The organism is Mesorhizobium sp. LNHC209A00, assembly GCF_000502915.1.
GTDB lineage: Bacteria > Pseudomonadota > Alphaproteobacteria > Rhizobiales > Rhizobiaceae > Mesorhizobium.
This window is the reverse complement of sequence record NZ_AYWT01000007.1, coordinates 168,011-222,085: the sequence shown is the minus strand read 5'-3', so window position 1 is coordinate 222,085 and position 54,075 is coordinate 168,011. Positions and strand designations below refer to the sequence as shown.

General features: G+C 61.8%; 62 protein-coding genes, 1 tRNA gene and 2 pseudogenes (1 of these 65 running past the window's edge). 32 read left to right on the top strand and 33 right to left on the bottom strand.

Translation table 11 applies throughout. The features are described 5' to 3' along the window. Positions 1 to 67: 67 nt before the first annotated feature. From aroQ to aat, 4 genes are read left to right on the top strand one after another with little or no spacing between them, the layout of a single operon-like run. Complete coding sequence (aroQ, locus tag X739_RS146760) at positions 68 to 502, top strand: type II 3-dehydroquinate dehydratase (protein ID WP_023773086.1); 435 nt, start codon at positions 68 to 70, stop codon at positions 500 to 502. Between the two features lie 26 nt (positions 503 to 528). Further along, positions 529 to 981, top strand: a complete 453-nt coding sequence (accB, locus tag X739_RS146765; RefSeq protein ID WP_023795134.1) for an acetyl-CoA carboxylase biotin carboxyl carrier protein — start codon at positions 529 to 531, stop codon at positions 979 to 981. Between the two features lie 10 nt (positions 982 to 991). After that, positions 992 to 2,335: an acetyl-CoA carboxylase biotin carboxylase subunit gene (gene accC / locus X739_RS146770; RefSeq protein WP_023773088.1), complete on the top strand. Its 1,344-nt coding sequence runs from the start codon at positions 992 to 994 to the stop codon at positions 2,333 to 2,335. A 26-nt stretch (positions 2,336 to 2,361) separates the two neighbouring features. Beyond that, positions 2,362 to 2,979, top strand: coding sequence for a leucyl/phenylalanyl-tRNA--protein transferase (gene aat / locus X739_RS146775; RefSeq protein WP_023773089.1), 618 nt, complete (start codon positions 2,362 to 2,364; stop codon positions 2,977 to 2,979). 9 nt (positions 2,980 to 2,988) lie between these two features. Here aat and X739_RS146780 read toward each other — a convergent pair whose 3' ends face one another. The 3 genes from X739_RS146780 to X739_RS146790 all read right to left on the bottom strand — a co-directional run bounded on the left by X739_RS146780 (position 2,989) and on the right by X739_RS146790 (position 4,582). Beyond that, complete coding sequence (locus tag X739_RS146780; RefSeq protein WP_023795133.1) at positions 2,989 to 3,372, bottom strand: hypothetical protein; 384 nt, start codon at positions 3,370 to 3,372, stop codon at positions 2,989 to 2,991. 63 nt (positions 3,373 to 3,435) lie between these two features. Next, positions 3,436 to 4,044, bottom strand: coding sequence for a DUF2155 domain-containing protein (locus tag X739_RS146785; protein WP_023773091.1), 609 nt, complete (start codon positions 4,042 to 4,044; stop codon positions 3,436 to 3,438). A gap of 139 nt (positions 4,045 to 4,183) precedes the next feature. Next, on the bottom strand, positions 4,184 to 4,582 hold the full coding sequence (locus X739_RS146790; RefSeq protein ID WP_015318043.1) for an NADH:ubiquinone oxidoreductase subunit NDUFA12: 399 nt from the start codon (positions 4,580 to 4,582) through the stop codon (positions 4,184 to 4,186). A gap of 227 nt (positions 4,583 to 4,809) precedes the next feature. On the opposite strand from X739_RS146790, the gene panB reads away from it, so the two are divergent. Both panB and panC read left to right on the top strand, forming a co-directional pair. Continuing rightward, a complete protein-coding gene (gene panB / locus X739_RS146795; protein WP_023773092.1) occupies positions 4,810 to 5,652 on the top strand; it encodes a 3-methyl-2-oxobutanoate hydroxymethyltransferase in 843 nt (280 codons plus the stop codon). Continuing rightward, complete coding sequence (gene panC / locus X739_RS146800) at positions 5,649 to 6,500, top strand: pantoate--beta-alanine ligase (RefSeq protein WP_023773093.1); 852 nt, start codon at positions 5,649 to 5,651, stop codon at positions 6,498 to 6,500. The genes panB and panC overlap by 4 nt, the downstream gene beginning before the upstream one ends. Positions 6,501 to 6,634: 134 nt before the next feature. Here panC and X739_RS146805 read toward each other — a convergent pair whose 3' ends face one another. From X739_RS146805 to X739_RS146820, 5 genes are all read right to left on the bottom strand, one after another. Continuing rightward, positions 6,635 to 7,333 carry an AIM24 family protein gene (locus tag X739_RS146805; RefSeq protein ID WP_023773094.1) on the bottom strand — a complete coding sequence of 233 codons (699 nt, stop codon included), beginning with the start codon at positions 7,331 to 7,333 and terminating at the stop codon, positions 6,635 to 6,637. Between the two features lie 150 nt (positions 7,334 to 7,483). Next, positions 7,484 to 7,978, bottom strand: coding sequence for a GNAT family N-acetyltransferase (locus X739_RS146810; protein ID WP_023795132.1), 495 nt, complete (start codon positions 7,976 to 7,978; stop codon positions 7,484 to 7,486). 4 nt (positions 7,979 to 7,982) lie between these two features. Beyond that, positions 7,983 to 9,611, bottom strand: coding sequence for an Asp-tRNA(Asn)/Glu-tRNA(Gln) amidotransferase subunit GatB (gatB, locus tag X739_RS1000000170625; protein ID WP_023795131.1), 1,629 nt, complete (start codon positions 9,609 to 9,611; stop codon positions 7,983 to 7,985). A gap of 387 nt (positions 9,612 to 9,998) precedes the next feature. Beyond that, the gene (locus X739_RS146815; protein ID WP_015318050.1) at positions 9,999 to 10,430 is read right to left on the bottom strand and encodes a CBS domain-containing protein; all 432 of its coding nucleotides are present in this window, start codon (positions 10,428 to 10,430) and stop codon (positions 9,999 to 10,001) included. An 86-nt stretch (positions 10,431 to 10,516) separates the two neighbouring features. Continuing rightward, complete coding sequence (locus X739_RS146820; RefSeq protein ID WP_023795130.1) at positions 10,517 to 11,272, bottom strand: rhomboid family intramembrane serine protease; 756 nt, start codon at positions 11,270 to 11,272, stop codon at positions 10,517 to 10,519. Between the two features lie 429 nt (positions 11,273 to 11,701). On the opposite strand from X739_RS146820, the gene X739_RS146825 reads away from it, so the two are divergent. The 3 genes from X739_RS146825 to X739_RS146835 all read left to right on the top strand — a co-directional run bounded on the left by X739_RS146825 (position 11,702) and on the right by X739_RS146835 (position 13,962). Then, positions 11,702 to 12,334, top strand: coding sequence for a PAS domain-containing protein (locus tag X739_RS146825; RefSeq protein WP_023783919.1), 633 nt, complete (start codon positions 11,702 to 11,704; stop codon positions 12,332 to 12,334). 119 nt (positions 12,335 to 12,453) lie between these two features. Continuing rightward, complete coding sequence (locus tag X739_RS146830) at positions 12,454 to 13,071, top strand: PilZ domain-containing protein (protein WP_023773099.1); 618 nt, start codon at positions 12,454 to 12,456, stop codon at positions 13,069 to 13,071. Between the two features lie 282 nt (positions 13,072 to 13,353). Then, a complete protein-coding gene (locus tag X739_RS146835; RefSeq protein WP_023795129.1) occupies positions 13,354 to 13,962 on the top strand; it encodes a transglutaminase-like cysteine peptidase in 609 nt (202 codons plus the stop codon). Between the two features lie 155 nt (positions 13,963 to 14,117). Here the strand turns inward: X739_RS146835 and X739_RS146840 are convergent, their stop codons facing one another. The 3 genes from X739_RS146840 to X739_RS146850 form a co-directional block, all read right to left on the bottom strand. Continuing rightward, entirely contained in the window at positions 14,118 to 14,768 is a 651-nt protein-coding gene (locus X739_RS146840) for a DUF2726 domain-containing protein (protein WP_023795128.1), read from the bottom strand. 845 nt (positions 14,769 to 15,613) lie between these two features. After that, entirely contained in the window at positions 15,614 to 16,141 is a 528-nt protein-coding gene (locus X739_RS146845; protein WP_023773101.1) for a gamma carbonic anhydrase family protein, read from the bottom strand. Between the two features lie 19 nt (positions 16,142 to 16,160). Then, entirely contained in the window at positions 16,161 to 16,496 is a 336-nt protein-coding gene (locus X739_RS146850; protein ID WP_023773102.1) for a hypothetical protein, read from the bottom strand. Between the two features lie 132 nt (positions 16,497 to 16,628). Between X739_RS146850 and X739_RS146855 the strand changes: the two genes are divergently transcribed. After that, on the top strand, positions 16,629 to 17,360 hold the full coding sequence (locus tag X739_RS146855) for a hypothetical protein (protein ID WP_023795127.1): 732 nt from the start codon (positions 16,629 to 16,631) through the stop codon (positions 17,358 to 17,360). 52 nt (positions 17,361 to 17,412) lie between these two features. On the opposite strand, the gene X739_RS146860 is transcribed toward X739_RS146855, so the two are convergent. Together X739_RS146860 and cysE are read right to left on the bottom strand one after the other, a co-directional pair. Next, positions 17,413 to 17,616 carry a DUF3126 family protein gene (locus X739_RS146860; RefSeq protein ID WP_006200852.1) on the bottom strand — a complete coding sequence of 68 codons (204 nt, stop codon included), beginning with the start codon at positions 17,614 to 17,616 and terminating at the stop codon, positions 17,413 to 17,415. Positions 17,617 to 17,755: 139 nt separating this feature from the next. Then, a complete protein-coding gene (gene cysE, locus X739_RS146865; RefSeq protein WP_015318060.1) occupies positions 17,756 to 18,604 on the bottom strand; it encodes a serine O-acetyltransferase in 849 nt (282 codons plus the stop codon). Between the two features lie 133 nt (positions 18,605 to 18,737). Between cysE and X739_RS146870 the strand changes: the two genes are divergently transcribed. Further along, a complete protein-coding gene (locus X739_RS146870; RefSeq protein WP_023773104.1) occupies positions 18,738 to 19,334 on the top strand; it encodes a hypothetical protein in 597 nt (198 codons plus the stop codon). A gap of 48 nt (positions 19,335 to 19,382) precedes the next feature. On the opposite strand, the gene X739_RS146875 is transcribed toward X739_RS146870, so the two are convergent. Genes X739_RS146875 through X739_RS0134715 form a run of 3 tightly spaced genes read right to left on the bottom strand, consistent with a single transcriptional unit; the run spans position 19,383 to position 21,349 of the window. Further along, on the bottom strand, positions 19,383 to 20,150 hold the full coding sequence (locus X739_RS146875) for an alpha/beta hydrolase (RefSeq protein WP_023773105.1): 768 nt from the start codon (positions 20,148 to 20,150) through the stop codon (positions 19,383 to 19,385). Between the two features lie 21 nt (positions 20,151 to 20,171). Next, positions 20,172 to 20,732 carry a DUF192 domain-containing protein gene (locus X739_RS146880; protein ID WP_023773106.1) on the bottom strand — a complete coding sequence of 187 codons (561 nt, stop codon included), beginning with the start codon at positions 20,730 to 20,732 and terminating at the stop codon, positions 20,172 to 20,174. Between the two features lie 23 nt (positions 20,733 to 20,755). Next, positions 20,756 to 21,349 (bottom strand): cold-shock protein, encoded by a 594-nt coding sequence (locus X739_RS0134715; protein ID WP_032922500.1) that lies wholly within the window; start codon positions 21,347 to 21,349, stop codon positions 20,756 to 20,758. Positions 21,350 to 21,565: 216 nt separating this feature from the next. On the opposite strand from X739_RS0134715, the gene gloA reads away from it, so the two are divergent. Continuing rightward, on the top strand, positions 21,566 to 22,006 hold the full coding sequence (gene gloA, locus X739_RS146885) for a lactoylglutathione lyase (protein WP_023773107.1): 441 nt from the start codon (positions 21,566 to 21,568) through the stop codon (positions 22,004 to 22,006). A 131-nt stretch (positions 22,007 to 22,137) separates the two neighbouring features. Continuing rightward, the gene (locus X739_RS146890) at positions 22,138 to 22,431 is read left to right on the top strand and encodes a DUF2218 domain-containing protein (RefSeq protein WP_023795126.1); all 294 of its coding nucleotides are present in this window, start codon (positions 22,138 to 22,140) and stop codon (positions 22,429 to 22,431) included. A 47-nt stretch (positions 22,432 to 22,478) separates the two neighbouring features. Here X739_RS146890 and X739_RS146895 read toward each other — a convergent pair whose 3' ends face one another. Further along, the gene (locus X739_RS146895) at positions 22,479 to 23,033 is read right to left on the bottom strand and encodes a DUF1697 domain-containing protein (RefSeq protein WP_023773109.1); all 555 of its coding nucleotides are present in this window, start codon (positions 23,031 to 23,033) and stop codon (positions 22,479 to 22,481) included. Then, positions 23,030 to 24,287: pseudogene (gene ilvA / locus X739_RS01000000166310) on the bottom strand (threonine ammonia-lyase IlvA). Before ilvA ends, X739_RS146895 begins: the two are co-directional and overlap by 4 nt. 439 nt (positions 24,288 to 24,726) lie before the next feature. On the opposite strand from ilvA, the gene X739_RS146900 reads away from it, so the two are divergent. After that, a complete protein-coding gene (locus X739_RS146900) occupies positions 24,727 to 25,758 on the top strand; it encodes an alpha/beta hydrolase (protein ID WP_156939408.1) in 1,032 nt (343 codons plus the stop codon). A gap of 144 nt (positions 25,759 to 25,902) precedes the next feature. Beyond that, positions 25,903 to 27,063 carry an alpha/beta hydrolase gene (locus tag X739_RS146905; protein ID WP_023795125.1) on the top strand — a complete coding sequence of 387 codons (1,161 nt, stop codon included), beginning with the start codon at positions 25,903 to 25,905 and terminating at the stop codon, positions 27,061 to 27,063. A gap of 24 nt (positions 27,064 to 27,087) precedes the next feature. Here the strand turns inward: X739_RS146905 and ade are convergent, their stop codons facing one another. Then, positions 27,088 to 28,905, bottom strand: coding sequence for an adenine deaminase (gene ade, locus X739_RS146910; RefSeq protein WP_023795124.1), 1,818 nt, complete (start codon positions 28,903 to 28,905; stop codon positions 27,088 to 27,090). Positions 28,906 to 28,989: 84 nt separating this feature from the next. Further along, positions 28,990 to 29,364, bottom strand: a complete 375-nt coding sequence (locus X739_RS146915) for a hypothetical protein (protein WP_023773114.1) — start codon at positions 29,362 to 29,364, stop codon at positions 28,990 to 28,992. Between the two features lie 188 nt (positions 29,365 to 29,552). Here X739_RS146915 and X739_RS146920 point away from each other — a divergent pair, with 188 nt between their 5' ends. Further along, a complete protein-coding gene (locus tag X739_RS146920; protein WP_023795123.1) occupies positions 29,553 to 30,215 on the top strand; it encodes an outer membrane protein in 663 nt (220 codons plus the stop codon). 508 nt (positions 30,216 to 30,723) lie between these two features. On the opposite strand, the gene X739_RS146925 is transcribed toward X739_RS146920, so the two are convergent. From X739_RS146925 to X739_RS146940, 4 genes are all read right to left on the bottom strand, one after another. Then, positions 30,724 to 30,808, bottom strand: a tRNA-Leu gene (locus tag X739_RS146925). Between the two features lie 236 nt (positions 30,809 to 31,044). Further along, on the bottom strand, positions 31,045 to 31,800 hold the full coding sequence (locus X739_RS146930) for a DUF4239 domain-containing protein (protein ID WP_023783908.1): 756 nt from the start codon (positions 31,798 to 31,800) through the stop codon (positions 31,045 to 31,047). Positions 31,801 to 31,830: 30 nt separating this feature from the next. Further along, complete coding sequence (locus tag X739_RS146935; protein WP_023795122.1) at positions 31,831 to 33,261, bottom strand: patatin-like phospholipase family protein; 1,431 nt, start codon at positions 33,259 to 33,261, stop codon at positions 31,831 to 31,833. Positions 33,262 to 33,299: 38 nt separating this feature from the next. Beyond that, positions 33,300 to 34,019 (bottom strand): carbonic anhydrase, encoded by a 720-nt coding sequence (locus tag X739_RS146940; protein WP_023773118.1) that lies wholly within the window; start codon positions 34,017 to 34,019, stop codon positions 33,300 to 33,302. Between the two features lie 100 nt (positions 34,020 to 34,119). Between X739_RS146940 and X739_RS1000000171365 the strand changes: the two genes are divergently transcribed. Continuing rightward, on the top strand, positions 34,120 to 34,431 hold the full coding sequence (locus X739_RS1000000171365) for a hypothetical protein (RefSeq protein WP_023795121.1): 312 nt from the start codon (positions 34,120 to 34,122) through the stop codon (positions 34,429 to 34,431). 255 nt (positions 34,432 to 34,686) lie between these two features. Continuing rightward, positions 34,687 to 35,226 (top strand): J domain-containing protein, encoded by a 540-nt coding sequence (locus X739_RS146950; protein ID WP_023773120.1) that lies wholly within the window; start codon positions 34,687 to 34,689, stop codon positions 35,224 to 35,226. A 22-nt stretch (positions 35,227 to 35,248) separates the two neighbouring features. Here the strand turns inward: X739_RS146950 and X739_RS146955 are convergent, their stop codons facing one another. Next, on the bottom strand, positions 35,249 to 35,827 hold the full coding sequence (locus X739_RS146955) for an NUDIX domain-containing protein (RefSeq protein WP_023795120.1): 579 nt from the start codon (positions 35,825 to 35,827) through the stop codon (positions 35,249 to 35,251). Positions 35,828 to 35,984: 157 nt separating this feature from the next. On the opposite strand from X739_RS146955, the gene X739_RS146960 reads away from it, so the two are divergent. The 3 genes from X739_RS146960 (at position 35,985) to X739_RS146965 (ending at position 37,788) form a co-directional block, all read left to right on the top strand. Then, complete coding sequence (locus tag X739_RS146960) at positions 35,985 to 37,088, top strand: NADH:flavin oxidoreductase/NADH oxidase (protein ID WP_023773122.1); 1,104 nt, start codon at positions 35,985 to 35,987, stop codon at positions 37,086 to 37,088. A 108-nt stretch (positions 37,089 to 37,196) separates the two neighbouring features. Further along, positions 37,197 to 37,520, top strand: coding sequence for a DUF982 domain-containing protein (locus tag X739_RS0134700; protein WP_051407654.1), 324 nt, complete (start codon positions 37,197 to 37,199; stop codon positions 37,518 to 37,520). Between the two features lie 28 nt (positions 37,521 to 37,548). After that, positions 37,549 to 37,788 carry a DUF2188 domain-containing protein gene (locus tag X739_RS146965; RefSeq protein ID WP_015318080.1) on the top strand — a complete coding sequence of 80 codons (240 nt, stop codon included), beginning with the start codon at positions 37,549 to 37,551 and terminating at the stop codon, positions 37,786 to 37,788. Positions 37,789 to 37,859: 71 nt separating this feature from the next. Here the strand turns inward: X739_RS146965 and X739_RS146970 are convergent, their stop codons facing one another. After that, positions 37,860 to 38,144 (bottom strand): hypothetical protein, encoded by a 285-nt coding sequence (locus X739_RS146970; protein ID WP_023773124.1) that lies wholly within the window; start codon positions 38,142 to 38,144, stop codon positions 37,860 to 37,862. Positions 38,145 to 38,513: 369 nt separating this feature from the next. Here X739_RS146970 and X739_RS146975 point away from each other — a divergent pair, with 369 nt between their 5' ends. The 8 genes and pseudogenes from X739_RS146975 (at position 38,514) to X739_RS147005 (ending at position 46,785) form a co-directional block, all read left to right on the top strand. Next, positions 38,514 to 39,257 (top strand): competence/damage-inducible protein A, encoded by a 744-nt coding sequence (locus tag X739_RS146975; RefSeq protein WP_023773125.1) that lies wholly within the window; start codon positions 38,514 to 38,516, stop codon positions 39,255 to 39,257. 81 nt (positions 39,258 to 39,338) lie between these two features. Then, complete coding sequence (locus tag X739_RS146980) at positions 39,339 to 40,172, top strand: universal stress protein (protein ID WP_023773126.1); 834 nt, start codon at positions 39,339 to 39,341, stop codon at positions 40,170 to 40,172. Between the two features lie 114 nt (positions 40,173 to 40,286). Then, positions 40,287 to 40,787: a xanthine phosphoribosyltransferase gene (gpt, locus tag X739_RS146985; RefSeq protein WP_015318084.1), complete on the top strand. Its 501-nt coding sequence runs from the start codon at positions 40,287 to 40,289 to the stop codon at positions 40,785 to 40,787. Positions 40,788 to 40,999: 212 nt separating this feature from the next. After that, positions 41,000 to 41,488, top strand: a complete 489-nt coding sequence (locus tag X739_RS146990; RefSeq protein ID WP_023773127.1) for an NUDIX hydrolase — start codon at positions 41,000 to 41,002, stop codon at positions 41,486 to 41,488. 100 nt (positions 41,489 to 41,588) lie between these two features. Then, entirely contained in the window at positions 41,589 to 41,900 is a 312-nt protein-coding gene (locus tag X739_RS146995; protein ID WP_023773128.1) for a PilZ domain-containing protein, read from the top strand. A 667-nt stretch (positions 41,901 to 42,567) separates the two neighbouring features. Beyond that, positions 42,568 to 46,362 (top strand): vitamin B12-dependent ribonucleotide reductase, encoded by a 3,795-nt coding sequence (locus X739_RS147000; RefSeq protein ID WP_023773129.1) that lies wholly within the window; start codon positions 42,568 to 42,570, stop codon positions 46,360 to 46,362. Positions 46,363 to 46,368: 6 nt separating this feature from the next. Beyond that, positions 46,369 to 46,574 (top strand): annotated as a pseudogene (locus tag X739_RS1000000168205) (type II toxin-antitoxin system HicA family toxin). Between the two features lie 4 nt (positions 46,575 to 46,578). Next, positions 46,579 to 46,785, top strand: coding sequence for a type II toxin-antitoxin system HicB family antitoxin (locus X739_RS147005; protein ID WP_023795119.1), 207 nt, complete (start codon positions 46,579 to 46,581; stop codon positions 46,783 to 46,785). A 954-nt stretch (positions 46,786 to 47,739) separates the two neighbouring features. Here the strand turns inward: X739_RS147005 and X739_RS147015 are convergent. After that, complete coding sequence (locus X739_RS147015; protein ID WP_023773132.1) at positions 47,740 to 48,093, bottom strand: hypothetical protein; 354 nt, start codon at positions 48,091 to 48,093, stop codon at positions 47,740 to 47,742. A gap of 189 nt (positions 48,094 to 48,282) precedes the next feature. On the opposite strand from X739_RS147015, the gene X739_RS147020 reads away from it, so the two are divergent. Next, positions 48,283 to 48,642, top strand: coding sequence for a hypothetical protein (locus X739_RS147020; protein ID WP_023773133.1), 360 nt, complete (start codon positions 48,283 to 48,285; stop codon positions 48,640 to 48,642). An 11-nt stretch (positions 48,643 to 48,653) separates the two neighbouring features. Here X739_RS147020 and X739_RS1000000171360 read toward each other — a convergent pair whose 3' ends face one another. Continuing rightward, entirely contained in the window at positions 48,654 to 48,998 is a 345-nt protein-coding gene (locus X739_RS1000000171360) for a DUF3592 domain-containing protein (protein WP_348625761.1), read from the bottom strand. Further along, the gene (locus tag X739_RS01000000166305; protein WP_245273896.1) at positions 48,904 to 49,632 is read right to left on the bottom strand and encodes a DUF3592 domain-containing protein; all 729 of its coding nucleotides are present in this window, start codon (positions 49,630 to 49,632) and stop codon (positions 48,904 to 48,906) included. The genes X739_RS1000000171360 and X739_RS01000000166305 overlap by 95 nt, the downstream gene beginning before the upstream one ends. A 323-nt stretch (positions 49,633 to 49,955) precedes the next feature. Between X739_RS01000000166305 and X739_RS147025 the strand changes: the two genes are divergently transcribed. Next, positions 49,956 to 50,144, top strand: a complete 189-nt coding sequence (locus X739_RS147025; RefSeq protein WP_023795118.1) for a hypothetical protein — start codon at positions 49,956 to 49,958, stop codon at positions 50,142 to 50,144. A 36-nt stretch (positions 50,145 to 50,180) separates the two neighbouring features. Here X739_RS147025 and X739_RS147030 read toward each other — a convergent pair whose 3' ends face one another. Then, a complete protein-coding gene (locus tag X739_RS147030; RefSeq protein WP_023795117.1) occupies positions 50,181 to 51,251 on the bottom strand; it encodes a GH25 family lysozyme in 1,071 nt (356 codons plus the stop codon). Positions 51,252 to 51,417: 166 nt separating this feature from the next. Here X739_RS147030 and X739_RS147035 point away from each other — a divergent pair, with 166 nt between their 5' ends. Continuing rightward, positions 51,418 to 52,215 carry a DedA family protein gene (locus X739_RS147035; RefSeq protein ID WP_245273895.1) on the top strand — a complete coding sequence of 266 codons (798 nt, stop codon included), beginning with the start codon at positions 51,418 to 51,420 and terminating at the stop codon, positions 52,213 to 52,215. Positions 52,216 to 52,242: 27 nt separating this feature from the next. Here the strand turns inward: X739_RS147035 and X739_RS147040 are convergent, their stop codons facing one another. The 3 genes from X739_RS147040 to X739_RS147050 form a co-directional block, all read right to left on the bottom strand. After that, entirely contained in the window at positions 52,243 to 53,034 is a 792-nt protein-coding gene (locus tag X739_RS147040; RefSeq protein ID WP_023795115.1) for a phosphodiester glycosidase family protein, read from the bottom strand. Between the two features lie 104 nt (positions 53,035 to 53,138). Next, positions 53,139 to 53,765 carry a transglutaminase-like cysteine peptidase gene (locus X739_RS147045; RefSeq protein WP_023795114.1) on the bottom strand — a complete coding sequence of 209 codons (627 nt, stop codon included), beginning with the start codon at positions 53,763 to 53,765 and terminating at the stop codon, positions 53,139 to 53,141. A gap of 145 nt (positions 53,766 to 53,910) precedes the next feature. Further along, positions 53,911 to 54,075, bottom strand: partial view of an undecaprenyl-diphosphate phosphatase gene (locus X739_RS147050; RefSeq protein ID WP_023773140.1) — the 3' portion only. The gene runs 708 nt beyond the window's last position; only the last 165 of its 873 coding nucleotides appear in the window; the start codon falls outside the window, past its right edge; its stop codon occupies positions 53,911 to 53,913.

The window sequence follows — 54,075 nt, the reverse complement described above, 5'->3', positions numbered from 1 at the left end:
CGACTATGCCCGGTATAGAGGCCCAGCGCGCCGGCTTGACGCCGGTGCCGGAAAAGGTCGGCTCTTTTTGAAAACGGTATTCGTCCTGAACGGTCCCAATCTCAACGCGCTCGGCAAGCGCGAGCCGGGCATCTATGGCGGCAAGACGCTTGCCGCGATCGCCGAGGACTGCAAGCAGGCAGGCGCGTCGCTTGGGATCGAGATCGATTTCCGTCAGTCGAACCATGAAGGCGATCTTGTCGACTGGATCCAGGAGGCCGGCGACAAAGCCGCCGGAATCGTCATCAACCCAGGCGCCTATAGCCATACCTCGATCGCGATCCACGACGCCATCCGTTCGGTCGCGCCATTGCCGGTCGCCGAAGTTCACCTTTCCAACATCCACGCGCGGGAACCGTTCCGCCACGTCTCCATGGTCGCGCCGGTCGCTGTCGGCATGATCTGTGGCTTTGGGCCGCTCGGCTACACGCTGGCGCTGCAAGCGCTGGCCGCACGCCTATGACCGGCCAACAAACAGAAGGCTCGAAAATGTCGATAAAGAAGACCGGTGTTGACCAGCAACTGATCCGCGATCTGGCGGGCATACTGAACGACACCAACCTGACAGAAATCGAGGTTGAACTCGGCGACCTGAAGGTACGGGTGTCGCGACAGGCGCCCGCCGTTCACGCGATCGCGGCCGGGCAGCCCGCCTATGCACCAACGGCAACCCAGCCCGCGGCCGCGCCGGCGGCGGTCGACGTGTCGAAAAACGCGGTGACCTCGCCAATGGTCGGCACCGCCTATCTGGCGCCGTCGCCGGACGCAAAGCCGTTCATCGAGGTCGGCCAGAAGATCAAGGAAGGCCAGACGCTGCTGATCATCGAGGCGATGAAGACGATGAACCAGATCCCCTCGCCGCGCGCCGGCACGGTGACGGCGATCCTGTTCGAGGACGCGACGCCGGTGGAATACGGCATGCCGCTCGTCGTGATCGAGTAGAGCGGACCTGATGTTTCAGAAGATCCTCATCGCCAATCGCGGCGAAATCGCGCTCCGGGTGCTGCGTGCCTGCAAGGAGCTCGGCATCCAGACGGTGGTGGTGCATTCGACCGCCGACGCTGACGCCATGCATGTCAGGCTCGCCGACGAAAGCGTGTGCATCGGTCCGCCGCCGTCGCGCGACAGCTATCTCAACATCCACCAGATCGTCGCTGCCTGTGAGATCACCGGCGCCGACGCCGTGCATCCGGGCTATGGCTTCCTGTCGGAGAACGCCAAGTTCGCCGACATTTTGGCGGCGCACAACATCACCTTCATCGGCCCGTCCGGCGACCACATCCGCATCATGGGCGACAAGATCGAGGCCAAGCGCACCGCAAAACGCCTCGGCATTCCAGTGGTGCCCGGTTCCGACGGTGCGGTCACCGAGGAGAAGGAAGCCAGGCGCATTGCCGCCGAGATCGGCTATCCCGTCATCATCAAGGCGTCGGCCGGCGGCGGCGGACGCGGCATGAAAGTAGCGCATGCCGAGGCAGACCTCGAAATCGCACTGCAGACGGCACGCTCGGAAGCGGGCGCGGCCTTCGGCGACGACGCGGTCTATATCGAGAAATACCTGGAGAAACCGCGTCACATCGAGGTACAGGTGTTCGGCGACGGCTTTGGCGGCGGCGTGCATTTCGGCGAGCGCGACTGCTCGCTGCAGCGGCGTCACCAGAAAGTCTGGGAAGAGGCCAATTCGCCGGCGCTCAACGCCGAGGAGCGGTCCCGCATCGGCGGCATCTGCGCCAAGGCGATTGCCGATCTCGGCTATTCGGGCGCCGGCACCATCGAGTTTCTGTACGAGAACGGCGAGTTCTATTTCATCGAGATGAACACGCGCCTGCAGGTCGAGCATCCGGTGACGGAAGCGATCACCGGCATCGATCTGGTCCACGAGCAGATACGCGTCGCCTCCGGCGGCGGTCTTTCGGTCAAGCAGGAAGACATCAAGTTCAACGGCCACGCCATCGAATGCCGGATCAACGCCGAAGATCCACGCACCTTCACCCCCTCGCCGGGCACCATCACGCATTTCCACACGCCGGGCGGCCTCGGCATCCGCGTCGATTCCGGCGTCTATTCCGGCTACAAGATCCCGCCCTACTATGACAGCCTGATCGGCAAGCTGATCGTGCATGGCCGCAACCGCGTCGAATGCATGATGCGGCTGCGGCGGGCGCTCGACGAATTCGTCGTCGACGGGATCAAGACGACGTTGCCGCTGTTTCGCGATCTCGTCGGCAACGCCGACATCGCCAATGGCGACTACGACATCCACTGGCTGGAAAAATATTTGGCCAAGGGCGAATAGCCCCAACTTGCCGCTATGATGACGCGATGACCCGTCCCTACGCGCCAGGCTATCGCATCCCGACCGACCTTCTGCTCAAGGCATACGCCTCGGGCGTCTTCCCCATGGCCGAAAGTGCCGGTGACCCGGAGGTCTTCTGGGTGCGGCCGGAGACGCGCGGCATCATTCCGCTCGACGGTTTTCACACACCCAAAAGCCTGAAGAAGACGATCCGCAGGCACCCGTTCGAAATCCGTTTCGATTTCGATTTCGAAGCGACGATCGACGGCTGCGCCGAAAACCGCGAGGAGCGCCGCTCTACCTGGATCAATGCGCCGATCCGCGAAGCCTATGTGCAACTGCACCGCATGGGTCATTGCCACTCGGTCGAGGCCTGGCGCGAGGGGCGTATGGTCGGCGGCCTCTATGGCGTCTCGCTCGGGCGGGTGTTCTTCGGCGAAAGCATGTTTTCCAAAGAGACGGACGCGTCGAAGACCTGCCTGGTGCATCTCGTCGAGCGCCTGAGGGCACGCGGCTTCGCGCTGCTCGATACGCAGTTCACGACAGAGCACCTCAAGCGTTTCGGCGCGGTCGACGTGCCGCGTGGCAAATATGAAAAGATGCTGGCAGACGCGCTGAAAGGCGAAGCAGTCTTTTTTCCGTAGGATCAGGCCCTACTTGGGTGACGCCTCGATCGGCGTCTGCGCATGGAACATCATCTTCCAGCCGTTGACGCGATGGACGTAGCCGGTGCTGACCAGCGCCGCATAGGGCTCGCCATTTTCGCGCGTCGCATGCGCTTCATAGGTCAGCATGACGATATCGCTGCCGGGTTCGATTATTCCCTTGAGTTCGATGTTGAGGTCGCGCCAGCGGTTGGGTTTGGCTGCGGTCTTGGCCAGATCGGCATTGTCGATGGCCTGTGCCATCTGCGGAAATGCCACAAGGCATTCGGTGTCGACATTTGCAGCGTAGTAGGCAGTGTCGCCCGTCCAGAACCCCTTTTCGAGCTCCAGCAACTCGGCCTTGTTGGCCATGATCCGCTTGCTGTCCGACATAGGCTTATCCTCAACGCGCGTGGTGATGGTCCAACGCGCGCCAGCCATGGCGGTTCCAAGAGATCAATTGGTGTCCGTCGTATCCGGTTCCACGGCGTCGTCGGGCTGTGCCGCGTCCGGAGCGACCGGGGGATTTGGCTTGGTCGCGGCTGGCTTCGACGCGTCGGCTTTCGCCCCATCGGCCTTGGTCGCGCCGCTCTTGCCAGCATCGGGCGCCGGCACATCCGACTTCTGCTTGCATTCCTTCAGCCAGACGTCATAGACGGCATGTTCGACCGCGTTGAGCCCCGGACTTTCGGCAAACATCCAACCGGTGAAGATACGGCGGATCTTGCGGTCGAGCGTGATCTCGTCGACCTCGACGAAAGAATCGGTCTTCGGCTGTTCGTTCTGCGGCCGGGAATAGCAGACGCGCGGCGTTACCTGCAGGGCGCCGAACTGCACCGTCTCGTCGATATAAACATCGAAGGTGATGATGCGGCCGGTGATCTTGTCGATGCCGGCGAACTCGGCGACCGGGTTGGTGATGCGATCCGATCCCGCGGGCGCCGCCGGCGCCGGGGCGGCGGGTGCGGGTGCGGGTGCGGGTGAAGCCGCAAAGGCGAGGGTGCTGACGGCGAGGCTGGCGGCCAACGTCAGGGCGCCCGTCGATATCGGGTTGAAAAAGCTCATGCAGGAGGTACCGGTGGTTCGCGCCCAGGTGATTCCGTCAATCGCCAAGGCTAGTCGCCGTTTTCTGATCAGCAAGCAGCTACACACCAATTGTGGCGATAAAGGACCGGCCTGCACCTTACCTTTGTAACCCGCGCCGTTACGAGCCCGGCGTCCAGGCGTCGTAGTCGCCGGTGACCTGCGGGCGGTGTTGATTGGTCAGCACCGAGCCTTTCGGACGATAGGCCGATGGCGTGCCGGTCAGATTGGGTAAATGCGGCTTTTGCCAGTCGCGCGGCCGGTAGTCATCGCTGGGGGGAGCGATATCGACACGATGGTGAATCCAGCCGTGCCAGCCCGGCGGAATGGCCGAAGCTTCCGAATAGTTGCGGTAGATGACCCAGCGACGCGTGCGGCCTTCCGAATCGATACCGCCTTCGTAATAGACATTGCCGGCCTCGTCCTGCCCAACCCTCTTGCCGTAGCGCCATGTGTGCAGGCGCGTTCCCAGCGTCTGGCTGTTCCACCAGGTAAAAAACTGCGTCAGGAAAGTCTTCATCTCAGAACCCTCGCGCTGGCGGCGCCCGTTTCCTGCTTATGGCGTCAGGCCTTCGGGAAGGCAAGGGTTTTGCCGCGGGGAGCGCGCAAATGGCGCGCCAGGGACCCGACACCAGCCTGTGACTCCGAGGGTGACCGGATGCGCGCTTGCCAAGGCTTGCCGCTCTTTCTAAAGCTCTGCGCGCCCATGCGAAAATCCTGTGCCGCCCGGGCTGAAGGAGGCGACGATTGGCCACGCAATTGCCGACCACCGACATTCGCATCGGCGCCGACCTGATTCGCCGCCGCAAGGGCGGCACGCCGATCGTCTGCCTCACCGCCTACACCTACCCGATCGCCCGCCTGCTCGATCCCCACGTCGACCTGCTCCTGGTCGGCGACAGCGTCGCCATGGTCTTGCATGGCCACGAGACGACGCTAGGCGCCTCGCTGGAGATGATGATCGCGCACGGCCAAGCCGTGATGAGGGGCTCAGCCCGGCCCTGCGTGGTCGTCGACATGCCGGCCGGCAGCTATGAGGAGTCTGCCATGCAAGCCGTGGCCTCGGCACGGCGCATAGTCGGCGAGACCGGCTGCCAGGCGGTGAAGCTCGAAGGCGGCGTCGACATGGCTCGTCAGATTGCCGCGATCGTGGCTGCCGATATTCCGGTCATGGGCCATATCGGCCTGCAGCCGCAATCGGTGGAAAAGGATGGCGGCTACAAGATCAAGGGCCGCACGGACGAGACTGTAGCCGCCCTGATCGCCGACGCGCTCGCGGTCGAGAAGGCCGGCGCGTTCTCGGTGGTCATCGAAGGCACGATCGAGACGGTCGCCGCCGACATCACCCGCCGCATAGCCATTCCAACCATCGGCATCGGCGCCAGCGGGGATTGCGACGGCCAGATACTGGTCATCGACGACATGGTCGGGCTGACGGTCGACCGCGTGCCGAAATTCGTCAAGCAATACGCCGATCTGCGCAGCGTGATCACGCATGCCGCGGAGCGCTATGCATCGGAGGTGCGGGATCGCGTTTTCCCCAGGCCCTCCCACGTCTTTTCAAAAACCAACGGCGGGGATGACGCGTGAACCGGCCCCACGTCGTTGACAGCGTTGCCGCGCTTCGCGCGCGAATCCGCGACTGGCGGCGCGACGGACAACGCATCGCCATGGTGCCGACCATGGGCGCCTTGCATGACGGGCATCTTTCGCTGGTCAAGATCGCCCTCGAAAGGGCTGATCGTTGCGTGGTGTCGATCTTCGTCAACCCGACGCAGTTCGCACCGACCGAGGATCTCGACAAGTACCCGCGCCAGTTGGCCCGCGACCTCGACATGCTGGCGGTGGTCAAAGCCGACCTTGCCTTCACGCCCGGTGTCAGCGAGATGTATCGCGCAGGCTTTGCCACGAAGATCTCGGTCGGCGGCCCGTCGGCCGGGCTCGAAACGGACTTTCGCCCCACCTTTTTCGACGGCGTCGCCACTGTGGTGGCCAAGCTTCTCCTGCAGGCCGCACCCGACTTCGCCATCTTTGGCGAAAAGGATTACCAGCAGCTTTGCGTCGTCAGGCAGCTTTGCCGCGACCTCGACCTGCCCGTCGAGATCATCGGCGCGCCGACCATACGCGACGCGCATGGCCTCGCCATGTCGTCACGCAACGCCTATCTCGATGAAACCGAACTCCAGATCGCTCGCCAATTCAACGTCATTCTGCGCAAGGCAGCAGCTGCGCTGGCGGCGGGCGCAGGGCAGCAGGAAACGATCGCCGAAGCAAGCCGAGTTTTGGTCGCGACCGGCTTCCAGACGGTGGATTATGTCGAGGCTCGCGAATGCCTGACACTCACGCCATGGCGGCGCGACCGTGCGGGCCGCGTTCTCGCCGCCGCCTGGTTGGGAAAAACCAGGCTGATCGACAATGTGGAAGTTCCCGCCGCCTGATCGGCGTTCGTACTCTCGATCAAGTCGAAGGCTCGCCCCGCCGACACCAAGGCACGGGCAAACCGAACCGCTGATAAGTCACCGCCGCGTTCGCGCTTGCCCAGATTTCATCCGTCTGGCCCCTGACCCCCAGCCTATTCCTCGGTCGGCATATGCAGGTACATCGACTGGATGCCGACCCTGCCCGGCCCGGTGAAGCGGTTGACGATGAAATTCAAGTTGGCACCGAAGAAGCCGCTCGACAGCCGATCGATCTTGGTCTCCATCCTGACCGAGGCATCCTTGAACAGCCAGCCGCCGGGCTCGATGTCTATGATCTCGCCCGGAGCGAGCGTCTTTTCAAAAACGTTGCCATAGCCGTGCAGCCAGACGATGCCGTCACCGGTATCGCCGCGAAACCGGTCGATGAAGAAGCCGCTCTGGCCGAACAGCATCGTCGCCAGGCCGCGTACGCGTTCGAACGTGTAGTCGATATTGCCGGTGGCGGCCAGAAACTGGTGCTCGCGGACCTGAATCTCCTCGCCTCGTCGCAGGTGAATCGGCACGATGTGACCCGGCCCATCACGGCTGAAGGCGATGATGCCCGCCCCCGACGCCTCGGTGACGAAGATCTGCATGCCGGCCATCATGCGCTTCAGCGCGCCCTTCAGCGATTTCAGACCGATGGTGATTGTGGAATTCTTCCACAGCAGGATGTGGTGCTCAAAATAGACAGGCATCCGCGTCACGTCGACGGAAAGCACGGGCACCAGTTCGCCCGCTATGTGATAGGTGACGCCACCAAAGGTTTCATCCGACACCTCGGTCGGCATCAGTTCCGGCAGACTTGGCATGGTTTCCCCCAAAGCCATCCCGCGTGTGTCGGTTTACTCGGGCTTCGCGCGGTTCGGCCTAGGTAGCTTGGTGCCGGACACCAGGGCCGTCAAACGAAAACAGACCTCGCGACGCGCGCTCGCGCGAAGGTGATCACGCCGCCACCGTGCTCAGGCTGCAAGTACCCGTTCATAGATCAGCGCCGGGATGGCAGAGCCGGCGGAGCCGCAATTCTCGGTGCGGCCGGCCTGGACGAAGCCGTTGGCCTGATAAAAGGCAACGGCGCGGGCGTTCTTCTCTTCCACTTCGAGCCGAATGCGGTGAGCTTCCGGAAAACTCTCGATGATCTCGTCGAGAAGCATGCCGCCGATACCGCGGCCCTGCAGCGAGGGAAGCACATAGAGCTGCCTGAGCATAACCACGCCGCCGCCATCGACGGCTTCGGCAAACGCCATGCCCCCAATGCGCTCGCCGTCATCGGCAACGAGGAACTCGCTGCTCGGCTTTACCAGCCTGGCCATCAATGAGGCGATGGAGTGCCATTCATTGGTGATTTCGGTGACCCGCTCAGCGCCATAAATGTCGTCATACGTCGCATGCCAGGTCTCGACCAGCAACGCCCGGACGGCTGCGAGGTCGCGATCCCCGGCGGTGCGAACGAACATGCTTTTACTCGATGCCCAGCTTGGCCTTGACGAGGTCGTTGACGGCCTGCGGATTGGCCCTGCCGCCAGTCGCCTTCATCACCTGGCCGACGAACCAGCCGGCCATGGTGGGCTTGGCGCGAGCCTGCCCGACCTTGTCGGGATTGGCCGCGATCACCTCGTCGACCGCCTTCTCGATGGCTCCGGTGTCGGTGACCTGCTTCATGCCACGGCTTTCGACCAGCTGGCGCGGATCCCCACCCTCGTTCCAGACGATATCGAACAGGTCCTTGGCGATCTTGCCGGAGATGGTGCCTTCCTTGATCAGGTCGATGACGGCGCCGAGCTCGTCGGGCGAAACCGGAGCGGATTCAATGTCCTTGCCGGCCTTGTTGAGAGCGCCCAGCAGATCGTTGATGACCCAGTTGGCGGCGAGCTTGCCGTCGCGACCGGCCGCCACCTTCTCGAAATAATCGGCGATCGGCTTTTCCGAAACCAGGATCGAGGCGTCATAGGTCGAAAGGCCGAGCGACGAGATCAGCCGCGCCTTCTTGTCGTCCGGCAGTTCCGGCAACTCCCTCGCCAGCGCATCGACATACGCCTGGTCGAATTCCAGCGGCAGAAGATCCGGATCGGGGAAATAGCGGTAATCGTGCGCCTCTTCCTTCGAGCGCATCGAACGCGTCTCAAGATCGGAAGANAATTCCTTGGCCAGCGTATCGACGTAGGCTTGGTCGAATTCCAGCGGCAGAAGATCGGGATCAGGGAAGTAGCGATAGTCGTGCGCCTCTTCCTTGGAGCGCATCGAGCGCGTCTCGCCCTTGACGGCGTCGAACAGCCGCGTTTCCTGGTCGATCTTGCCGCCATCCTCGATGATGGCGATCTGCCGGCGCGCCTCGTAGTCGATGGCCTGGCCGATGAAGCGGATCGAGTTCATGTTCTTGATTTCGCACCGGGTGCCGAATTCGCCACCTGGCCGGCGTACCGAGACATTGACGTCGGCGCGCAACGAGCCTTCGTCCATGTTGCCGTCGCAGGTGCCGAGATAGCGCATGATGGTCCGCAGCTTGGTCACATAGGCCTTGGCCTCATCACCGGAGCGCATGTCGGGTTTCGACACGATCTCCATCAGCGCCACGCCGGAGCGATTGAGGTCGACATAGGACATGGTCGGGTGCTGGTCGTGGATCGACTTGCCGGCATCCTGCTCCAGATGCAGGCGCTCGATGCCAACCTCGATGTCCTCGAACTCGCCCTGGCGGTCGGGGCCGACCGAGACGATCACCGTGCCCTCGCCGACGATCGGCTGTTTGAACTGCGAGATCTGGTAGCCCTGCGGCAGGTCCGGATAGAAGTAATTTTTCCGGTCGAAGACCGACTTGTGGTTGATCTGTGCCTTAAGCCCCAGGCCGGTGCGGATCGCCTGCTTGACGCATTCCTCGTTGATGACGGGGAGCATGCCTGGCATTGCCGCATCGACAAGGCTGACATTGGCATTGGGCGCGGCACCGAAAGCGGTCGAAGCGCCGGAGAACAGCTTTGCTTCCGAGATGACCTGTGCGTGCACCTCGAGGCCGATGATGATCTCCCAGTCGCCGGTGGCGCCGGAGATCAGACGTTTTGCGTCAGGGGTACGAGTGTCGATAAGGGACATGACGGCCTACAAATTTGAACTTCGGAATATGCATGTAACGCATATTTTGGTTTGGAACTTCGCTAGTGCAAACTGTCTTGCGAGACAAGCGCAAAGCCTCAGTCTGATCTTCCCAGCCATTTTCGCCTACAGGACGCCAATCCCAATGGAGAGTGGATGTCCACTTCCGCTCAGTCCCGGACGCGCGCTGTTGGGAACAGCGCATCCTGCACCTGCTCCCGCAGGTCGGACGCATTGAAATCGAAAAGAACGACAAGAGACGGATTGCCTCCGTCAAATGGGCCCCACCACATCACCGGCGCGGACTCGAATTCGTCCGCTCCGAACTCGACAAGAGGTTGTCCTGGCGTTGCCGGTCGGTCTCCGGCCGGCGGTTCCCTTCACCGCTCAGGCGGTGGCGATGTAGGCCCGGATTTCCTCGGCCTCGCGCTCGACGTCCTCGATGCGGCGCTTGACCACGTCGCCGATGGATACGATCCCATCGAGCAGACCGTCCTTTTCCACCGGGAGATGGCGGAAACGGCCCCTGGTCATGATCTCCATCACCTCGTTGACGGTGTGGTTCTCGTTGCAGATCTTCACCTTGGGCGTCATCGCCGAACGCACTGCTATATCGAGCGCGGCACCGCCCTCCCTGGCAACCACGCGCACGATGTCGCGCTCCGAAAGGATGCCGACGATCTTGCGATCGCCATTGGTGATGACCAACGCGCCGATCCTGTGCTCGGCAAGGATGCGGATGGCTTCGCTCAGTTTTTCGTTCGGCCCGAGCGTCAACACGTCATGGCCTTTTTGCTCGAGAATGGCCTTAACCGTCATGGCGTCCTCCTCTACTTTGCCAACCGGTTCCTGCCCTGACCGGCTTCACATAAGAGTGAACATGGTGCGCCGTGATCGGTTGCATTTCAAGCCCGGTCGGAGGTCTCCCATTCGGGCGCTTGCCATACCCTGTCGAACCAGCGCAGGCCGAAGAAGCCCGCGACAAAGCCGCCAATATGGGCCTCCCAGGCGACTTGGCCGTCCACGCCCGGCGCGAAGCCGAGAAGGCCGGTGGCCAGATTGATGATCATCCACATGGCCAGGAAGATGACGACGCCGCGCGAGCGCAGCACGACCTTGACCGGCAGCACCGGGCCGGCGAAAGCAGCCTTGCCGGCCGAGCGGTTGGTGCGGAAACCAAAGCGCGCCGCAGCCCCCATCATGCCCGATATGGCGCCCGATGCGCCGACCAGCGGCGCTTCTCCGTACGGATGCATCGCCCAGAAGAGCGCCACCGACGCCAATCCGGTGGCGGCAAAGAACAACGCGAACCGAAGCGCGCCGAGACGATTGGCCAGCGGCGAGCCGAAGGCGGCAAGCCAGACCATGTTGATGGCGATATGGGCAAAGCCGCCATGCATGAAGGCATAGGTGAAAGGCCGCGTGAAAAGAAACCAGTCGAACCCGTACCTGCCGGTATAGAGGACCGGAATGAAAGCTCCGTCATAGAGTAGCGTCATCTGCTGGGCGTCGTTCAGCGCATATTGCTGCAGCAGGTAGACGACCGCACAGATGCCGATCACCGCCAGCACGATCGGCGGCAGATTGAACACCGGCTCACGCACTGGTGGCGGCATGGTCTCGGCCGGTTCGGACTCGGACGGATTTTGCGGTTCGCTCATCTGCAATCGCACTCGATGCTGGTTCGACTGGGCTGGTCGACTGGGCTGGTTCGGTCTGGCGAGCATCTAGATCACCGCCGATGGAACCGCAAACGGCGAATCGTCCCGCTCCGAATCAAAGGGGCGAATCGAAAAAGAAGCCGTCCAAGGTTTCCCCTGAACGGCCGGTCGAGCCCCTGCTCCCCTAAAACTCTTGACTGAAGTGCTGCCGATCGTCGCGAAACGACCGCTTCTGGAGTGGTTTTGGTGTGCCACGCGGCGGCCCACGGCGCAACGTAAACCAGTTGTTAACCTTAACGGCCCCGACCCGTGAACAAGTGTTAACGACGCTGGCACGCTTCCTGCTCCCCAACGCATGTAGGTCATCGGAGGGCGCCCTTCTGTTCACCGATGGGACATCAGACGACAGAATGCGCGGAGCTTAGTAGGATGAACCAAAACGGATCGATCACGCTGTTCCACTATTGGAACCGCCTGCGTGACGGACGCCCGGCTCCGAAGCGATCGGAAGTCGAGCCGGCCGATATCAAGACGCTGCTGGCCGATACGTTCATCCTCGAAAAGGACACGCGTGGGCAGCCTGTATTTCGTCTAGCCGGCACCAGGCTCTGCGCCTCCTACGGCCGCGAACTCAAGGGGTTCTCCTTCCCCTCGCTGTGGCGGGAGAAGGATCAGAGGCTGGTTTCGCGGCTCATTCACGGGGTTTTCGAGCAGAAATCGGTCGTGCTGATCACTTTCGAGGGCTTCAGCCGCAACGGCCGCTCCAACAAGTTCGAATTGCTCGCCTTGCCGCTCGACGGCGGCATCGAAAATCCACGCTGCCTCGGCGTGATCAGCGCCGTGGAGAAGCCGTTCTGGCTGGGCGCGGATCCGATCACCGATGCCTTGATCGATTCCATCCGCGTTATCGACCCGGAGAAGGAATTGCTGAGCGGCCGTCCCGCGATCAACGTTCCCTCGCTCGTTCCCGACGAGATCGAGGCGCCCGAAACGATCTCTGCGCTCGGCCGCGCCCGCCGCATCCGCCATCTCGTCGTCTTCGACGGCGGGCGGGAGGAATAGTTGACGATCGCATGGTCTTGCAGGCCCGTTTTTCCCCTTTGTTAACCCGATTTGTTGTAGTTCTCTGCTGAAGTTCCTCGCATCCACGCGCGGGAATGCCAAACAGGGTGTAGGCAGTCATGAGGTCAGCGGCGGTCGACTACGCGCCGTCCCAAGCTGAAAGGCGTAACTTTCAGCGCGTCCGGGTCAAGATCTACGGACGATTCATGCTGGAGGACCGCACCGAGCACCCATGCCAGGTCGTGGACATGTCGCCCGGCAACGTGGCGCTCCGCACCGACCGCATCGGCATGCCCGGCGAGAAAGTCATCGCCTATATCGACCATATCGGCCGCATCGAGGGTGTGCTGACACGCACGCTGCCGGATGGCTTCGCAATGACGGTGATTGCGTCCGACCGCAAGAAGGACAAGCTCGCCGCGCAGTTGACGTGGCTTGCCAACAAGCACGAACTCGACCTCCCGGAAGACCGCCGCCACGAGCGTGTCTCGCCCCGCAACCCGACCAGCGTGCTGCAGCTCACCGACGGTCGTCAGTATCAGTGCCGGATCATCGATCTGTCGCTGTCGGGCGCAGCGATCGAGATCGACGTGAAACCGGCGATCGGCGTCCAGGTCATGCTCGGCACGATGCGCGGACAGATCGTGCGGCATTTCGAAGATGGCGTCGCCATCGAATTCGCCGTCATCCAGCGCCCCGAAACGCTCGATTCCGAATTCAACACGCCGCGCTCCTGATTAGACAGCAAAGCATGCAAGTCAAGCCGGCCCTCGCGGCCGGCTTTTTTGATTTCGGGGGCGGCGGTCGATATGTCTGGATAGCAGGTCGCCATAGTCGGAAATGGTCCGCGCGAGGCCGAATTTGCCGAAAACCGGGTGCAGCAATCCAACCAATTCAATACTAAAATGATTCAAATTTTATGTTTATTCTATTGGCGTTTTACTTAAAATCTACTTCGGGCCTTTGCGTCGAATAAATCCACATGTGGCACTGTCTCCTTCGAACGGGGAGACTGAACAATGAAAAAAACGAGGGGCAAGCTGTTGCTGATAGCAATGGCGATGCAGCTTTCCGCCTGGGGATCAGCATATGCCGCGGGACCGGCCTATATGCATACCGGCGGACGCACGACGCAGCCTGTTGGCCACTATGAATTCTGCCAACGCATCCCCGGCGAATGCAACGAGAAGACCCCCAAGGGGACGCCGGTCGACCTGAGCCGCAAGCTCTGGGCGACGATCGTCAGCATCAACAATTCGGTCAACACCCGCATCAAGCCGCGCACCGACATGGAAAACTACGGTGCCGAGGAATACTGGGCCTACCCGGACAATGGCTATGGCGATTGCGAGGACTACGCGCTGGAAAAGCGCCGCGAGTTGATGGATGCGGGCGTGCCGGCCGGCGACCTCTTGATGACGGTTGCGCGGCAGCCGAATGGTGACGGCCACGCGATACTGACCGTGCGCACCAGCCTCGGCGAGTTCATCCTCGACAATCTTGAAACCAAGGTGCTGTCCTGGACGGACACCGACTATACCTATCTCAAGCGTCAATCGACGGAGAATTCCGGCGTTTGGATGACGATCAACGACGGCCGTTCCGACGCGGTCGCCAGCGTCCGCTGAGGACGCCAATGAGGTCAGGCGCGTTGCACGACGCGCTTACCGAGAAACCCGGTCGAGTCCCACCCTCCCCGTCCCCAACGACCGGGTCAAAGGAGCCGGCCCCGTCCCCGGGCCGGCTCCACCATTTTTGGGGTTAAAGCCATGGACTACTGGGCCTACCCGGACCTCTCTACAAGTTTCTGGACCAGCTGCCTAAGTTCGGAGGGCGTCGTATGACCGCCGACGATCTCATGATAGCTGATGCCTGCTTGACGCAAGGCTTCCTTCTTCACCGCATCGCGAGCAGCTGCTGAACCCTGATAGTGTGCGTGGCCCTGGTATTCGAGTGCATGTCGAGGCCGACAGTTCTCGTCTACAAGAAGGAGGTCCACCCGCTTCGAGTTGATACAACTATAGGCGTCCGCATCCGTGCTACGCAGAATTTCGCCCAATGACACTTGGGCCATTACCTGCCATTCCGGATTGCAAGCGATCACCATGCGGTCAAGTTCCTTGAATACGCGAGCCTCGCTCCGGTTCAGGAGTGGCTGAATCGTGAAGTGCGCCCCCATAACAATCCGCAACTGGTCTGCGGGATCGGTTGGCTTCGGTGGGACGGGAACAGACTTACGGGCGGTCCACAGGCCGCTAAGGATGTCGCCCCGACCGCGCTCTCTCACCCAGCGCAAGCGGTTTCTTTTTCTCCATGCCAGCCTCCGCTTCCTTGATAGGAAACGCTCCAACGCCACGCCAACGAGGACGCCAGCCAACAGAAAGCCGAATGGCGGGATGAGTTTCTGGACTAGCTCGCTAAACTCGGTTGGCATGCAAGAAAGCTACCTTCGCGATGCAGTTCTTTGTTGAGACCGCAGTTTCAACTATAGCGGTAAAGGGTCGAGCGGTCTGCAATACCAAATTTGCGACGCTCTCACATGGTACTTTGCGTAGATATTAGACTTGCTCCGGAAACAGCGCCATTCGCCAGTGTATCCAGATCGACTTGATCATCGCGAAATTCTAGAATATGGTAGATCGGTGGAGCCGATCTAAAGTTCGCCTGGGAGCCGTTGTGGGTGACCTAATGGATGCCATTCTTACGCTTGGCATCTACCACTAAATACTGCGGAGTGGCGCTCATAAGAGTGTTGTCTCGTGCGAGGGTTACCCTCCCGAATAAGGGGCAATCGATTACGGTTGCTGCACATCCGCTTCATGTTGATGAAGCAATGGGATGTGTGAAATGTTTAAACACAACAAGCTGGTAGAAATTAGGAACTTGCGCGCCAAGGAGAAAGATTGGCTATGCTTCTACTGCGACTTCCCGGTGTGGGAACACGATCCGAATGCATTTTCGAAGCGTCATGGTATCGGAAAGAGATTGGCCCTCCGCTTCCAATGCACTGCGGAACATCTGAAGCCCGTAGGGGAAGGCGCGGCCGGACCGAATGGGAAAATATTGTAGCAGCTTGCAAATTCTGCAATCAAAATCGGCATAAAAAGGGCAAGGTGCTATCGCCGGAGAAGTACCGGCTGTACGTCCAAAAGCGGATAAGGGCCGGCAAATGGCATCCGTGTAGATTACGAAAATTGTCGACGTTAGAACACGCTGTCGTGCGGCCACCGGCACTAGTGAACCCTGACCCGCTTACAACACGGATTGATCAAGCTGGCCTCAAACCTTCTTCAGCCCCGCCTTGAACCGCTTGCCATTGGCGACATAGTGCGCGGCCGAGGCCCGCAGCCGCTCGACCGCCACGTCGTTCAGCACCCTGATCGCCTTGGCCGGCGAACCGACGATCAGCGAATTGTCCGGAAATTCCTTGCCTTCGGTGACCAGAGCGCCGGCACCGACAAGTGAATTCTTGCCGATCCTGGCGCCGTTGAGCACGATGGCGCCCATGCCGATCAGGCTGTTGTCACCAATCGTGCAGCCATGCAGCATCGCGCGATGGCCGATCGTACAGCCCTCTCCGACGGTCAGCGGAAAGCCGGGATCGGTGTGCATGACGGTATGCTCCTGCACATTGGTTTCGGCGCCGATGACGATGGGCTCGTTGTCCCCCCTGATGACGACGCCGAACCAGAAGCCGGCATTGCGGCCGATCCTGATGTCGCCGATCAGCGTCGCATCGGGCGCGATCCAGTTCGAGTCCGCGTCGGCGAAGCTCGGCTCCGTTCCATCGATCGCATAAAGCGGCATTTTCGGTCTCCGATTCGCCTCAGGCCGGAAACCCTAGGAGACCGGTGGCCCAGGAAGCAATGGCAAGCACGACGATGCCCAGCGCCAGCGACCAGGCAATAGCGGTGCAGCCGCATGACAGGAGCGCCACTACCGAGATGCGGTTCGCCCGCCTGGCGTCAAGCGCATCGTTGACCAGCATGAACGGCCCGGCGCCCGCGGTGACAGCCAGCGAGCGCAACACATGGGCGGGCGACACATAGGGTTCGGTGAAGGCGACCTTGCGACCCGATACCAGCTCCATTGTCGAGCCCGCCAGACCGCAAACCGTCAGTCCGACGACAAAAGCGAACAGCAAGAGTTCCATCTGGGCCACGTTAACCCTCCATTTACCATGAAATCGCACAGTCGTTTCAGGAAGTCTGCAAGGGCCGTGCCGTGCGAAGTGTGCCGTCAAGGGACACTTCGACCGCGGCGATGGCCGATTGGCGGCGGAACGAGGACCGAGATGAAGCAGGCAGCGATCGCCGACGGCCCGAAACTGACCGTGGTCGATTCCATGCTGATGAAGCGGGTGTTCTACGCCTTCGCGGCTCTGGCCGTGTTGTCGATAGCCATCAGCCTCGGCGGTAAATGGTTCGGCCGTTCCATTGCCATGGCCGGCTACACCGACGACGCGACCGTGCGCGAAGTGGCGATCGGCAACAACGTCATCACCGTGCCGGCCAATTTCATCCGGTTCGAGCAGGCCCGGCGCGACAGCGTCGCCACGCGCCTCGACCTTTATATGCGCTATCCCCAGATGGACGGCTACAGCGAGGCGTCGCGTGATGATTTCAACCACGCCGGAACCGACAGGAACATCATTTTCCTGTCCTTCGAGCAGCAGATGATGTCGCGTGACATGAGCGGCCGGTTCGGGCCGATCTACAGCGCGCTCATCGTCCAGCCCGGCATTCCAGGCCCCGGCGGCACGACGGTCTACGGGTTCAATGAGAAATCAGGGTACCTGAATGAAGTGCTGGTCGTCGGCAAGCGCGCGGGCAACGACCCTTTCGTGGCCCGCTGCCTCAGCGGGCCGAGCGCCGGCGAATCGCTGGCGCCCTGCGAGCGGGACATCCATGTCGGGGATGATCTCAGCCTTACCTATCGCTTCCCAAGGGAATTCCTTGGCGACTGGCAGACGCTCGACGCGGCAATCATGGCCAAGGCGGGGCGGATCCTCAAAACCGGTCATTGACAGGCTGAAGAGGCCGGCCGCGCTCGATGCGGCCTGCCGTGGAATTGCGGGCTCAGGCCAGGTCGATGTCCAGGATCGCCATCGAGAAATTGTAGTCGCCGTCGTCCTCGTCCTTGAAGACGATGCCGAGGAATTCGTCACCGACATAGACCTCGGCCGAATCTTCCTTACGCGGCCGTGCCTTGACCTCAAGCTTGGGGTTCTGGAAGACGCGCTTGAAATAGGCGTCCAGCTTTCTGATTTCGTCCGGCTTCAACAGTCTTCTCCGATCATCGGCTTGCTCGTTTGAACGGCGCTTCTGGCACGTCGACAATGGCGATGTAAAGGCAAGCCGGCCTTATTGCACCGGAAGCGGCAGCGCTGCCGGGCAGTCCTACGGGGCAAGTGCCGGCAAATCAGATATCGAAACTGATGACATGGTCCATCTTCTGCGACGGCAGAAGCTGGTCCATCTGGCGCGATGGCTGGTCGCAGCCGGTCTCGCCAACCACGCGGGCCGGCACGCCGGCTACCGTCTTGTTATGCGGCACAGGCGACAGCACTACCGATCCGGCGGCAATCTTGGAGCAATGGCCGATCTCGATGTTACCGAGAATCTTGGCGCCGGCGCCAATCAGCACGCCGTGGCGGATCTTGGGATGGCGGTCGCCGCCGGCCTTGCCGGTGCCGCCCAGCGTCACGCCATGCAGGATCGACACGTCGTCCTCGATAACCGCCGTCTCGCCGACGACGAGGCCGGTGGCGTGATCGATGAAGATGCCCTTGCCAATGCGCGCGGCCGGATTGATGTCGGTCTGGAAGACCGCGGACGAACGGCTCTGCAGGTAGAGCGCGAAATCCTTGCGGCCGTGGTTCCACAGCCAATGCGCCAGCCGGTGGGTCTGGATGGCATGAAAGCCCTTGAAATAGAGCACCGGCATGATGAACCGGTCGCAAGCCGGGTCGCGGTCATAATAGGCCTGGATGTCGACGCGCACCGTGGTCGGCCAGTCCTTGTCGTCGGCGAGCATCGACTTGAAGGTCTGGCGAATGAGATCGGAGCCGATATCCTGATGGGCAAGCCGCTCCGCGATCCTATGGATGACAGCCTCTTCCAGACTCTCCTGGTTGAGGATCGTGGAATAGAGGAACGCAGCCAACAAGGGGTCGCGGTTGACCGCTTCCATCGCTTCGTCGCGGATCGAACGCCAGATCGGATCGACCGGCTGCAACGCGCTTTGGCGGGAAATGCTGATGCTGTTCATCGACGTCTCGTCCTGCGTCCTGCTAGTCTGCCTGCCATCTGGCCGCACATATAAGCCAGTTCATAGCATGATTGAACTCAATTTTCCTTAGTGCTGTGTCAAATGGATTTGGTTCGCGGGAATTCAAGCAGCCATGGAAAACGAACCCTTGATCGACGATGACCTGAAAACCGAGCTTTCGGTCCTCTACAAGGGCGGCGATCGCCACTATCACAACCTCGCCCATATCGAGGCGATGCTGGCACTGGCCCGCGATTATCGAACCCTTCTAGACGACCGCGAAGCCGTCGAAGCGGCGATCTGGTTCCACGACGCCGTTTACGACAGCAGGGCCAAGGACAATGAAGCGCAAAGTGCCGCCCTTGCCGAGCAAAAGCTCGCCGGCCGCATCGATGCCGGTCGCCTGAGCCGCGTCAGCGCAATGATCCTCGCCACCGCCACGCACCAGTTGCCGCTGTTCGACGACGTTGCGGCGACGCGCGACGCCAGCTTGTTCCTCGACATGGATCTTTCGATCCTGGGTGCCGCACCGGATGCATTCGACGCTTATGAACGCGCGGTTCGCCGCGAATATGGCTGGGTGGAAGAGCCGATGTGGCGTGCCGGCCGCGGCGCGGTGCTGAAAAGCTTCCTTGCCCGCCCGCATATTTTTCACACGCAGGAGTTCCGGCAGCGCTTCGAGCCGCAGGCAAGGCTGAACATGGCGCGATCGCTGCAGGCCTTGACCTGATGTATCGATTTCGCCACCCGAGACGCTTCGTCCCCGAACGCCGGAGCCTCAGAGCGGATTTTCGGCGTAGAACTCCAGCACGCGCTGCTTGAAGGTCTTGTCCCCGACGGCCAGCATATGGTCCCTGCCCTCGATGTGGAAGGCCTTGGCGTTCGGCATCAGCGCCGCAAGCTCGTCCGGCGATCCGCCGATGTCGTCGGTGGTACCGACGGCGATCAGCGTCGGCTGGGCGATGCGGGCAATATCCTGCTCGTCAAGCAGTTCCCGTGAGGTGACGATGCAGGCGGCAAGCGCCCGGCGGTCACTGCGGGTCTGGTCGGCGAAGGCACGAAAAGAGCGACCGCGCGGATGGGTGGTCGCGGCCGGATCCTCGGCCAGAAGGGCGGCAGCGATTGGATCCCAATCGCCTACCCCATCGATCATGCCGATGCCGAGGCCACCAAAGACCAGCGTCGCCACCTTGTCCGGGTCGGAAAGCGCCAGGAACGCCGCGATGCGCGCGCCCATCGAATAACCCATGACATGGGCGCGCTCGATGCCGAGATGACCGAGCAGGGCTGCCGCGTCCGAAGCCATTTTCGCCGGTGTATAATCGGCCTCCTCATAGCTCTTGGATGACGAGCCATGGCCGCGATTGTCGAAGGCGATGGCGCGGTAGCCGGCATCGTTGAGCGTCTTGAACCAGCCGGGCGACACCCAGTTGACATAATGACTCGACGCAAAGCCGTGGATCATGAGCACCGGATCGCCCTCGCCCGATGCCGGCTGGCGGTCGAGGAAGGCTAGATCGAACCCGTCATGAGAGAAAAACTGCATCGGCTACACCACCATTGGCACTCAGCCGCCGCCATTTGGCGCATCACCGTTGTCCGCCGGCGGCGCGCTCGGACCGACGACCGTGCCGATGGCCGGATGGCTCAACAGATTGCCATATTCGATGCCGTTCCTGGCGGCCATGCCGGCCTTGAGTTCAAGTACGAAACGCACGGGCACGCCGGGTGAAATGACGGCCTCGGACTGCGGTACGCCCTGCTTCACCGCACGAATCTTGCCGTCCTGACCAATAAAGATCAGGTCAAGCGGCAGCGGCGTGTTCTTCATCCAGAAGCCGACCTGTTGCTGGATCGGAAAGACGAACAGCATGCCATGGTCGTCCGCCATATCCTGGCGATACATCAGTCCGGCCTCCCGCTCCGCGTCGGTGTCGGCGACTTCAATGGAAAACGAGCGATCTCCGTTTTTCGTCGCCACAACCAGCGGCGCGGGATCGACGGGAAGGATCATCGCCCGGCCATCGGCCGCGCTGGGTACCTGGAAATAGAAAAACGCGGCAGCGGCGACCATGACGGCAGCCACGGCGCACATCACGCCCGCCGTCAGCCCGTTCCTGTGTGTCATATGAAATCCTCGGCCGGATCGCCCTAGTGCGAGACCGGCAAGGTGCCCATATCGGGGTGAATTTCGGCGGCCATAAGGCCTTTGTCACCGCGGCCGAAACGGACAAGCACGACTTGCCCCGGCCGAAGCTCGGTGATGCCGTAGCGGCGCAAGGTCTCCATGTGGACAAAAATGTCCTCGGTGCCCTCGCCGCGCGTCAGGAAGCCAAACCCCTTCGTGCGGTTAAACCATTTGACCAAAGCCCGTTCGAGCCCGCTCTCCGGCGTCACGGAGACGTGGGTGCGCTGTTCCTGCATTTCAGCGGGATGGACGGCGGTGGTGAGATCCATGGAAAGCACACGGAAAGCCTGCAGCCCGCGCTCACCTTGCTTGACCAGGCAGACCACGCGCGCGCCTTCAAGGGCAGTCTGGAAGCCGTCCCGTCGAAGGCAAGTCACATGGAGGAGGATATCGCCTGAAACACCGTCATCGGGGAGGATGAAGCCATAGCCCTTGGCCACATCGAACCACTTGATGGCGCCGGCAATCTCGGCCAGGTCGGCATCGCTGCCTTCGTCGCGCGTCAAAGCGTCGCCAAGGGTATTGGCCCGCCCCGTCAAAGAGGCCTTTTCCCCCATAAGAATGCCCCCTTTATTCAAGAACACCGCAACTGATTCTTGATACCAGATTAACACCGCGGCTTCCGGTGTGTGCAAGAGCTGACGTGCCTTTTTTCACGGTTCATTGCGGGAATACCGGATTTGTTCTTTGCCGGCACCGCTTGCGCCTCACGATTGCCCTTTGACCGGGCCGACCCTATGTTGCGCCGCAACTCAACAGATCGAGGAAAACACATGCGCTATCTGCACACCATGGTCCGCATCGCCGATGTCGATGCCTCGCTCGATTTCTACTGCAACAAGCTCGGCCTGAAGGAAGTTCGCCGCTATGAAAACGAGCAGGGCCGCTTCACGCTGATCTTCTTGGCGGCTTCGGAAGACGAGCAGAGCGGCATCGACGAGAAGGCGCCGCTGGTCGAACTCACCTACAATTGGGATCCGGAAGATTACAAGGGCGGGCGCAATTTCGGTCACCTCGCCTATGAGGTCGACGATATCTACGCTACTTGCCAGCATCTGATGGACAATGGCGTCACCATCAACCGGCCGCCACGCGACGGCAACATGGCTTTTATCAAGTCGCCGGACGGCATCTCCATCGAGCTTCTGCAGAAAGGCCCGGCCAAGGCCAAGGCAGAGCCGTGGGCATCGATGGCGAATACCGGAAGCTGGTAATCGGTCACCCTTTTCGAGTGGCCGGCGGCCACTCGATGGTGTTTGGTGAGGTTGCGCCTATCTATGCAGCTACGGCGCCCCCTGAAGAGTGGCGCCGCCTCGTCATCAGATTGAGCTTCGGAGAACCCTTCATGCCGACCAGCCATGCCAATGTCGCCACGGCCCATGCAAGCCGCTATCTGCAACAGCTGTGCAAGCATTGGGCGCACAAGTTTCCCTTCGAGTTCGACCCCAACCACGGCATCATCGACCTTTCACTCGGCCGTACGGTCATGGACGCCGACGGGGCAGCGCTGCACATCACGGTATCGGCCAACGAGCCCGCTTCGATCGAGCGCCTCGAAAGCGTCGTTGCCGACCACATCAAGCGCTTTGCGTTCCGCGAAGAACTGGCCTTCGACTGGAAACGCGCCGAGGTGGCGTAGTTCGTTCATGCGTGTCGCCGCCGCGCATTTCCGGCGAGACGCATGGATCAATCGCTGCCGGACTTGCCCGCCATCTCCAGCAGCGCCAGCACCGAACGCCAATTGCGTGCCGTGCCCGGCACTTTCAACGTGCGCGGAATGAGGTTGGCGAACACCGATTTGCCGAGCCCGTCCGGCGCGCTGAGGTAGAGCACATCGCCCTTGACCTCGAAACGCTCGGGACCGGTGCACTTCTCCGCCAGCCGCGCCACCTCGTCGGCGGTCGGCTCACGCTCCAGCGCATAGGCGTGGAGCTTTGTGTGGTCGGCGGCAGCTTCCGGATACGGATTTTCGCGCACGAGCCTTTCGAACCATTCGAAATCGCGCACCATGATGCGCGAATGGAAACCCCATTTTGTCTCGAAAGCTGCCTCGATCCGTTTGGTCAGCGCGGCCGCGTCACCCTTGTCGGCCCGGAACACGACATTGCCGCTCTGAACATAGGTGGCGACATCGGAAAAGCCGAGATCCTCGAAGAAGGCCCGCAACTCCGCCATCTTGACGATGCGATTGCCGCCGACATTGATGCCGGAAAACAGGGCGATGAAGATCTTTCCGCTCATATGATGAACCCGGCCAATGTCTCGTTTTCGGTGATGTCCTGATACTGGACGCCCCCGGCCTCGAAATTTGCCTCGAGGAGATCGAAATTGCGCCGATCCTTGGTTTCGATACCGATCAGCACCGAGCCGAAATTGCGCGCCGACTTCTTCAGATATTCGAAGCGGGCGATGTCGTCATCCGGACCCAGCATGTCGAGGAAGTCACGCAGCGCGCCCGGCCGCTGCGGAAAGCGGATGATGAAGTATTTCTTCAGGCCCTCGAAGCGCAGCGCCCGTTCCTTGACGTCCGGCAGCCGCTCGAAATCGAAATTGCCCCCGGACACCACGGCGACGATGGTCTTGCCCCTGATCTCCTTCCTGGAAAAATCCTTCAGCGCGTCGATCGCCAGCGCGCCGGCGGGTTCCAGGACCACGCCTTCGATGTTGAGCATCTCGATCATGGTCGCGCAGAGCCGGTTTTCCGGGATGAGCCGCACGCTGTCGGCGGCAAACTCCTTGAGATGTCGCAAAGGTTCGCGGCCGATCTCGGCGACCGCCGCGCCGTCGACGAAGTTGTCGACCTTGGCGAGCTTCAGCCGTTTTCCCGCAGCTAGGCTCTCGCGCAGGCTCGGCGCGCCAGCCGGCTCGCAGAAGACGAAACGCGCCTCGCGGCCCTGATCGGCGAAATAGTGCGTCACCCCGGCTGCGAGCCCGCCGCCACCCACCGGCAGCATGACGATGTCGGGCACGCGCCCGCCCGGCATCTGGTCCACGATCTCATAGGCGACCGTCGCCTGGCCCTCGATGATATCCTTGTGATCGAAGGGCGGCACCATGTGGGCACCGGATCTTTCGGTGAATTCGAAGGCGGCGCGGTAGCAGTCGTCGAAGAAATCGCCGACCAGCCTGATCTCGACGAAATCGCCGCCAAACAGCCTGGTCTTGTCGATCTTCTGCTGGGGCGTCGTCACCGGCATGAACACCACGCCTTTCTTGCCGAAATGGCGGCAGACGAAGGCGAAGCCCTGCGCGTGGTTACCGGCGGACGCACACACAAACAGCTCGGCCTGGTTGCCTTCGCCAAGCGCCTTGCGGAAGAAGTTGAAGGCGCCACGGACTCTTGTAGGAGCGCACGGGGCTCAAATCCTCGCGCTTCAGCAGCACGCGCGCGCCGGTCTTTTTCGACAGATAGTCATTTTCCTGCAGCGGCGTTTCCGGGAAGACCTGGCGGATCGCGGAGGCGGCGACGGCGACGCGCGAGGAAAAGCTGGTCATGGCAAGATCATCCCGGGATCGCCCGCGGGCGAGTTAGACGACAACCCTATTACACATCCGGCCCGGCAAGACCATTGCCCCGTCAGGCCTGTAACCGCAACGGCGGCTTCCCGAAATACTAGCAAGCACTTGGGGATGTTTGTTCATGCTTCTCCGTCGCGCGGGGTCGCGCATTGATGGACGCCGAAGTTCGACACCCGGCCGAGTTGCAGGTGCCGGTCTTGCGCGACGTTGTGGCGTTGCTGCCCGCTTTGGCTTTCGGGCAACACTGCGCCTGCCGTCGCGCGGCGCCGACCGCATTTTGGCTGGACACGACTTACTTCCGCCGCACTTCGCCTGCTGGGGAGATATCGCGGAGGGTGGATGGCCCTTTTTGGGCTCGAGTGGAATTTTTGACGTGCATTTGAAGACGATTTGCATTCTTGCGCTGACGCTGCTGATGGCGGGCTGCGGCGGCCGCAAAACCGAGGAACTGCTCGGCAGCGCGGTCATGTCCGCGCCGGTGACGGAAATCGCGGGCAACCACTCGATCTTCATTGCCACGACCCGCAAGCCCTCCGACGATCCAAACAAGGTTTTCGACGGCGAACGCTCGGCGACGCTGAACTACGCCCGGGTCAACGTCACCGTTCCCGGTCTCCACCAGACGGGCCAGATCGAGCGGCGCTCGCGCGGCAAATCGAACGATCCGGCCAAGTATTTCATGGCTTCCGAAGTCGTCGGCTACGACACGCAGCCGAAATTCGCCAGCGCGATCAGCGCCGACATAGCGGCACGCGGCGGCCGCGTCATGGTCTTCGTCCACGGCTACAACACCGGCTTCGACGATGCCGTCTATCGCTTGACCCAGATCGTCCACGATTCCGGTTATCCGGGAACGCCGGTGCTGTTCTCGTGGGCCTCGGGAGCCAAGACCACCGACTATGTCTATGACAAGGAAAGTGCCAGTGCCGCCCGGGACCAGCTCGAAGTGACGTTGCGCATGCTGGCGCAGAGCGGCGCGCGGCGCATCGACATCGTCGCCCATTCGATGGGAACCTGGGTGACGATGGAGACACTGCGTCAGCTCGCCATCACCGGCGACCGCGACCTCGGCGGTAAGCTCGGCGATGTGGTGCTCGCCTCTCCCGACATCGACGTCGATGTGTTCAAGAGCCAGATGCGCCGCTATGGCAAGCCCGACAAGCCGTTCATCCTGCTGTTGTCGGATGACGATCGCGCGCTGAGACTGTCCGGCCTGATCGCCGGCTCGCGCCCACGCGTCGGCGACTACAAGGATGCCGCCGACCTTGCCTCCTATGGCGTGACGGTCGTCGATCTCTCCAAGGTCAAGGGCAGCGACAGCTTCAACCACACGAAATTCGCCGACAATCCGGCACTGGTGAAGATGATCGGCCAGCGGCTGCGCGAGGACGATGGTTTCGCCAGTGACCGGGACGTGACCGACCGCATCAGCCTGCTTGGACAGTAAAATGCGGCGCAGCGGATTTCGCCGTGCCTGTTCAGCATCGCCGAACGATTGACCCACTTTGAACTGGACCGCGCCCGCCTGTGGCCTTATCGGAGTATCGAGCGACGTCATGCGTTTGACGTCCCCCTATGCGGGAGCCGACGCGTGGCCTTGCGCTTGAAGAGTTTCGGTGTCGTCGCGGTCGCGCTGCTGGTCGCTGGCTGCGCCGGAAACACGCATGATCTGCTCAACAAGACGACGGTCACCGTACCGGCATCCGATATTGCGGCCACCCATGAGATATTTGTCGCCTCCACCCGCCAGAAAGCGGTGAAGGACCCGCGACAGGTCTTCGACGGTGACCGTTCCCTGACCACCAGTTTCGCGCGGGTCGATGTCACGGTTCCGAAGAGCCATCAGGTCGGTAACATCGAGCGCGCCAAGGGTTCCGCCAACAGCAATCCGACCAAGGATTTTGCGGCCACGGATGTCACCTTCTACGAAGGCGCGCCGCAATTCGCCAAGGCGGTCGGCGCCGACATCGCCATGCGCGGCGACCGGGCGCTGGTTTTCGTGCATGGCTTCAACAATGGTTTCGACGACGGCATCTACCGGCTGACGCAGATCGCCCACGACACCAAATATCCGGGCACGCCGGTGCTGTTCTCATGGGCGTCGAGCGCCAAGACGACGGGCTACATCTACGACAAGGACAGTTCCACCGCCGCCCGTGACGATCTCGAGGCAACGCTCAGGATGCTCGCCAAGACGCGCGTCAAGAGCATCGACATCATCGCCCATTCGATGGGAACCTGGCTGACGATGGAGGCGCTGCGCCAACTTGCCATCACCGGCGACCGCGATCTCGGCGGCAAGCTGGGTTATGTCATCCTTGCCTCACCGGATATTGATGTCGACGTGTTCAAGAAGCAGATGATCCGTTATGGCAAACCCGACAAGCCGTTCGCCGTGCTGCTTTCGGGCGACGACCGGGCGCTCAAATTGTCCTCGTTCATCTCCGGCGACAAACCGCGCGTCGGCGACTATGGCGATGCCGCCGATCTCGCCTCCTATGGCGTGTCGGTGGTCGATCTGACCAAAACGAAAGGCGGTGACGGCGGCCTCAACCACGCGAAGTTCGCCGACAACCCGTTCCTAGTGCAATTGCTGGGCGACCGGCTGCGCACGCCGGCCGGGCTCGCCGCGGACGAGAATCCGGCACAGCTCGCCAATATCGGCCAGGGCCTGGGAAAGGTCGTCGGCTCCGCCGCAGAAGTCATCATCACGACGCCGTTCAAGGTGCTGACCATCGCCACCGGCGGCTGAGCAGCCACGAGCGGACGACTGGTCTCAGACGAACAGATCGACTTTCTGGAACGTCGTCACGTCGATCAGCCCGACGTCGGAAATCCTGAGCTCGGGAATGACGACCAGCGCCAGCAGCGAGTGCTGCATGTAGGCGTTGTTCAGAGAACAGCCCATCTCGCGCATTGCCTCGGTCAGTTTCTCAGCCTTGGCGGCGACGATCTCGGCCCGCTCGTCGGACATCAGCCCGGCGATCGGCATTTCGACCAGCGCCAGTTCCTTGCCCCTGGAGAACAGCACGACGCCGCCGCCGACTTCACCCAGCCGGTTCACGGCCAGCGCCATGTCCTGCTTGTTGGTGCCAACACAAATGATGTGATGGGCGTCATGGGCGACGCTGGAGGCCATGGCGCAGTCGGCCATGTAACCGAAACCGGAGACGAAGGCATTGGTGACGCCACCCGTGCCCCTGTGTCGCTCGACCAGCGCGATCTGGCAGACATCGTTGCGGCGATCCATCGCGACCAGCCCATCCTCGACCGGCAGATCGGCCTCCAGCGCCCGCGTGGGTGCCTGGTTCTCGATGACGCCGATCACCCGCACCCGCACTTCGTTGGCGCCCTTGGGTGCCGCGATATCGAAATCACCGGCCTTGAGTTTCTTGCCCAAATTGACGGTGTTCTTCGCCGTCTCCGGATAGTCGTAGGCCGGGATATCGATGTCGAGCTTGCCGCCCTTGGCCAGCCTGACGCCGCGCGCATAGACCTCGTCGATGCTCATTGCGGTGAGATCGGAAACGACCAGCAGGTCGGCCAACCGGCCCGGCGCGATCGAACCGATCTCGCGTTCCAGTTTGAAATGCTGAGCGGTGTTGAGCGTTGCCATCTGGATCGCGGTCACCGGCTTCAGCCCCTGTTGGATGGCGTGGCGCACCACTCGGTCCATGTGGCCTTCCTGGACAAGCGTGCCGGAGTGGCTGTCGTCGGTGCACAGGATGAAATTGCGCGGATCGATGCCGCTCTCCGTCACCGCCTTGATCTGGGAAGCAACGTCATACCAGGCCGAGCCCAGCCGCAGCATCGCCTTCATGCCCTGGCGCACGCGGGCGATGGCGTCCTCGGCACGCGTGCCTTCGTGATCGTCCTCGGGTCCGCCGGCGACATAGCCGTGGAACGGCAAGCCAAGGTCGCGCGAGGCATAGTGGCCGCCAACCGTCTTGCCTGCACGAACCGTCGCGGCGATCTCGCCCGACATGACAGGATCATTGGCGGCGACGCCTGGAAAATTCATCACCTCGCCAAGTCCGATGATGTTGTCCCAAGTCATTGCCTCGGCAACGTCGGCAACGGTCAGCTCGGCGCCGGCATGCTCCAGCCCCGGTGCCGACGGCACGCAGGACGGCATCTGAACATGCACGTTAATGGGCATGGCCACCGCCTCGTCATGCATCAGCCGCACGCCTGGCAGGCCCAGCACATTGGCGATTTCGTGCGGATCGATGAACATCGAGGTGGTGCCGTGCGGGATGACGGCGCGGCAGAATTCGGTGACCGTCACCATGCCGCTCTCGACATGCATGTGCGCGTCGCATAGGCCGGGCACGAGGTAGCGCCCGCCGGCGTCGGCCACCTTGGTGCCCTGCCCGATCGTGTGGCTGGCATTCGGCCCGCAATAGGCGAAGCGGCCGCCTGATATGGCGATGTCGGTGCCGGCGATGATCTCGCCCGAATGGACGTTCACCCAGCGCCCATTGCGGATCACCAGATCGGCGGGTTTGCGGCCCATCGCGACGTCGACCAGATCGGTCGCCATTTCGGTCCACGGTTTGGGTTTTGTCGCGCGGACGGGCGGCTTCCTGATCATCAAAGGCTCCTGTTTGTCCGACTGTGCCAAGCCGACGGCGTTTTGGCCAGCGAGGAAGAATGGATTTGCCTGGAGATTGCCGGATTACTCGGATTTCACGTCGACTTCGACCTTGGCGTCGCCGGCTGAAATCCGCTCGGCGATACGCTCGACCTCGCCCGGCTTGAATGTGCCGCTGACCATGATCTCGCCGCCGCGTATCGGCTCCACGATGCGCGGCGACATCATCACGGCGCCGTCGATGCTGAGATCGACAATCTTGCCGACATTTGCCCCCGTAAACCTGGCAAAGGCTTTGCCGCTGTCGGGAGTGAGTTTCAGGCTAAGCATGGCCTGCCCCGAGACAGAATCGGGAACGGCCACGGCTCTGGCAATGATGAGCGTCAATGGTTCGGCCACCGCGGTCTGACCGACCAGCACCGTCGCGACGGCCGCGACCAAGCGGAACAAGATGCGCATGGAGGATCCTCTCACGATGGCGGTCTGTTTCGCACGAGGCGCGCGCCACCGCAATCGCGGCGGGACGCTACCCGCCAACTCCTCGAGACCCGCGAGGACGCTAACCACCTTTGCAGAAATCCGATTCCGTTTTGCCGCAAATCCGGCTAGGCTCCGACCAAGATCTTTGACTCTTCTCGGGGAGTTCGATGCATCGCCTGATGGTCGCGAGTGCCGGTCTTCTTGCCCTGTCCGTGCCGGCATTTGCCGCCGACGCGACATTCGATGTGCCGATGACCGCGCCTGGGTTCGACTGGACCGGCTACTATGCGGGCCTGCAGGCAGGATATGGCTGGGGCCGCTCCGAGATCACCACGACGGAAGGCGCGCCATTTTCCATCACGCCGGACGTCGACGGCGGGTTCGTCGGCGGCCATGTCGCAGGCCTCTGGCAGTTCGATCAGGCAGTGCTGGGCGCCGAGGCGGACCTCAACTATTCCTCGGTCGACGGCACGGCGCAATCGGGCCTGGGAGATACATTCGGCGCCGACATGAAGTGGTTCGGGTCGGTCAACGCCAAGGCCGGCTTCGCCATGGACCGCCTGCTGGTCTATGGCATCGGCGGCATTGCCTTTGCCGGCATCGAGACGTCGCAGAGCTCGGGGCCAGGGTTTGACAACACCGGCACAAATGTCGGCTGGACCGTCGGCGCAGGAGTCGACTACGCGCTGACCGACAAGTTCGTCGTCGGCGCGCAATATCGCTACTATGACTTCGGCTCAGAGAACCACGAGGCGCCAGCCCCCTTCAACGATCGCGATCAGAGCGTGAAACTGAACACGGTCGGCATCAATCTCAGCTACAAATTCTGAACGTAGTTCCCGGATGACTTCTGAACGTAGTCCTTGGGTGACGTTTATGGCCCTGGCTTACAAAGGCCGCGGTTATTTGCTGGAAGGGGGCGGCCGGCGCCCCCAAGTGGGCGGGGGGATGGGTTGGCCTGAGAGGCGCCGGCCTTAGGCGGATCAGATCCGCCACGCAGATATTTACCGATGTCCGCGGCGCGGATAATTCCGCGATCGCGCCAGTATCGTTATGCCACCTCCTCTGGGTTGCGCGTTCGGCCACAGTAGGACACGACTTGACGGGCTGTGGCATCTGAAGAGGGCTGGCCTGCGGACGTGGTGGAATTGGTAAGACGCAAGGGACTTAGAATGTCCCTCGCGTCCACGGCAACGTTTGAGTTGTTTACCTTGGCAGCCTACCTTGCCTCTGCACTTCCTGAGTTGCGACGGCTTTCAACCTTAGTTTTTGCCGTTGCCAACTCTAGACATCCTAGATTGCCGTCGTGCCGTGATGCGTTCGATCTCATGGGTAGCATGGTGCGGGCGGCGGGACTTGAACCCGCATGGCCGAGGCCTCCGGATTTTAAGTCCGGTGTGTATACCAATTTCACCACGCCCGCAGTGCCCGCACATGTACGCGTGGTACGGGATTTTGCAAAGAGCATGGGGCGTGCTGGCGCACTTGATTGTCCGGGTCATTGAGCGGGAGGCCTCGCCGAAAAACAGACTTAAAGTCCCCGATCTCTGATCGTGCGGGTTCGGTTCCCGTTGTCCGCGCCAGAAAGGTCTTCAAATTTGTTTGGATTTTCTCTGTTGAACCGCAGCAACGTCATTTAGCCGGCGTGGCCACTGCGGGTCACTGCTGTAACTCGGACAGCGCCCTCTCCATCGGGGCCATTGAAATCTGGATCGGGCCGGAAAAAGCCACGTCCATGTCGAAGATCAGGTAGATCGCCCCGGCAACCAAAGCCGCCGATACCGCGTAGGTCGAAATGGTGATCGTATTGCGTGGCGCCCTGAAGCCGAAGCTGGCGAAGATCAGCACCAGCCAGGTAACCAGGAGCGTGATCAGAGGCACCGGGATCGTGCCCTCCGACTGCTCGATCAGCACCCAGCGCAACTCCAGCACTTTCTGCAGATGCTGGCGGGCGTCCTGCACAACGAAGCCATGCGCATCGTCGGCCGGCGCCAGCGCACTCAGCCGGGTGCCGATTTCCGCCAGCAACTGTTCAGAGAGCCGGTTGGCGGCGATCAGCGTCTCGCCGGTGGGCGAAGAATCACCCGCCACGCGCTGCACATAGACGACCAGCGGCTGGCGTACCGTGTCGGTTTGCGGGCCATATTGGCGCAAGGTCCTGTCGAGAAGAATCAATTCGGTCGCATAGGCGTGCACGTTGCGGTCGATCGATTCGAAGGTGTTCCTGGCCGAGTTGATCATCAGGCCGAGCATCAGCGAGGTCATGACCCCGAACAGGTTCGCGGCGTGCCGAACCACGGTGTTCGTGTCGTCGTCGCGATGTTTGGCAGACAATTTTGGCCATATCGCCGTGCTGGCGAGCGCGGCCACCGTCAGGCATAGGAAGATTACCATTGCGATGAAAGCTTCGCGCATGCCGCTCATTCCGATTGGCAATGGAGGTCGTCAGTTGATGACCGCCATTACGATTCCGGCGCGTCCTTGCGCCCTGCCGAACGCCTGCCGCAGGCGCGGGTTGACGCGCACCGCCTCGCGGCCGGCCGAGATGGTTCTGTCGACCTGTTCCGGCGTCAGCCTAAGCCGGGTCGGAATAGCGTTCAGCGCGGTCAGATCGGCCGGGGGCAGATCGCCAAACGAGACCAATTCCACCGCCATCCTCACGTCGCGGCAGTCCCAGCCGGCAAGGCTGCCGCGGTAGCGCGCCACCGTGACTGTCGGGAGGCCGCAGCGATACCTGACCAGCTTCTGGCGCCACAGCCGGAACGCCAGCTTCAGGGCATCGAATTCATCACGCACCGAGGACGATATCGAGGTTCCCGTGGTAGCATCGATCATGTCGACCAGACCTGGGCCCTGCTTGACCTCGACCCACTTCGGTTCGGTCCGTCGCCCGGCGTCCGCCACGATCATGATCAGGGTGCGCATCCTGATCGCCGCTTGTGGCGACAGCGGACTGTGGGCGTCCTCTGCGGTGTCGATGGATTCGGCGAAGCCGACCACGGCGATATTGTCGGTCAGACCGCCATCGAGGAGCTTGATATAGTTGACGCGGTCGTTGTTCTGATAGGAGTCCATGGCCCGGGCCGCCGCTTTGACCCGCACCGGCGCTTCAGCATCCTGCAGCCCATGCTTGATCCAGGCCGGCTGCTTGTAGTTGCATTTGGTTTGCGGCGTGGTCGTCGAGATGACCATAGGGGCGAATACCAGCGGAAACGCGGCTGAGGCCGCCACTGCATCAGCGATGCGCAGCCTGTCGAGATCGCTGCAAATCGCCGCGAACCGGTCATATGTGAAGCCGAAGGCGGTTGCGTTGTAGATATCGGAAGCATGGATCCAGACAAGCGGCGCTCCGGGGCGCTTGAAGGCGCTATAGGTGGCGCCGTCGAAAAGGTTTCTATTCAGCCAGGCGGCAAAGGTGCCGCGGTCGTTGACGCCACCACGCCAAAGCCGCGCCAGATTGGCCGGCGCGAGCCTTGCCGTATGCAACGAACTCTCGGCATTCTGGATCAGGAAGCGCTCTCGCAGGTCACGGTAGCCGTGGCCCTTGTAGCCGAGATAAGCAGCCGTCACTGCCCCGCCCGAAACACCACCGACGACACGCACATCATCGATCAGCGTATGGGCACGCCGGCCACTGTCGATGGTCACGTCGTCGAGCGCCCTCAGCACGCCATAAGCGAAGGCGGCGGCGCGCGTCCCGCCACCGGAGAACGACAGAGCGACCACGGTCGAGCCGTCGTCGGCAGCATCCGGGATGAACGCCGGCGAGCCCGGCCCGACCTGTGTCAAATGGGTGTTGATCGGCTCGACATCGTTTGTCGCGCAACCGCTCAATAATGAGCCTGCCAAAGCCAGCCAAGCCAGACGCCGACGCATCGAGGCCCCCAGAGCCTTCGATCTCGACGACGGGTGTGTCATTCGACGTAAGTCACCGCACCCGTTGGCAAATCATAGATTGCCGCGACTATCTTCAGCTTCCCCGCCTTGATGAGGCCGGCCAGCACCTTGCTCGAGGCGGCCAGGCGCCTCGCGGTCCTCCGCGCGCTTTCCTTGGCGGTGTTGTCGACGAAATCACCCGCTTCGCTCCGCACTGCTATCGCCGCGGGCAGGATCGGTTCGATCATTGGGCCGATCGCACCAGGATAGGTCGCGTTCTTGGTCACCACGTCGCACGCCGCCTTGACGGCGCCGCAGTTTGTGTGCGCCAGAACGACGATCAAGGGTGAACCAAGCACCGCTGCCCCGTACTCGACCGTACCGAGCGTGGCAGTGTCGACGAGGTTGCCAGCATTCCGGGCGACGAACAGTTCTCCAACGCCGTGACCGCCGAAGATCAGTTCAGGCGGAACGCGACTGTCGGCGCAACTGATGATCGTGGCCCAGGGCGCCTGGTGTGCGGCGACAGCATTCCGCTGCGCGGCAAGGTCTATCGAGCAGAGTTCCGGGTGACTGACGTAGCTTTCGTTGCCGGATTTCAGTGCGGCGAGCGCTTCATCGGGGCTCAGCGAGGTCACGGCACCTTGGGCCGCGCGCGCCGACCATGTGGCGCCACCAACGCCGAACGCAACGAGCCCCGCGGCGACTTTGAGGAAATCTCTCCGGTCGACCGCTGTACCATCACAGGTGCTGCACATTCTTAATTCCCCGCCCTAGTCCCCAAGGCATAATATGCGCTTGCTCTAATATGTAGGCAAGCGATTGGTGACAAAGTCAGGATTATGCGATGAGGCCGGGATGCGATACGACGAAAGCCACCCCAACGCAGTGCTGGGTGTGCGCTCATATCAATCGGCTTACCGCCTGTTAGGTGACCTTAAGCGAGAAATTGCTGTGGATCTGGATGCCCAGTCGCTCGCCTTTTCTCCAGCGCACTTCCGCTCGATAATTCGCACCGTCCAAAGGCACGCGCAGCCGGAAGGTATTTGGCACTTCAACCCCCGCAGCGACACGCAGCTCGGCGCCGTGCTCATGCTGGTTTCTGACGGCGCAGCCTATTTCGCCATTCTGCGTGATTATGAACGCCTCCTTCAAAACCACCTCGCGTAAGTGCGTCCGACGCTCTACTAGAGGTTCAGAAGGTTTATCGGTCATGGCAAGCCGCCTCCGATGAGCGAAATGCTACCAGACCAAGGTCTGCAGCTCAGGACGCAAAGGTCTGATTTTTTCGCTTAATTCCTGTATCTGTCCCTTTGTACGCTCGGCACATTAGTAAATCGTGAAATATATACTCTATGGTCGTCGCCAAAATTGTCACCTGACGGTGAGACAGAAACGGCCGAAAATGGGATGGGGAAGCCAGGTATGTTCATCGATTTCTACGAAATGCTGGAAATCAGTCCGAATGCCAATTCGGAAACAATAGAACGCATTTTTCGTCATTTTGCCATGCGCTACCACCCCGACAACCAAGTCACCGGCAACGAGTCACGCTTCAGCGATATTCTTGAGGCTCACAACACGCTCAAGGATCCGGTCAAGCGTGCGCAGTACGACATTCAGTACAAGGCCCATTTGAACCACCGGGCCGAGCTGACCGATGAGGCGAGCAATACAAAGGGCTTCGATCGAGATTCCGTCATTCAAGCTAAAGTGCTGTCACTGCTGTATGTAAAACGCCGACAGGACGTCAACCATCCCGGTATTGGCGACGAAGAACTCGAACGAATGTCAGGCTGTCCGCAAGAGCACCTCGAGTTTCACCTCTGGTATCTGAAAGCGAAGGACTGGATAGCCAGGACGGAAAACGGCACGTTCGCCATCACCGTCGAAGGCGTCGATCGCGTTAATTCCGAACATCATCGTGACGCGGCCACCACCCGACTGTTGGGTCACGCGAGCTGAATTGAGATCGCTCGGTCTCTGATCAAGCCGTCACTGGGTTCAGCTTCAAATGCTGGATCAGGATGATGGTCTTGGCGTCGACAATGCGGCCATCGGCGATGCCGGCCAGCGCTTCGTCGAGCGGCATATCCAGGACCTCGATGTCCTCGCCCTCCTCCGGAGCGCCGCCGCCGGCCGAGATGCGGTCGGCGGGCGAGTAGCGCGCGACGAAGAACCAGAGCCGCTCGGTGACGCTGCCTGGGCTCATATAGGGCGAGAACAGCCGCTCGATGTACTTCAACCGGTAACCCAGTTCTTCCTCGGCTTCCTTGCGGATGGCGGTTTCCGGATCGTTTTCGTCCAGCAGGCCGGCGCAGGCCTCGATCAGCGGCTCGCGGTGGCCGGTGACGTAAGCGGGATAGCGGAATTGTCGCACCAGAAGCACGGTCGAGCGCTGGGGGTCATAGGGCAGGATCACCGCGCCGTCGCCGCGATCATAGGTCTGGCGGACCTGCGTCTCCCATTGGCCGTCGCGCCGGCGATAGTCGAGCACGGTCTTTTTCAGGACCGCCCAGTCGTCGGAGAGAACCTCTTCCGAGCGGATACGAACGCGGTCTTCCATATGACACCTCGATGCTGGCTGGCGGACGCAGGCGTAGCCGCGAACCGGAACAGGCGCAATCGGGCCAGCGATTGGTCCAGCGCGCTTCACCGTCTCGTGTGTGGTATGGACGGGTGCCGTCGCCTAGATAGCGCATTCCCCTTCTCGGAGTTTTTCCATGACGACATCGCTTTTCCAGCCGATCACCCTCGATGGGCTCACCTTCCCCAACCGCATCGCCGTGGCGCCGATGTGCCAGTATTCCGCCGAGGACGGCTCGGCCAGCGACTGGCATCTTTACCACTGGATGAACCTTGCCATGTCCGGTGCCGGCATGGTCACGGTGGAGATGACCGATGTCGAGCGGCGCGGACGCATCAGCCATGGCTGTCTCGGCCTCTACTCCGAAGACAATGAAGCCGCCGCGCGACGCGCGCTGGATGCGGCCAAGCGCGTGGCCGCACCCGGCACCAAATTCGGCACGCAGCTGGCGCATGCCGGCCGCAAGGCCTCGAACCGCAAACCCTGGGAAGGCGGCGGCCCGTTGCAGCCAAACGAGGATCCCTGGCAGACCGTCTCGGCCTCGGCCATCGCCTACGACACCGGCTGGAACGTGCCGCGCGCCCTGGACGACGAGGAAATCCTGCAGCTCGTCGAGCGGTTCGCGGACGCCGCAAGGCGGGCCGACCGTGCCGGCTTCGACTTCATCGAACTGCATGCGGCGCATGGCTACCTCATCTTCCAGTTCCTGTCGCCGCTGTCCAACCAGCGCACGGATCGCTGGGGTGGCTCGCTGGAAAACCGGATGCGTCTCGTCGTCGAGATCGCCAGGGCGGTGAAGAAAGCCGCACCGAAACTGATGCTCGGCGCACGGCTGTCGGTGAAGGACTGGGTCGATGGCGGCTTTGACGTCGCGGACGCGGTCGAGGTGGCGAAAGCGCTGAAGGCCGAAGGCGTCGCCTATCTCTGCTGCTCGAGCGGCGGCAATTCGCCATTGCAGAAATTGCCCACCGGCCCCGGCTATCAGGTGCATCTGGCCGAAGCCGTGCGCAAGGGCGCGGGCATCCCGACCCGGGCGGTCGGCCTGATCGACGACCCGAAACAGGCCGAGGCTGTTATCGCGGAGGGTCGCGCCGACATGGTGGCCCTGGCGCGAGCCTTCCTCGCCGATCCGCGCTGGGGATGGCGTGCGGCCGCCACGTTCAGCGAAAAGATTCATCCGGCGCCGCAACTCGCCCGCTCGGTGACGACGATGGAACATTGGATGAAGGCCGCCGGCTGATCGCCCATTCTCCCGGTACCGGCGCGCTGCCCAAGGGCGTCGCGACCTTTGGGCGCAGGCCGAAGGCCACTTTTGCAACCAAATTGGCTGCTTTGCGTTGCGGCCATGATGATGGACAACAAACCCTTTGAAACGCCGGTCGTGGTCGAGCTTGGCCATGTCGGCAAATATCGCCATATCCGCTCGACCCAGGAGGCGGCCGAGTGCCTGATGACGGTGTGGCCGCTCAATCGCGGGCCTCGTCATCGTGATGCCCTCGACACTTGCCTCAAAGTGCTGGAAGGTTATCGTTCGACAGCGGAGGCGCGCCGGGCACTGATCGAGGCCGCCAGGGAATCGGAAGTGCTGGTGCCCGACGACAAGCTGCCCGACGACCGGCTGCCCGACGACCGGCTGCCCGACGACCGGCTGCCCGATGACCGGCTGCATTGAGCAGGCGGACCTTTAACTGGAGGTTTAGATGGCGAAGCTGACTTACAAGATCGTCGAGCATGACGGTGGCTGGGCCTACAAGGTCGGTGCGACCTTCTCGGAGACATTTCCCACCCATCAGGATGCATTGCGCGCCGCCGAGATCGCTTCGGCCGAACAACAGGTGGCGGGTTCCACAGATGGCATCCAGTACGAGGACGCCGAGGGCAAATGGCACGAGGAACTGGCCGACGGTCGCGATCGGCCTCAGACTGAAATCTCGGATTGATCCAGCCCTCCGCCAGCCGCGGACGCCAGGAGAGACGGCGTCCCGCGGCAGGCAATACGCGGCTGGCCTATTTATTTACCGCAATACTGATCGTTGACGTTGCCCTGCGCGTTCGCATCAGGGCCTGGCGTGCTTGAGGCACAAGGTCCGGCCGGGCCGGGATTGCCAAGAGTGCTCAATCGGGAGCCGTCGGCGTTGATGCTGCCAGTGGTGCTCTGGTCGACGGCAGAGGAATCCTCATTGCCGAACAGCCACCAATAGTGATGGTTGGAATAGGTAGCGTCCGACGATTGGGCCATCGCCGATGTGGCGAGACCGATGGTCAGGAAGGATGCTGCGAAAAGTTTCCTGTACATTGATTTTTCTCCGTATCTTGATCTTGGCCGCCTTGGGATGCGACACGGCGTAAACCTGACCGTCAGCCGCGTGGTTCCCTGAAATTCTCGTGAAGTGGCGGTGATGCCGGGTTGGCAAAGCGTGTGCCGCCATGCGCTCGAAGGATGTGACCTGTTCGGGCGCGATGGTTTGCGGCATGTGGCCAAGGCCGCCGACCACCTCGGCCTTCGTCGCTCTCCGGGACCGAGGATAATCTGGAAGGGCTTGTTCCCACCCTGCTCAAGCGCGCCGGGTACTGCAATGCAGGTGATATCGTTCGCCTTTGGACGGCCATTGCCGCCGCCCATCCGCCGCGCTATTTCAGGCGACCCGTCCTTCCGGAGCCTTCCATGCCTGAAATCGTCACTGCCGCCATGCTCGTCATCGGCGATGAGATTCTGTCCGGCCGCACCAAGGACAAGAACATCGGCCATCTCGCCGATATCATGACGGCAATTGGCATCGACCTGAAGGAGGTGCGCATTGTTCCCGACGAGGAAGACGAGATCGTCGCGGCGGTGAATGCCGTGCGCGCACGCTATACCTATGTCTTCACCACCGGCGGCATCGGCCCGACGCATGACGACATCACAGCCGATTCGATCGCCAAGGCATTCGGTGTGCCTTGCGAATACGATGCCAAGGCCTATGCCCTGCTGGAGGCGAGCTATGCCGCGCGCGGCATCGAATACACGGAGGCGCGCAAGCGCATGGCGCGGATGCCTCGCGGCGCCGACCATATCGACAACCCGGTGTCCGTGGCGCCCGGATTCCGCATTGGCAACGTCCATGTCATGGCCGGCGTGCCCTCCATCTTCCAGGCCATGCTCGACAAGGTCGTGCCGACCTTGAGAGCCGGCACCAAAATGCTGTCGGCCACGGTGCACTGTCCGTTCGGCGAGGGCCTTGTCGGCGGGCCATTGGGCGAGATCCAGAAAGCCCATCCGGATACGATCATCGGCTCCTATCCCAAATATGGCGACGGCAAGTTCTGGACCGAACTGGTCGTTCGTGCCCGCAGCGCGGAGGCGCTTGAAGCCGCGCGCGCCGATGTCGAGGCCTTGGTGGCAGGCTTCGCGGCTAAGGCGAGCTGATCCGCTGCAAACCGGAACCAAGAACGACGCTACAACGTTTCCCTGCCGCGGGCTCGCCACTCGCGGGATTGAGGGGTCATCATGCGTTTCAAGACCATCATTGCCATTCTGCAGAACGAGCAGGACGCCGAGCGGGTGCTCGACTGCGCCATTCCGCTTGCCAGCCGCTTCGAGAGCCATCTGATCGGCATCCATGCCGAGGCGCTCCCGGTGCCCTACACGTCGGCGACGGGCTTTCCCGATACGGAATTCCTGCAGGTGTCCGCCGACATGAACCGGGAGCGGGCCGACAAACTCGAGGCTGTCTTCGTGAAGCGGATCGAGGATTCCGGCCTTTCCTTCGAATGGCGCAGCCTGGAGAGCTTCTCCGGCGACAGCGCACTGACCGGCATTTCAAGCGTGCGCGCCGCCGATCTCATCATCGCCGCCCAACGCGAGACCGGCGGCGATCCGAGCGCGGACGTCGATACGCTTGTCTACGACGCTGGCCGGCCGGTGCTGGTGGTGCCGAGTGCGGGCCCGCTGGTCACCACCTTCAAACGGGTGCTGCTTGCCTGGAACGGCAGCAAGGAGGCCGCGCGCGCCGCCTTCGATGCCTTGCCTTTCATCATCGAGGCCGAGAAAACCGACATACTGGTCATCGATCCGCCCGATTCGCTCGACGAACGCCCGGAGGCCGCGGGCGCCGAAATCGCGTCGGCCCTGTCGCGCCACGGCGCCACCGTCAGCGTCTCGGTGCAGAAATCGGGCGGCACCTCGGTCGACGACATGATCCAGAACAGGATCACCGAGACCGGCGCCGATCTGCTGGTGCTTGGCGCCTACAGCCACTCCTGGCTGCGCCAGCTGCTGTTCGGCGGGGTAACACGCACGGTGCTGCGCTCGGCACAGGTCGCGGCCTTCCTGTCGCGATAAGTCCACAGCGATTGCTACGGGCCGCCCTTGCCAAGTCCGGGGGTTTCCAGTTAATTCCGCGCGCATTCCCTGTTTCTTGCACGCGGCCGCCGCGTGCCGTGGAGTGCGCGAGACATGTCCCTTCCCGAAAAAGCCTTCCCGGTCTCCTGGGATCAGTTCCATCGAGACGCGCGCGCACTTGCCTGGCGGCTTGCCGGCACCAGCAAAGGTCAGTGGAAGGCTATCGTCTGCATCACGCGTGGTGGCCTGGTCCCGGCGGCGATCATTTCGCGCGAACTCGGCATCCGCGTGATCGAGACGGTCTGTGTCGCCTCTTATCACGACTACACCAGCCAAGGGCAGTTGCAGGTGCTGAAGGAGATCACGCCGGCCTTGCTGGCCGACGATGGCGCCGGCGTGCTGATCGTCGACGACCTGACCGACACCGGCAAGACCGCCGGCATCGTGCGGGCAATGATGCCGAAGGCCCATTTCGCGACCGTCTACGCCAAACCGAAAGGCCGGCCGCTGGTCGATACGTTCGTCACCGAGGTCAGCCAGGACACCTGGATCTATTTTCCCTGGGACATGGGTTTCACCTATCAGAAGCCGATCGCCGACGATCACGCCGGCTGATTCGCGGCAAGCTGCTTTTTTCCAATCAAGCCGGTGCCGAACGGGCAATATTTGCTTGCGCGGAGGGCCCCGCCGCCAAGGTATCCTGTGAAATCGACCGTTGTTGGCGGCAATCAGCCAGCGTGACCGAAGTTTTTACTTTTATTGGTCACAATTAGCCGTAAGATTCATGAGACGGCAAACGATTCTGGAGGCTGGGGCTAGCTTCTCCGATGTTGACACGGCCAACGACGCACAATCACCTTGCTGAAAGGGTCAGGCGACTCTTCGGCACGGCGCCGTGCCGTCTGCAGGTTGCCGCCCTGCCCTGGCGCGATGTCGGGAATGGCGTCGAGGTCATGTTGATCACCAGCCGTGATACTGGCCGCTGGGTGCTCCCAAAAGGCTGGCCGGAAGCTAGGGAGCCGCTCTGCGAAGCGGCCGCCCGGGAGGCCGCCGAGGAAGCCGGCTTGCGCGGAAACATCTCTCATCTCGAAGCCGGTCGTTATTTCTATGCCAAGGTACTGGCTTCGGGCGATGAAGTGCCTTGCGAGGTTCTGGTGTTCCCACTGCACGTCGAAAAGGTCGCGGACCGCTGGAAGGAAAAGCACTCCCGCACCCGCAAATGGGTCAGTTCCAGCGAGGCCGTGCGCATGCTCAATGAACCCGACCTTTGCCAGATCATTGCCTATTTCTGTGCCGACCCACGCAGGTTCTCCTGATCGACGCCTTTCGCGTGTATCGCGGCGGACGCACAACCTTGTGCCGCAAGGGTTTGCTAATTTTTGTTGGTTAGGATCGATCAGTCTTGGCGTTTGATCGATGGCGAATCCCGCAGACCCACTTCAGCACGATCCCGGCGAGCCGCAGCGCGAGCATCGTCCGCGCGTGCTCAAAGGTGGAACAGTCATCACGGGGATCCAGAATTCCGAAATCGCCTGTACGGTGCGCAACCAGCATGCGGGCGGCGCCGAACTGAAATTACCCGCCGAAGCCCGGGTCCCCGATCATTTCCTTCTCTACATACCGCTCGACGGCGTGGCCTATCGCTGCGAGGTCCGCTGGCGCCGCAGCGAGCGGATCGGCGTACAGTTCAACGGCACCGAACCCAAGCCGAAGCTACACTACGGCTGAAGGCGAGGCGCACCGGCTTGGCGGGCCTTTTGCGGCGTCCAGCAAATGTTTCGCCGCGCCCATGTCGCTGATCGCACCGGGTTGCCGCCGGGCAGATGGCCGACGGCGGGTCAATTCTATCCCCGTTATCCACATGTGTGACACACAAGATGTTGGGGTCACAAAAGCTACGCAAACGAATCCTTGACGGCCCGAAACGAGTCGCCTTTTATAGGCCATGCGCTCCTGTTGAGAGCGCGACCGGAAAGTTCTGAGCCCGGTCTTTTTCCCGGATTATGTGCGTTTTGCCCGCATTTCCGCCTATTTACGAGGCCGGCGGAAGCGTTGGGATCGTGGGTTGGTGGGCGACGAAAGGGAGAATTGTCGGACTGGAATAAATTGTCTGTTAATACTATATTTAGTGTTTGCAGCTAAGTTCGACGCTAGATAGTGTGAATTTCCCTCGGGTGAGGGAATCGAAAAATTCAGTTTTGAGGGGGCCCGCGGGCCGATTGGCAGCCTCGGCAGATGCCTGGCAAGGCATTATTGTCGTGTGCGTGGCCGAGCCTGCGAAGGGAGATGTCGGCATTGTTCGCAATGCCGACAAACGGCGGACTGCGCGTTTCGTCTTTTGGGGGCAGAAATCCCCTGATGAAAGCGCTACATATAGACAAAAGGGACCGGACCAATGCGCATCGAGCGTCGTTTCACCAAGCCAGGACATGCAGGTCAAGAAGGGGCAGCGTATGCGGAGATCGAATTCCGCAAGGCGCTTTCCGAGATCAAGAATCCGGATGGCTCGGTTGTGTTCCGCCTGGACAACATTGATGTGCCTGCGCAGTTCTCCCAGGTCGCCGCCGACATCCTGGCCCAGAAATATTTCCGCAAGGCCGGCGTCCCCGCGCGCCTGAAGAAGGTCGAGGAGAACGACGTCCCCTCCTTCCTGTGGCGTTCCGTCGCCGATGAGGCCGAACTCGCCAAGCTTCCCGAGGCCGAGCGCTATGGCTCCGAGATCGACGCCCGCCAGGTCTTCGACCGGCTGGCCGGCACCTGGACCTATTGGGGCTGGAAGGGCGGCTACTTCAAGGCGTCGGAGGAGGACGCGCGCGCCTTCCGCGACGAGCTTGCCTATATGCTGGCGACCCAGCGCGTCGCGCCGAACTCGCCGCAATGGTTCAACACCGGCCTGCACTGGGCCTATGGCATAGACGGTCCGAGCCAGGGTCACTTCTATGTCGACCCGTTCACCGGCAAGCTGACCAAGTCGAAATCCTCCTACGAGCATCCGCAGCCGCATGCCTGCTTCATCCAGGGCGTGCAGGACGACCTCGTCAACGAGGGCGGCATCATGGATCTGTGGGTGCGCGAGGCGCGCCTGTTCAAATATGGCTCGGGCACCGGCTCGAACTTCTCGCTGCTGCGCGGCGAAGGCGAAAAGCTGTCCGGCGGCGGCCGCTCGTCCGGCCTGATGAGCTTCCTCAAGATCGGCGACCGCGCCGCGGGTGCCATCAAGTCGGGCGGCACGACGCGCCGTGCGGCGAAAATGGTCATCGTCGACGCCGATCACCCCGATATCGAGGAATTCATCGACTGGAAGGTCAATGAAGAGCAGAAGGTCGCCTCGCTGGTGACCGGCTCCAAGATCGTCAAGAAGCATCTTGAAGCGATCATGAAGGCCTGCGTGAACTGCGAAGGCCATGATGACGACTGTTTCGATCCTGCCATCAACACGGCGCTGAAGCGCGAAATCAAGTTGGCCAAGAAATCGGCCGTGCCGGAAAACTACATCTACCGCGTCATCCAGTTCGCCAAGCAGGGCTACACCTCGATGTCGTTCAAGACGTACGACACCGACTGGGATTCTGACGCCTACCTCACCGTTTCGGGCCAGAACTCCAACAATTCGGTGTCGCTGAAGGACAATTTCCTACGCGCCGTTGAAGAGGACGCGGACTGGCACCTGACCGCCCGCAAGGACGGCAAGGTCTTGAAGACGCTGAAGGCGCGGGACCTCTGGGAAAAGATCGGCTACGCCGCCTGGGCGTCGGCTGATCCCGGCCTGCATTTCAACACCACGATGAACGACTGGCACACCTGCGCTTCGGCCGGTGCGATCCGGGCCTCCAACCCGTGCTCGGAATACATGTTCCTCGACGACACGGCCTGCAATCTCGCCTCGATCAACCTGCTCCCCTACCGCAATGCCGACGGCACGATCGATATCGCAGCCTACGAGCACACCGTGCGGCTGTGGACCATGGTGCTGGAGATCTCGGTCATGATGGCGCAGTTCCCGTCGAAGGAGATCGCCAAGCTCTCCTACGACTACCGAACGCTGGGCCTCGGCTATGCCAATATCGGCGGCCTGCTGATGACCTCGGGAATTCCCTACGATTCGGACGAGGGCCGCGCCATCTGCGCAGCGCTGACCGCGATCATGACCGGCGTCGCCTACTCCACCTCGGCCGAGATGGCCTCCGAACTTGGCGCCTTCCCCGACTATGACCGCAACGCCCAGAACATGCTGCGCGTCATGCGCAATCATCGTCGCGCCGCCTATGGCGAGAAGGACGGCTACGAGAAGCTGGCCGTCAATCCTGTGCCTCTCGTCGCATCGGACCTGAAGCAGCAGGATCTGGCCACTCACGCCAAAGCGGCCTGGGACCGCGCCATCGAACTCGGCGAGGAGCATGGCTACCGCAACGCACAGGCAACCGTGATCGCGCCGACCGGCACGATCGGCCTGGTCATGGATTGCGACACCACCGGCATCGAGCCCGACTTCGCCCTGGTGAAGTTCAAGAAGCTCGCCGGCGGCGGTTATTTCAAGATCATCAACCGCGCCGTGCCGGAAGCGCTTCGCACACTGGGCTATTCGGAGAGCCAGATTGCCGAGATCGAGGCTTACGCCGTCGGTCACGGCAACCTCAACCAGGCGCCGGCCGTCAACCCTGGCTCGCTCAAGGCCAAGGGCTTCACCGACGACAAGATCGCGGCGCTCAACGCGGCGCTGAAGTCGGCCTTCGACATCAAGTTCGTCTTCAACCAGTGGACGCTCGGCGCCGACTGGGTGAAGGAGACGTTCGGTTTCACCGACGAGCAGCTCAACGACTTCTCGTTCGAGATGCTGCCGGCGCTGGGTTTCTCCCGAAAGGACATCGAGGCCGCCAACATCCACGTTTGCGGTGCGATGACGCTGGAAGGCGCGCCCTTCCTCAAGGCCGAACACCTGCCCGTGTTCGACTGCGCCAGCCCGTGCGGCAAGATCGGCAAGCGCTCGCTGTCGATCAACAGCCACATCCAGATGATGGCGGCGGCACAGCCCTTCATTTCCGGCGCCATCTCCAAGACCATCAACATGCCGAACGACGCGACGGTGGAGGACGCAAAGAGCGCCTACATGCTGTCGTGGAAGCTGGCGCTGAAGGCCAACGCACTCTACCGCGACGGCTCGAAGCTGTCGCAGCCGCTCAATGCCTCGCTGCTCGCCGATGGCGAGGAGGACGAGGACGATGCGGTCGAGCAGCTGATCCAGGCACCGGCGGCGGCGCGCGCGGCGCAGATCACCGAGCGCATCGTCGAACGCATCATCGAACGCGTGTCGCGCGAGCAGGAAAAGCTGCCCGGCCGCCGCAAGGGTTATACGCAGAAGGCCAAGATCGGCGGCAACACGATCTTCCTGCGCACCGGCGAATATGACGATGGGCGTCTCGGCGAGATCTTCATCGACATGAACAAGGAGGGTGCCACCCTGCGTGGCCTTCTCAACAACTTCGCCATCGCGATCTCGCTTGGCCTGCAGTATGGTGTGCCGCTCGACGAATATGTGCACGCCTTCACCTTCACCAAGTTCGAGCCGGCCGGCATGGTCATCGGCAACGATGCCATCAAGAGCGCGACGTCGATCCTCGACTATGTGTTCCGTGAGCTGGCCATCTCCTATCTCGGCCGCAACGATCTCGCCCATGTCGACCAGTCGGATTTCTCCAACACCGCACTGGGCCGCGGCATCAGCGAAGGCAAGACCGACGCCGTCTCCAAGGGCCTGACCCGCGGTTCGCCAGTGAAGCTGGTGTCGAGGGCAAGCGGCAGCGAGCCGAAGGGCTTTGCCGGCTCCGGCACCCCTGCCCGCTCGGCGCCGACAGCCTTCTCCGGCTCCAACGTGCTAGCGTTGAAGCCGGCCAGCGACGAGGCGGTCGCCTACAAGCGCGATTATGAGGAGCGGGCCAAGGAACTGGCGGAAGACATCGCCTTCGAGGAAGCGGCCTCCGATGCCTCGACCGATACCACCGCGGCGCTGTTCACAGATACGGCGGCCCATGAAGCGGCCGAAGCGAAGAAACTCGCCGCCGACCGCCGCGCCAAGTCGCTGCTGCAGGGCTACACCGGCAATTCCTGCTCCGAGTGCCAGAATTTCACCATGGTGCGGAACGGGACATGTGAAAAGTGCGATACGTGCGGCGCGACGAGCGGGTGCAGCTGAGGAAACATGCTACCTCGGCTTACGGTTCGCGAGGTCATTCGCTCGCTGGAGGCTGACGGCTGGTATCTAGTCTAGTTGCAACCAAGGGCAGCCATCGCCAATATAAGCACAAAATCAAAGCCGGCCGCGTCACCGTGGCCGGTAAATCGTCTGAAGAAGTTGCGCCAGGTACACTGAACAGCATCCTCAAGCAGTCCGGTTTGAAGGAGTGATTGTATGCGTTATGCAGTAGTGATTGAAAACGCCGGCAATAATTTCTCTGCTTATGTGCCGGACTTGCCCGGCTGCATCGCGACGGGCGCGACCGTGCCTGAGGTGGAAGCAGAAATTCGTGATGCTATACGCTTTCATATCGAAGGCTTACGCGCCGATGGACTGGACGTGCCCAAAGGTGTCAGCTTAGCCGAGTATGTGGAGGCATAAAGCCGTTCGCCAGCTCGCGGCCATGCTCATGCGGCCGTCTAAGACTGTCACCGAACCGGACCACTCCTATTCTGCAAAGAGTTTCTACCATGTGCCGGAGAAGTCCGGCGTGTGTATGAGGAGGCGTGCGCAGTTCTTCATATCGGCCCTGCTGGTCAGGCAGTCTACTCGATTTTTTTACGAGCGACCTCTGCACTTGGAAATGCGAATGATGGGCCTTGAAGGGCCATTGGTTGTGCATCCAAGCAGGGTGGTTCGGGAACCTCATCATTGGCGAGCGCCTGCAACTCTTTGGCATAGGCGGCGCGGCCTGTCATCGCGCCAGGGGCAGTCCAGCCGGTCGCCTTCATACTTGCGGTAGTCTCGGCGAGCGAGCTGCGAACATTGCTTCGACTGAACCGTATGGCGCGCATCAAGCGTCTCGGTCCCCTTAGCGGCAACGGAGGAGGCCAAGGCATCGTCGCTCCCAGAGGCTGGGCCCCAAAAGAGAAGCACCGCATGCAAGCATCCCAGAAAGGCGTGCATATCAAGTCACTCTCTCATAAATTCCAGCAAATGGAGGCTCGGGCCAAACTAGACGCCATCCTTGAGAACTTGCCATGTGAGTAAGCCATTTCTCCTTCAAACAGGCAGATTCGCTGTAAGGGCTTCAAGACGGGAACTTCTTTGGCATGCCTTCCGCGACTTGATCATTCAACCAGCCCTAGAACCGCTGAAACTCAGGCCAACCGTCGAAATCCGCGATGCGTTCCCAAGGGCATGATCATTGCACTAGTCATAATGGATTTACTTTAGGCTTCCCTGCGGAGCGGCAAATCCGTCGTAAATCGTAGCTCCTTTGTGGAGTGAATTCTCCATCGCCTGAAAGGCCGTGGCTTCAGGTTACGGCTTAAAGCCGGATCGGTCCGCCCGTTGGCGGACAGGTCGCAGGCCCAGACGATCGATCTCATGGCGCTATTCATCGCGGCATCCCGTCAAGGTGAAGGCATCCCAGGCCGAGCCATCCGGATTGGCGTTGGCGAAATCGGCCCATTCGGTGAAAGCCGCACCGAAATCGGGCAGCAGCAGCCCCTCAGGCGCCGGGGTCGCTTCGCGCGAATTCAGCTGCTCGGCTCCGCCTCCGGTCAGGGCATAAATTTGCCCGTCCCATATCCGGCAAAGCCCGCTGTCGTCTTGCAGACCCGCTTCGCGGTCGTCGTTGGTGCAGGGGTGGCGGATGGTACCGAGCGGAAACGAATTCTTGCCATTGGTCCAGGTAATATCGGCCGGCAGGCGTATGCCGGTATGAGGCACCGTCAGCGAGAACACCTGCGTCGTCAGTGCCGCCGGTTCGTGTCAATGAAGCAAGGCCGGCGGCGTGCCGGGCCGCACAGTCGCATCATCCGTGCAAAACCATAAGCGAAATCCGGACCGCTGCGTTTATCTGGTCGATCGAAAACTTGCCCCACACAAGCCCGCAATCTGTATGATCGAACGCAGCGGCCCAGGGGACAAGAGATGCAGCGTTTGACACTGATCATAGCGATCTCCGCAACTACGATTGTGCCGGCCGTAGCGGCAGCGCCCTATGTAGGGACATGGTCCAGGGACAGGTTGAACTGCCATGCGACCGCCGACGTCCAGCGCCAGACTGTCTTCACTGTGGATCAGTCGGCCCTGTCGTTTCCCGACCTCGGTTGCGAGCATGCGATCTTTCGCAAAACCGCCACCGGTTGGGTGGTTAACGCCAGCCAGTGCTATGGCGCGGACCCATCGCTTGACGAGCCATTTTCTCGCACCATCCATATCAAAAGAGACGGTGGGACGGTGCGGTTGAGCTGGCGCGGATTCGACAGCGGACCTCTCGTGCGCTGCTGAAGCGGTGACACTCAGACCAATCCGACCAGCAAGGCCGCGCCGCCGAGAAAGCCTGCCGAGCAGACCCACAGCAGCCATAGCCCGCGCACCCGGCATTCGAGCACCGCCGAGGCGGGGTTGGCGGGGTCATAGCGCACGTCGACCTTGCTGCCTTCGACATAGCGCCGCGCCTGACCGCCGACGAGGCCGGGCAGCGAGGCCGTCACGCTGGCGCCGAAAGCGACGCGATCGGCGCTGTAGCGCTCTCCGGCGACACCATAGCTAGACGATGCGGGATTTGAACACCGTGCGCCAAGGCCGGTACCCACCGCCCTCAAACCGGTCGCGGGTCTTGATTGCCTGCAGGCCGGACGCATCGATACGGCCGGCGGCGGTCGGCCATGTTGCCGCCTGCCCGGCAATCGATCTTTGGGCAAAGCCCATGCGCAGCACAAAAAGCCCCATGAACAGCAGGAATGCCGCCGCACCGAGGTTCCCCGGCTTGGGCAGATGCGGTCCGACAGCCTCCAGCACGCCACCGACCGAAAACACCAACACCAGCGCGCCAACCACGAGCCCGGCCGAAAGCTGGACCATGAACTTGAAGGCGCCGTCCGGCATGGTGCGCTCGATCACGGCCTTGCCCGGGCTGGACGGGTCATGGAACACGGTTACCGCCGCGCCACGCGGAAACCGCTCAAGGGTTTCCGCGACTTCGAAATTTCCGAGGTTCTCCTGCACGCTGTAGTGGGAGCTTTGAAATGTCTTGGCGCCCACCTTGTATTCATAGGTGATGGCCGGAAAATTGCGGATTTCGGTCGAAGTGCTGCTCTCCGAGCCAGTACCCGAGCTTGTCACCTCGCGCGCCTCGACGCGCGACGAGACGATCTTTCCAGGCGTCGGCAACCAGCGGCTGGCCGCCTTGACCTCGAGCCATTTCAGGAAGGTGACGATCGACAGCATGCCGGCGACCGCGCAGGCAAAGCCGACCAACAGAAACTTGAGCTCCAACTCGTCCCCCCGACGATTAGAGTGCGGCAGCACGCATAGTGACATCATGGCGACGGCAATGTCTCGTCTATTCGCAAGGTTAGGAAATGACCGCCGGAAAGGTTCAATGGTGTAGCGTGGCTACGGGAGCGACGACCGGCCGCTATTCGGCTATTGCCATGACGCGAACATAGCCCTCGAGCTGAAGGGCGCGGGGACTTATCCGAAGCACGGTGGGAACCGCGCCAGGAACTGGGCCAATGTGGCGGGCCATCCGGACGATGACGTGATAAAAGACGATCGATCCGATCGGATGAAGATCCACAACAGCCGGGACGATGCGCATGAGCGAACAAACCGAAGATGACACCGATATACTGAACCAGCTCGCCTATGTCAGGGCCGATCCGACCCAGCACGACACGCTGACCCTTCTCGCCATGATCGATGCCGCGATCGCCGAGATAATGGGCTTGAGGGCGCGGCTGAGTTTGAGCGAGGAAAAAAACGGCGGGAGCAACCAGTTCCGATAGGTGGACAGGACGAGCGCCGACGCGAAAGCATCTGTTCTAATCCGCGTCGGCCATCACCGCCCGACCTCCGCCGCCGGCCCAGGCGCGCCATTGCCGCTCATCGCCATGGAAGACGTTGAGATCGATGCGGCCGGTTACGCCATGCGACAGGCCGGAGCCGGAATATTGCCAGAACAGCCATTTGCGGCCCGGGTAAACCTTTGAAGGATGCCGGGCCACGGCGCGCAGCCAGAACGGGTAATCCGGGAATGCGCCCTGGAGATTGTCGCGATAGAAATCGGGCGCCGTGTAGATGATCGGCCGCTGGCCGTAGTGGCGCTCCAGCTTGTCCATGAACACCTGCATTTTCTCCAGCACCTTTTCGCGCGACGGACGCCGCTGGCAGCTGGAGTCGCCGTTCCACTCGACGTCGATCACCGGCGGCAGCGCGCCGTCGACCTTCGGCACGTTGCGGATGAACCAGTCGGCCTGCTCGCCGGCGGTGCGGCACCAGTAGAAGAAATGATAGGCACCGCGCTTCAGGCCGGCAGCGTCGGCGTCACGCCAGTTCTTCATAAACAGGGGATCAAGGTGGTCGCCGCCGTCGGTCGCCTTGATGTAGGCGAAGTTGGCGCCCTGGGCGCGCAGCTTCTCCCAGTTGACGTTGCCTTGCCAGCGCGACACGTCCACCCCGTGCACGGCAAGGTGTCGGGGCGAGGAGCGGCCGAAATTGATCGGCTTGGCATCGCGGAAGCCGTAACGCGTGACCGGGCCTGCCAGCATGGGCGGTGCCGCCCGCGACAACAGCTTCGGCGGCGACACCAGGGCTGCCTGCGCGATCGGCGGTTCGACGCTGTCGGGCAGTTCGGGTGCGGGAAACGCCACCGTCTCTTCCTCGGCAAGGCCAAAAGGCCGAGCGGTGTCCTCGGGCGCAACCTCAACCAGCTTGCGCGCCGCGTTTGCCTTGGCCATCGGAACGGACGCGATCGGCGCGCGTGGCCGCACCACCGAATTGGTGATTTCATTGGACGGCTTCTGCATGTCGAGCGCGTCCATGCCCGATGTCGACGAGCAGCCGGCAAGGCACAGCGATGCGATCACGAAACTGACGACGCCTGGTAACCGCATCTGGACCTGTACTCGAACACAACAGACCGAAGGCGACGGCCGACGGACAACCAGACGAGTTATGAACGAGAAATTACCAATAAAGTTTGAATCAAGGTTTTTTACCCTGCATGTAGCCGCTTTCAGGCAGTCGTCGGCATCGGCCCGGCCAAGCCTTGACAGGGCCATGATGTGGCTGTTGAGAACGGGTGTGCGGCGCGGCGGCCCTTGCCCGTGCCAAGGCCGCAAGCTGCCGGTCGAGAACTATTACGGCTGGCTCGTCGACGGCAAGCTCGACGAACTCAGGAGCCTGACAGCGGCAGCCGAGGAACACTTTCAACAGGGAGCTTGCGTGCAGTCGTTCATCGACCAGAGTGTGTGTATCATCGAGAACCATCAGGCCTGGGCGGGTCTCGTGGTCGGATTGCTGGCCTTCGGCGAGTCGCTGGTGCTGGTCGGCATCCTGTTGCCCGGCACCACGGTGTTGATCATCGTCGGCGGCTTGGTGGGCGCCGGCATCGTCCAGCCCCTGCCCGTTCTCCTCGCCGCTATGCTCGGCGCGGCGCTAGGCGACACTATCTCCTATTTTCTCGGCAAATGGCTGGGGCGCGGCGTCGTCCACAAATGGCCGCTCAACCGCTATCGCCGCGAGATCGCCAGGGCGCGCCTGTTCTTCCATCGCTACGGTGTCGCCGCCGTGTTCGTCGGCCGCTTCTTCGGTCCGGTGCGTGCCACCGTGCCGCTGGTCGCCGGCATGATGGGCATGAACAGGCGGCCCTTCCAGATTGCCAACATCCTGTCGGCGATCATCTGGGCGCCGGTCGTGCTGTCGCCTGGATGGCTGGTGGCGAAAGGAGCCGACAATCTGCCCGAACTCGACGCGACCAGCCTGGTCGGCCTGGCGGTGATCGCGGCCATGGTGGTGGCGATCATCGTCGCCGTGCTTGTCGTCAGAATGCGCGGCAGACGCAATGCACGGATTTAGGCGTGCCGCGATTGAGGGCGCCGTGCATCAGCCGCGCTTCCTGAAGACGCCGATCATCGGCCCCAGATTCCAGTAGTCGTCGTTGCGGCCGATGGCCGGAGCGAGCAGGCTCGATATCGTGCCGTCGAGAAAGAGCGCGTTGTCGCAGCCTAGCGCGTCGCGAAAAAGGCGAGCGAAGGCATGGAACGTCACCGTGCCGTTCGAGATGGCAAAGACGGCAACACCGTCCTTTCGCACTCCGACGCCGTCGCGGCTCTTGCGCGAGGTGCCGTCGGCCTGGAATTTCGGGTGAAGCTGGCCGTCGATCACCAGCATTGGCCCTGATTGTGTCGCATAGTCGGTGGCTGGCCGCTGCCTGACGAAGTCCTTGGTCGCCCGCACCACGGCCTTGCCGCGGCTGATATAGAAAATGCCATTCGGCTGCAGCGAAAAATTGCCGCTTCCCGATCCCGTTTTCACACCCGCCATTTCCTGGCCGCGTTCGACATAGAGGCCGACCGGCCTGAGATCGGGATGGTACATGCCGGCATTGATGGCGAACAGCAGGGTCCGGCCGGCCCTGCGCTGGGCGTTGTCAAGATTGTGCAGCGACTGAAAAGGCTTTCCTGCCGGGTCTTTCCAGAACAGTTCGATTGAATAGAGCTTCGGATCGACCTCGCAGACGAGGAAGCTCGTAGCCTCGAAGGAGACATCGCGGCACGGCGGCACCGAAGCGAACCACTGGCCGAATGCCACTGTCGTGGCGACCGCGTACGGCAACGCGGCCTTGAACAAGCTCAGCAGCAAGGGCGCCGAATACAGGACGGTCAAAAAATCCATGCGCGTTCCGGATTGGCAGTTCCAACGAACTGTCGTCGATAGCACCGCTTGCCGACACGATGAAGGAAAGAAGTATGGATTATGGCCCGGACGTCGGGCAGCGGCTATTTGACGGCGCTGACCAGTTCCTCTTCGCCGGCAAGAATGGAAACCCAGCGCCCGGTATTGTCGCTCGCCTGTCTTTTCAGATAGCGATACGGCGTCTGGTTCCAGAGGCGAACCTTGTCGACGAGATTGTCGAGAATGAAGTCGCCCTTGTCGGTGCGCACCGTCAGCACGGCATGGCCTTCGCCGTCCGGCTTGCGAACCACCGTCATCAGGAGGTTGGCTATGGCGATGCCCAGGCTGTTGAGCTCACGCCGCTTTTCCAGCGCGTAATCCTCGCAATCGCCGAAGCCATTGTCCGGATAGGCCCACCATTCCTCCTTGCCGTAATTGTCCATGTCGCTCATCGGCTTGACGCGCGCGTTAACCGAAAGGTTTACGGCGCCGATCTCCCGCAACAGCTTGCCGGTCATCTGTTCCGGCTCGCTGTCGGATGAACGGATCGAGCACTCGGCGGCATGGATCTTGCAAAAATCATAGTGGCCGATCGGCTGGGAGGTCGAGCCGCCGATAGCCATGGAAACGGGAGCCGTATAGGCGGAATTCGCCGCCGAACAGAAAGCAATCAGGGCAATCGCAAGCCCCAGCCCCTTCGCCTTCCGGCGCCAACCCATCGAGGATGCCATCCGGCCCCGCCCATCTGTTTTGTTAACAGAACGTTAAGGGCGGTTATATCCCGAAGTCAACCAAACCGACCGATTACCTCTTTGAGGACGCCGCATGCCCCTTCGAGGGTTGCAGCAGCGCAACACCGAGGTTCTGGTTAGGGAGCTAGACGAGCCATCCCATCGCCACGCCCAGCAGCAGGACGACGCCGAGCAGGCCACGGTAGATGACAAAGGGCCAGGCGGAGAAGCGTTCCAGCACACGCATCAGGCCCCAGATGGCGAAGAAGGCCGAAATCGAGGCGACGAGCAGCCCCAGGCCGAGAACCGA

Bases quoted from the DNA above. Each gene is read 5' to 3' on its own strand.
- accB (WP_023795134.1), top strand. From the start codon at position 529: ATGTCGATAAAGAAGACCGGTGTTGACCAGCAACTGATCCGCGATCTG.
- accC (WP_023773088.1), top strand. From the start codon at position 992: ATGTTTCAGAAGATCCTCATCGCCAATCGCGGCGAAATCGCGCTCCGG.
- aat (WP_023773089.1), top strand. From the start codon at position 2,362: ATGACCCGTCCCTACGCGCCAGGCTATCGCATCCCGACCGACCTTCTG.
- X739_RS146780 (WP_023795133.1), bottom strand. From the start codon at position 3,372: ATGTCGGACAGCAAGCGGATCATGGCCAACAAGGCCGAGTTGCTGGAG.
- X739_RS146785 (WP_023773091.1), bottom strand. From the start codon at position 4,044: ATGAGCTTTTTCAACCCGATATCGACGGGCGCCCTGACGTTGGCCGCC.
- X739_RS146790 (WP_015318043.1), bottom strand. From the start codon at position 4,582: ATGAAGACTTTCCTGACGCAGTTTTTTACCTGGTGGAACAGCCAGACG.
- X739_RS146805 (WP_023773094.1), bottom strand. From the start codon at position 7,333: ATGCCAAGTCTGCCGGAACTGATGCCGACCGAGGTGTCGGATGAAACC.
- X739_RS146810 (WP_023795132.1), bottom strand. From the start codon at position 7,978: ATGTTCGTTCGCACCGCCGGGGATCGCGACCTCGCAGCCGTCCGGGCG.
- X739_RS146815 (WP_015318050.1), bottom strand. From the start codon at position 10,430: ATGACGGTTAAGGCCATTCTCGAGCAAAAAGGCCATGACGTGTTGACG.
- X739_RS146820 (WP_023795130.1), bottom strand. From the start codon at position 11,272: ATGAGCGAACCGCAAAATCCGTCCGAGTCCGAACCGGCCGAGACCATG.
- X739_RS146825 (WP_023783919.1), top strand. From the start codon at position 11,702: ATGAACCAAAACGGATCGATCACGCTGTTCCACTATTGGAACCGCCTG.
- X739_RS146830 (WP_023773099.1), top strand. From the start codon at position 12,454: ATGAGGTCAGCGGCGGTCGACTACGCGCCGTCCCAAGCTGAAAGGCGT.
- X739_RS146835 (WP_023795129.1), top strand. From the start codon at position 13,354: ATGAAAAAAACGAGGGGCAAGCTGTTGCTGATAGCAATGGCGATGCAG.
- X739_RS146840 (WP_023795128.1), bottom strand. From the start codon at position 14,768: ATGCCAACCGAGTTTAGCGAGCTAGTCCAGAAACTCATCCCGCCATTC.
- X739_RS146845 (WP_023773101.1), bottom strand. From the start codon at position 16,141: ATGCCGCTTTATGCGATCGATGGAACGGAGCCGAGCTTCGCCGACGCG.
- X739_RS146855 (WP_023795127.1), top strand. From the start codon at position 16,629: ATGAAGCAGGCAGCGATCGCCGACGGCCCGAAACTGACCGTGGTCGAT.
- cysE (WP_015318060.1), bottom strand. From the start codon at position 18,604: ATGAACAGCATCAGCATTTCCCGCCAAAGCGCGTTGCAGCCGGTCGAT.
- X739_RS146870 (WP_023773104.1), top strand. From the start codon at position 18,738: ATGGAAAACGAACCCTTGATCGACGATGACCTGAAAACCGAGCTTTCG.
- X739_RS146875 (WP_023773105.1), bottom strand. From the start codon at position 20,150: ATGCAGTTTTTCTCTCATGACGGGTTCGATCTAGCCTTCCTCGACCGC.
- X739_RS146880 (WP_023773106.1), bottom strand. From the start codon at position 20,732: ATGACACACAGGAACGGGCTGACGGCGGGCGTGATGTGCGCCGTGGCT.
- X739_RS0134715 (WP_032922500.1), bottom strand. From the start codon at position 21,349: ATGGGGGAAAAGGCCTCTTTGACGGGGCGGGCCAATACCCTTGGCGAC.
- gloA (WP_023773107.1), top strand. From the start codon at position 21,566: ATGCGCTATCTGCACACCATGGTCCGCATCGCCGATGTCGATGCCTCG.
- X739_RS146890 (WP_023795126.1), top strand. From the start codon at position 22,138: ATGCCGACCAGCCATGCCAATGTCGCCACGGCCCATGCAAGCCGCTAT.
- X739_RS146895 (WP_023773109.1), bottom strand. From the start codon at position 23,033: ATGAGCGGAAAGATCTTCATCGCCCTGTTTTCCGGCATCAATGTCGGC.
- X739_RS146900 (WP_156939408.1), top strand. From the start codon at position 24,727: ATGGCGGGCTGCGGCGGCCGCAAAACCGAGGAACTGCTCGGCAGCGCG.
- ade (WP_023795124.1), bottom strand. From the start codon at position 28,905: ATGATCAGGAAGCCGCCCGTCCGCGCGACAAAACCCAAACCGTGGACC.
- X739_RS146915 (WP_023773114.1), bottom strand. From the start codon at position 29,364: ATGCGCATCTTGTTCCGCTTGGTCGCGGCCGTCGCGACGGTGCTGGTC.
- X739_RS146920 (WP_023795123.1), top strand. From the start codon at position 29,553: ATGCATCGCCTGATGGTCGCGAGTGCCGGTCTTCTTGCCCTGTCCGTG.
- X739_RS146930 (WP_023783908.1), bottom strand. From the start codon at position 31,800: ATGCGCGAAGCTTTCATCGCAATGGTAATCTTCCTATGCCTGACGGTG.
- X739_RS146935 (WP_023795122.1), bottom strand. From the start codon at position 33,261: ATGCGTCGGCGTCTGGCTTGGCTGGCTTTGGCAGGCTCATTATTGAGC.
- X739_RS146940 (WP_023773118.1), bottom strand. From the start codon at position 34,019: ATGTGCAGCACCTGTGATGGTACAGCGGTCGACCGGAGAGATTTCCTC.
- X739_RS1000000171365 (WP_023795121.1), top strand. From the start codon at position 34,120: ATGCGATACGACGAAAGCCACCCCAACGCAGTGCTGGGTGTGCGCTCA.
- X739_RS146950 (WP_023773120.1), top strand. From the start codon at position 34,687: ATGTTCATCGATTTCTACGAAATGCTGGAAATCAGTCCGAATGCCAAT.
- X739_RS146955 (WP_023795120.1), bottom strand. From the start codon at position 35,827: ATGGAAGACCGCGTTCGTATCCGCTCGGAAGAGGTTCTCTCCGACGAC.
- X739_RS146960 (WP_023773122.1), top strand. From the start codon at position 35,985: ATGACGACATCGCTTTTCCAGCCGATCACCCTCGATGGGCTCACCTTC.
- X739_RS0134700 (WP_051407654.1), top strand. From the start codon at position 37,197: ATGATGGACAACAAACCCTTTGAAACGCCGGTCGTGGTCGAGCTTGGC.
- X739_RS146965 (WP_015318080.1), top strand. From the start codon at position 37,549: ATGGCGAAGCTGACTTACAAGATCGTCGAGCATGACGGTGGCTGGGCC.
- X739_RS146970 (WP_023773124.1), bottom strand. From the start codon at position 38,144: ATGTACAGGAAACTTTTCGCAGCATCCTTCCTGACCATCGGTCTCGCC.
- X739_RS146975 (WP_023773125.1), top strand. From the start codon at position 38,514: ATGCCTGAAATCGTCACTGCCGCCATGCTCGTCATCGGCGATGAGATT.
- X739_RS146980 (WP_023773126.1), top strand. From the start codon at position 39,339: ATGCGTTTCAAGACCATCATTGCCATTCTGCAGAACGAGCAGGACGCC.
- gpt (WP_015318084.1), top strand. From the start codon at position 40,287: ATGTCCCTTCCCGAAAAAGCCTTCCCGGTCTCCTGGGATCAGTTCCAT.
- X739_RS146990 (WP_023773127.1), top strand. From the start codon at position 41,000: ATGTTGACACGGCCAACGACGCACAATCACCTTGCTGAAAGGGTCAGG.
- X739_RS146995 (WP_023773128.1), top strand. From the start codon at position 41,589: ATGGCGAATCCCGCAGACCCACTTCAGCACGATCCCGGCGAGCCGCAG.
- X739_RS147000 (WP_023773129.1), top strand. From the start codon at position 42,568: ATGCGCATCGAGCGTCGTTTCACCAAGCCAGGACATGCAGGTCAAGAA.
- X739_RS147005 (WP_023795119.1), top strand. From the start codon at position 46,579: ATGCGTTATGCAGTAGTGATTGAAAACGCCGGCAATAATTTCTCTGCT.
- X739_RS147020 (WP_023773133.1), top strand. From the start codon at position 48,283: ATGCAGCGTTTGACACTGATCATAGCGATCTCCGCAACTACGATTGTG.
- X739_RS1000000171360 (WP_348625761.1), bottom strand. From the start codon at position 48,998: ATGCGTCCGGCCTGCAGGCAATCAAGACCCGCGACCGGTTTGAGGGCG.
- X739_RS147025 (WP_023795118.1), top strand. From the start codon at position 49,956: ATGAGCGAACAAACCGAAGATGACACCGATATACTGAACCAGCTCGCC.
- X739_RS147030 (WP_023795117.1), bottom strand. From the start codon at position 51,251: ATGCGGTTACCAGGCGTCGTCAGTTTCGTGATCGCATCGCTGTGCCTT.
- X739_RS147035 (WP_245273895.1), top strand. From the start codon at position 51,418: ATGATGTGGCTGTTGAGAACGGGTGTGCGGCGCGGCGGCCCTTGCCCG.
- X739_RS147040 (WP_023795115.1), bottom strand. From the start codon at position 53,034: ATGGATTTTTTGACCGTCCTGTATTCGGCGCCCTTGCTGCTGAGCTTG.
- X739_RS147045 (WP_023795114.1), bottom strand. From the start codon at position 53,765: ATGGCATCCTCGATGGGTTGGCGCCGGAAGGCGAAGGGGCTGGGGCTT.